At 58.1% G+C, this 54,541-nt stretch carries 60 protein-coding genes and 1 riboswitch (2 of these 61 only partly in view); of the genes, 31 read left to right on the plus strand and 29 right to left on the minus strand.

The window, feature by feature from the left end:
• The 3 genes from gudD to QZR30_RS22205 all read right to left on the minus strand — a co-directional run.
• Window positions 1-692, minus strand: the 5' portion of a protein-coding gene (gudD, locus tag QZR30_RS22195; protein ID WP_056847988.1) for a glucarate dehydratase. It extends 634 nt beyond the left edge of the window; 692 of the gene's 1,326 nt are visible here — the first part of the coding sequence; its start codon is at window positions 690-692; the stop codon falls past the left edge of the window.
• 20 nt (window positions 693-712) lie between these two features.
• Window positions 713-2,074, minus strand: a complete 1,362-nt coding sequence (locus tag QZR30_RS22200; RefSeq protein WP_311904181.1) for an MFS transporter — start codon at window positions 2,072-2,074, stop codon at window positions 713-715.
• Window positions 2,075-2,163: 89 nt separating this feature from the next.
• Complete coding sequence (locus QZR30_RS22205) at window positions 2,164-2,418, minus strand: hypothetical protein (RefSeq protein WP_311904182.1); 255 nt, start codon at window positions 2,416-2,418, stop codon at window positions 2,164-2,166.
• On the opposite strand from QZR30_RS22205, the gene QZR30_RS22210 reads away from it, so the two are divergent.
• From QZR30_RS22210 to QZR30_RS22240, 7 genes are all read left to right on the plus strand, one after another.
• On the plus strand, window positions 2,411-3,124 hold the full coding sequence (locus QZR30_RS22210; RefSeq protein ID WP_311904184.1) for a FadR/GntR family transcriptional regulator: 714 nt from the start codon (window positions 2,411-2,413) through the stop codon (window positions 3,122-3,124). The genes QZR30_RS22205 and QZR30_RS22210 overlap by 8 nt on opposite strands.
• 10 nt (window positions 3,125-3,134) lie before the next feature.
• Window positions 3,135-3,830 (plus strand): tRNA (adenine(22)-N(1))-methyltransferase, encoded by a 696-nt coding sequence (locus QZR30_RS22215; protein ID WP_056847990.1) that lies wholly within the window; start codon window positions 3,135-3,137, stop codon window positions 3,828-3,830.
• Window positions 3,831-3,897: 67 nt separating this feature from the next.
• Window positions 3,898-4,524: a glutathione S-transferase family protein gene (locus QZR30_RS22220; protein ID WP_056847991.1), complete on the plus strand. Its 627-nt coding sequence runs from the start codon at window positions 3,898-3,900 to the stop codon at window positions 4,522-4,524.
• 201 nt (window positions 4,525-4,725) lie between these two features.
• The gene (locus QZR30_RS22225) at window positions 4,726-6,456 is read left to right on the plus strand and encodes an OPT family oligopeptide transporter (protein ID WP_274355145.1); all 1,731 of its coding nucleotides are present in this window, start codon (window positions 4,726-4,728) and stop codon (window positions 6,454-6,456) included.
• Between the two features lie 109 nt (window positions 6,457-6,565).
• Window positions 6,566-7,306, plus strand: coding sequence for a BPL-N domain-containing protein (locus QZR30_RS22230; RefSeq protein WP_311904185.1), 741 nt, complete (start codon window positions 6,566-6,568; stop codon window positions 7,304-7,306).
• Window positions 7,307-7,444: 138 nt separating this feature from the next.
• Window positions 7,445-8,851 (plus strand): amino acid permease, encoded by a 1,407-nt coding sequence (locus QZR30_RS22235; protein ID WP_068967507.1) that lies wholly within the window; start codon window positions 7,445-7,447, stop codon window positions 8,849-8,851.
• A gap of 22 nt (window positions 8,852-8,873) precedes the next feature.
• Complete coding sequence (locus tag QZR30_RS22240; RefSeq protein ID WP_046071926.1) at window positions 8,874-9,959, plus strand: GlxA family transcriptional regulator; 1,086 nt, start codon at window positions 8,874-8,876, stop codon at window positions 9,957-9,959.
• A gap of 94 nt (window positions 9,960-10,053) precedes the next feature.
• On the opposite strand, the gene QZR30_RS22245 is transcribed toward QZR30_RS22240, so the two are convergent.
• On the minus strand, window positions 10,054-10,422 hold the full coding sequence (locus tag QZR30_RS22245; protein ID WP_046071927.1) for a cupin domain-containing protein: 369 nt from the start codon (window positions 10,420-10,422) through the stop codon (window positions 10,054-10,056).
• Window positions 10,423-10,496: 74 nt separating this feature from the next.
• Complete coding sequence (locus QZR30_RS22250) at window positions 10,497-12,257, minus strand: S8/S53 family peptidase (RefSeq protein WP_311904187.1); 1,761 nt, start codon at window positions 12,255-12,257, stop codon at window positions 10,497-10,499.
• 134 nt (window positions 12,258-12,391) lie between these two features.
• On the opposite strand from QZR30_RS22250, the gene QZR30_RS22255 reads away from it, so the two are divergent.
• Both QZR30_RS22255 and QZR30_RS22260 read left to right on the plus strand, forming a co-directional pair.
• Window positions 12,392-13,852 (plus strand): MFS transporter, encoded by a 1,461-nt coding sequence (locus QZR30_RS22255; protein ID WP_311904188.1) that lies wholly within the window; start codon window positions 12,392-12,394, stop codon window positions 13,850-13,852.
• Window positions 13,853-13,950: 98 nt separating this feature from the next.
• The gene (locus QZR30_RS22260; RefSeq protein ID WP_311904189.1) at window positions 13,951-14,670 is read left to right on the plus strand and encodes a class I SAM-dependent methyltransferase; all 720 of its coding nucleotides are present in this window, start codon (window positions 13,951-13,953) and stop codon (window positions 14,668-14,670) included.
• 10 nt (window positions 14,671-14,680) lie between these two features.
• Here the strand turns inward: QZR30_RS22260 and QZR30_RS22265 are convergent, their stop codons facing one another.
• Genes QZR30_RS22265 through QZR30_RS22280 form a run of 4 tightly spaced genes read right to left on the minus strand, consistent with a single transcriptional unit; the run spans window position 14,681 to window position 16,241 of the window.
• Window positions 14,681-15,046 (minus strand): hypothetical protein, encoded by a 366-nt coding sequence (locus QZR30_RS22265; RefSeq protein ID WP_311904190.1) that lies wholly within the window; start codon window positions 15,044-15,046, stop codon window positions 14,681-14,683.
• 18 nt (window positions 15,047-15,064) lie between these two features.
• The gene (locus QZR30_RS22270) at window positions 15,065-15,364 is read right to left on the minus strand and encodes a hypothetical protein (protein WP_056847999.1); all 300 of its coding nucleotides are present in this window, start codon (window positions 15,362-15,364) and stop codon (window positions 15,065-15,067) included.
• Between the two features lie 58 nt (window positions 15,365-15,422).
• Window positions 15,423-15,665, minus strand: coding sequence for a hypothetical protein (locus QZR30_RS22275; RefSeq protein ID WP_046071931.1), 243 nt, complete (start codon window positions 15,663-15,665; stop codon window positions 15,423-15,425).
• 33 nt (window positions 15,666-15,698) lie between these two features.
• Window positions 15,699-16,241: a GNAT family N-acetyltransferase gene (locus tag QZR30_RS22280; protein ID WP_068967504.1), complete on the minus strand. Its 543-nt coding sequence runs from the start codon at window positions 16,239-16,241 to the stop codon at window positions 15,699-15,701.
• A 161-nt stretch (window positions 16,242-16,402) separates the two neighbouring features.
• Here QZR30_RS22280 and QZR30_RS22285 point away from each other — a divergent pair, with 161 nt between their 5' ends.
• The 4 genes from QZR30_RS22285 to QZR30_RS22300 all read left to right on the plus strand — a co-directional run bounded on the left by QZR30_RS22285 (window position 16,403) and on the right by QZR30_RS22300 (window position 18,973).
• A complete protein-coding gene (locus QZR30_RS22285) occupies window positions 16,403-16,636 on the plus strand; it encodes a hypothetical protein (protein WP_020302473.1) in 234 nt (77 codons plus the stop codon).
• Window positions 16,637-16,771: 135 nt separating this feature from the next.
• Window positions 16,772-17,215 (plus strand): GNAT family N-acetyltransferase, encoded by a 444-nt coding sequence (locus tag QZR30_RS22290; RefSeq protein WP_046071933.1) that lies wholly within the window; start codon window positions 16,772-16,774, stop codon window positions 17,213-17,215.
• Window positions 17,216-17,551: 336 nt separating this feature from the next.
• Window positions 17,552-18,181, plus strand: coding sequence for a DUF3885 domain-containing protein (locus tag QZR30_RS22295; RefSeq protein WP_311904193.1), 630 nt, complete (start codon window positions 17,552-17,554; stop codon window positions 18,179-18,181).
• Window positions 18,182-18,364: 183 nt separating this feature from the next.
• The gene (locus tag QZR30_RS22300) at window positions 18,365-18,973 is read left to right on the plus strand and encodes a hypothetical protein (RefSeq protein ID WP_311904195.1); all 609 of its coding nucleotides are present in this window, start codon (window positions 18,365-18,367) and stop codon (window positions 18,971-18,973) included.
• A gap of 312 nt (window positions 18,974-19,285) precedes the next feature.
• Here the strand turns inward: QZR30_RS22300 and QZR30_RS22305 are convergent, their stop codons facing one another.
• Complete coding sequence (locus QZR30_RS22305; RefSeq protein ID WP_311904196.1) at window positions 19,286-20,167, minus strand: LysR family transcriptional regulator; 882 nt, start codon at window positions 20,165-20,167, stop codon at window positions 19,286-19,288.
• A gap of 109 nt (window positions 20,168-20,276) precedes the next feature.
• Here QZR30_RS22305 and QZR30_RS22310 point away from each other — a divergent pair, with 109 nt between their 5' ends.
• A complete protein-coding gene (locus QZR30_RS22310; RefSeq protein ID WP_046071936.1) occupies window positions 20,277-20,696 on the plus strand; it encodes a tautomerase family protein in 420 nt (139 codons plus the stop codon).
• 170 nt (window positions 20,697-20,866) lie between these two features.
• On the opposite strand, the gene QZR30_RS22315 is transcribed toward QZR30_RS22310, so the two are convergent.
• The gene (locus QZR30_RS22315) at window positions 20,867-21,814 is read right to left on the minus strand and encodes a helix-turn-helix transcriptional regulator (RefSeq protein WP_046071937.1); all 948 of its coding nucleotides are present in this window, start codon (window positions 21,812-21,814) and stop codon (window positions 20,867-20,869) included.
• 173 nt (window positions 21,815-21,987) lie between these two features.
• Here QZR30_RS22315 and QZR30_RS22320 point away from each other — a divergent pair, with 173 nt between their 5' ends.
• The 4 genes from QZR30_RS22320 to QZR30_RS22335 are packed head-to-tail and all read left to right on the plus strand — an operon-like array spanning window position 21,988 to window position 25,546.
• Window positions 21,988-22,416, plus strand: a complete 429-nt coding sequence (locus QZR30_RS22320; protein ID WP_046071938.1) for a hypothetical protein — start codon at window positions 21,988-21,990, stop codon at window positions 22,414-22,416.
• Between the two features lie 3 nt (window positions 22,417-22,419).
• Window positions 22,420-23,781: a M48 family metallopeptidase gene (locus QZR30_RS22325; RefSeq protein ID WP_311904197.1), complete on the plus strand. Its 1,362-nt coding sequence runs from the start codon at window positions 22,420-22,422 to the stop codon at window positions 23,779-23,781.
• Window positions 23,782-23,784: 3 nt separating this feature from the next.
• A complete protein-coding gene (locus tag QZR30_RS22330) occupies window positions 23,785-24,435 on the plus strand; it encodes a hypothetical protein (RefSeq protein WP_046071939.1) in 651 nt (216 codons plus the stop codon).
• A 58-nt stretch (window positions 24,436-24,493) separates the two neighbouring features.
• The gene (locus tag QZR30_RS22335) at window positions 24,494-25,546 is read left to right on the plus strand and encodes a DUF1176 domain-containing protein (RefSeq protein ID WP_311904198.1); all 1,053 of its coding nucleotides are present in this window, start codon (window positions 24,494-24,496) and stop codon (window positions 25,544-25,546) included.
• 73 nt (window positions 25,547-25,619) lie between these two features.
• On the opposite strand, the gene QZR30_RS22340 is transcribed toward QZR30_RS22335, so the two are convergent.
• The 4 genes from QZR30_RS22340 to QZR30_RS22355 all read right to left on the minus strand — a co-directional run bounded on the left by QZR30_RS22340 (window position 25,620) and on the right by QZR30_RS22355 (window position 27,879).
• Window positions 25,620-26,435 carry a hypothetical protein gene (locus tag QZR30_RS22340; RefSeq protein WP_311904199.1) on the minus strand — a complete coding sequence of 272 codons (816 nt, stop codon included), beginning with the start codon at window positions 26,433-26,435 and terminating at the stop codon, window positions 25,620-25,622.
• A gap of 69 nt (window positions 26,436-26,504) precedes the next feature.
• Window positions 26,505-26,999 (minus strand): hypothetical protein, encoded by a 495-nt coding sequence (locus tag QZR30_RS22345; RefSeq protein WP_233518674.1) that lies wholly within the window; start codon window positions 26,997-26,999, stop codon window positions 26,505-26,507.
• Between the two features lie 130 nt (window positions 27,000-27,129).
• The gene (locus tag QZR30_RS22350; RefSeq protein ID WP_311904200.1) at window positions 27,130-27,390 is read right to left on the minus strand and encodes a hypothetical protein; all 261 of its coding nucleotides are present in this window, start codon (window positions 27,388-27,390) and stop codon (window positions 27,130-27,132) included.
• A gap of 6 nt (window positions 27,391-27,396) precedes the next feature.
• Window positions 27,397-27,879 (minus strand): GNAT family N-acetyltransferase, encoded by a 483-nt coding sequence (locus tag QZR30_RS22355; protein WP_311904201.1) that lies wholly within the window; start codon window positions 27,877-27,879, stop codon window positions 27,397-27,399.
• A 118-nt stretch (window positions 27,880-27,997) separates the two neighbouring features.
• On the opposite strand from QZR30_RS22355, the gene QZR30_RS22360 reads away from it, so the two are divergent.
• The 4 genes from QZR30_RS22360 to QZR30_RS22375 all read left to right on the plus strand — a co-directional run bounded on the left by QZR30_RS22360 (window position 27,998) and on the right by QZR30_RS22375 (window position 32,203).
• Window positions 27,998-28,513, plus strand: coding sequence for a GNAT family N-acetyltransferase (locus QZR30_RS22360; protein ID WP_311904203.1), 516 nt, complete (start codon window positions 27,998-28,000; stop codon window positions 28,511-28,513).
• Window positions 28,514-29,218: 705 nt separating this feature from the next.
• The gene (locus tag QZR30_RS22365; RefSeq protein WP_311904205.1) at window positions 29,219-29,737 is read left to right on the plus strand and encodes a hypothetical protein; all 519 of its coding nucleotides are present in this window, start codon (window positions 29,219-29,221) and stop codon (window positions 29,735-29,737) included.
• A 646-nt stretch (window positions 29,738-30,383) separates the two neighbouring features.
• On the plus strand, window positions 30,384-31,490 hold the full coding sequence (locus tag QZR30_RS22370) for a DUF262 domain-containing protein (protein WP_311904206.1): 1,107 nt from the start codon (window positions 30,384-30,386) through the stop codon (window positions 31,488-31,490).
• Window positions 31,487-32,203 (plus strand): HEPN domain-containing protein, encoded by a 717-nt coding sequence (locus QZR30_RS22375; protein WP_311904207.1) that lies wholly within the window; start codon window positions 31,487-31,489, stop codon window positions 32,201-32,203. Before QZR30_RS22370 ends, QZR30_RS22375 begins: the two co-directional genes overlap by 4 nt.
• 180 nt (window positions 32,204-32,383) lie before the next feature.
• Here QZR30_RS22375 and QZR30_RS28090 read toward each other — a convergent pair whose 3' ends face one another.
• From QZR30_RS28090 to QZR30_RS22395, 5 genes are all read right to left on the minus strand, one after another.
• A complete protein-coding gene (locus QZR30_RS28090) occupies window positions 32,384-32,653 on the minus strand; it encodes a BsuBI/PstI family type II restriction endonuclease (RefSeq protein WP_442967586.1) in 270 nt (89 codons plus the stop codon).
• A 481-nt stretch (window positions 32,654-33,134) separates the two neighbouring features.
• Window positions 33,135-34,793, minus strand: coding sequence for a hypothetical protein (locus QZR30_RS22380; RefSeq protein WP_311904208.1), 1,659 nt, complete (start codon window positions 34,791-34,793; stop codon window positions 33,135-33,137).
• Between the two features lie 443 nt (window positions 34,794-35,236).
• Window positions 35,237-35,653: a hypothetical protein gene (locus tag QZR30_RS22385; RefSeq protein WP_311904209.1), complete on the minus strand. Its 417-nt coding sequence runs from the start codon at window positions 35,651-35,653 to the stop codon at window positions 35,237-35,239.
• Window positions 35,631-36,497: a hypothetical protein gene (locus tag QZR30_RS22390; RefSeq protein WP_311904211.1), complete on the minus strand. Its 867-nt coding sequence runs from the start codon at window positions 36,495-36,497 to the stop codon at window positions 35,631-35,633. The genes QZR30_RS22385 and QZR30_RS22390 overlap by 23 nt, the downstream gene beginning before the upstream one ends.
• 552 nt (window positions 36,498-37,049) lie before the next feature.
• The gene (locus QZR30_RS22395; RefSeq protein ID WP_056848019.1) at window positions 37,050-37,280 is read right to left on the minus strand and encodes a DUF6124 family protein; all 231 of its coding nucleotides are present in this window, start codon (window positions 37,278-37,280) and stop codon (window positions 37,050-37,052) included.
• A 525-nt stretch (window positions 37,281-37,805) separates the two neighbouring features.
• Between QZR30_RS22395 and QZR30_RS22400 the strand changes: the two genes are divergently transcribed.
• Entirely contained in the window at window positions 37,806-38,408 is a 603-nt protein-coding gene (locus QZR30_RS22400) for a hypothetical protein (RefSeq protein ID WP_057024612.1), read from the plus strand.
• A 65-nt stretch (window positions 38,409-38,473) separates the two neighbouring features.
• On the plus strand, window positions 38,474-38,995 hold the full coding sequence (locus tag QZR30_RS22405) for a DUF2846 domain-containing protein (RefSeq protein WP_059397183.1): 522 nt from the start codon (window positions 38,474-38,476) through the stop codon (window positions 38,993-38,995).
• A gap of 87 nt (window positions 38,996-39,082) precedes the next feature.
• Here the strand turns inward: QZR30_RS22405 and QZR30_RS22410 are convergent, their stop codons facing one another.
• Genes QZR30_RS22410 through QZR30_RS22420 form a run of 3 tightly spaced genes read right to left on the minus strand, consistent with a single transcriptional unit; the run spans window position 39,083 to window position 43,138 of the window.
• Window positions 39,083-41,305, minus strand: coding sequence for a GMC family oxidoreductase (locus tag QZR30_RS22410; protein ID WP_311904213.1), 2,223 nt, complete (start codon window positions 41,303-41,305; stop codon window positions 39,083-39,085).
• Window positions 41,302-41,793 (minus strand): sorbitol dehydrogenase, encoded by a 492-nt coding sequence (locus QZR30_RS22415; RefSeq protein WP_046068962.1) that lies wholly within the window; start codon window positions 41,791-41,793, stop codon window positions 41,302-41,304. The genes QZR30_RS22410 and QZR30_RS22415 overlap by 4 nt, the downstream gene beginning before the upstream one ends.
• 4 nt (window positions 41,794-41,797) lie before the next feature.
• A complete protein-coding gene (locus QZR30_RS22420) occupies window positions 41,798-43,138 on the minus strand; it encodes a hypothetical protein (RefSeq protein WP_046068961.1) in 1,341 nt (446 codons plus the stop codon).
• A 292-nt stretch (window positions 43,139-43,430) separates the two neighbouring features.
• On the opposite strand from QZR30_RS22420, the gene QZR30_RS22425 reads away from it, so the two are divergent.
• Window positions 43,431-44,003: a nucleotidyltransferase family protein gene (locus QZR30_RS22425; RefSeq protein WP_046068960.1), complete on the plus strand. Its 573-nt coding sequence runs from the start codon at window positions 43,431-43,433 to the stop codon at window positions 44,001-44,003.
• Here QZR30_RS22425 and chrA read toward each other — a convergent pair.
• Complete coding sequence (gene chrA / locus QZR30_RS22430; RefSeq protein ID WP_059397186.1) at window positions 43,992-45,191, minus strand: chromate efflux transporter; 1,200 nt, start codon at window positions 45,189-45,191, stop codon at window positions 43,992-43,994. The two genes, QZR30_RS22425 and chrA, sit on opposite strands and share 12 nt — an antisense overlap.
• Window positions 45,192-45,366: 175 nt before the next feature.
• Between chrA and tspO the strand changes: the two genes are divergently transcribed.
• Genes tspO through QZR30_RS22450 form a run of 4 tightly spaced genes read left to right on the plus strand, consistent with a single transcriptional unit; the run spans window position 45,367 to window position 47,508 of the window.
• Window positions 45,367-45,807, plus strand: coding sequence for a tryptophan-rich sensory protein TspO (gene tspO, locus QZR30_RS22435; protein ID WP_043047529.1), 441 nt, complete (start codon window positions 45,367-45,369; stop codon window positions 45,805-45,807).
• The gene (locus QZR30_RS22440; RefSeq protein WP_059397187.1) at window positions 45,807-46,760 is read left to right on the plus strand and encodes an alpha/beta hydrolase; all 954 of its coding nucleotides are present in this window, start codon (window positions 45,807-45,809) and stop codon (window positions 46,758-46,760) included. Before tspO ends, QZR30_RS22440 begins: the two co-directional genes overlap by 1 nt.
• 35 nt (window positions 46,761-46,795) lie before the next feature.
• On the plus strand, window positions 46,796-47,020 hold the full coding sequence (locus QZR30_RS22445; protein WP_068967490.1) for a hypothetical protein: 225 nt from the start codon (window positions 46,796-46,798) through the stop codon (window positions 47,018-47,020).
• A complete protein-coding gene (locus QZR30_RS22450) occupies window positions 47,017-47,508 on the plus strand; it encodes a GNAT family N-acetyltransferase (RefSeq protein ID WP_059397189.1) in 492 nt (163 codons plus the stop codon). The genes QZR30_RS22445 and QZR30_RS22450 overlap by 4 nt, the downstream gene beginning before the upstream one ends.
• Before the next feature lie 19 nt (window positions 47,509-47,527).
• Here the strand turns inward: QZR30_RS22450 and QZR30_RS22455 are convergent, their stop codons facing one another.
• The 4 genes from QZR30_RS22455 to QZR30_RS22475 all read right to left on the minus strand — a co-directional run bounded on the left by QZR30_RS22455 (window position 47,528) and on the right by QZR30_RS22475 (window position 51,649).
• Entirely contained in the window at window positions 47,528-48,292 is a 765-nt protein-coding gene (locus QZR30_RS22455) for an ABC transporter ATP-binding protein (RefSeq protein ID WP_311904215.1), read from the minus strand.
• Window positions 48,289-49,293, minus strand: a complete 1,005-nt coding sequence (locus QZR30_RS22460) for a FecCD family ABC transporter permease (protein ID WP_056848030.1) — start codon at window positions 49,291-49,293, stop codon at window positions 48,289-48,291. The genes QZR30_RS22455 and QZR30_RS22460 overlap by 4 nt, the downstream gene beginning before the upstream one ends.
• Entirely contained in the window at window positions 49,290-50,300 is a 1,011-nt protein-coding gene (locus tag QZR30_RS22465) for an ABC transporter substrate-binding protein (RefSeq protein WP_311904216.1), read from the minus strand. Before QZR30_RS22465 ends, QZR30_RS22460 begins: the two co-directional genes overlap by 4 nt.
• A 104-nt stretch (window positions 50,301-50,404) precedes the next feature.
• Window positions 50,405-50,598: riboswitch (cobalamin riboswitch) on the minus strand.
• A gap of 121 nt (window positions 50,599-50,719) precedes the next feature.
• Entirely contained in the window at window positions 50,720-51,649 is a 930-nt protein-coding gene (locus tag QZR30_RS22475; RefSeq protein ID WP_046068952.1) for a DNA/RNA non-specific endonuclease, read from the minus strand.
• 134 nt (window positions 51,650-51,783) lie between these two features.
• Between QZR30_RS22475 and QZR30_RS22480 the strand changes: the two genes are divergently transcribed.
• Complete coding sequence (locus tag QZR30_RS22480) at window positions 51,784-52,845, plus strand: M4 family metallopeptidase (protein ID WP_046068951.1); 1,062 nt, start codon at window positions 51,784-51,786, stop codon at window positions 52,843-52,845.
• A gap of 28 nt (window positions 52,846-52,873) precedes the next feature.
• Complete coding sequence (locus QZR30_RS22485; RefSeq protein WP_046068950.1) at window positions 52,874-53,179, plus strand: protealysin inhibitor emfourin; 306 nt, start codon at window positions 52,874-52,876, stop codon at window positions 53,177-53,179.
• 47 nt (window positions 53,180-53,226) lie between these two features.
• Here QZR30_RS22485 and QZR30_RS22490 read toward each other — a convergent pair whose 3' ends face one another.
• Window positions 53,227-54,541 carry the 3' portion of an aldehyde dehydrogenase family protein gene (locus QZR30_RS22490; RefSeq protein ID WP_046068949.1) on the minus strand. The gene runs 77 nt beyond the window's last position, so 1,315 of the gene's 1,392 nt are visible here — the last part of the coding sequence; the start codon falls outside the window, past its right edge — the gene reads right to left on this strand; the stop codon is at window positions 53,227-53,229.

Below are 54,541 nucleotides of genomic sequence, written 5' to 3' on the forward strand. Positions count from 1 at the left end.
TCAAGGGTGATGCGCGCATCCGGGAAGCGTTCGGCCAGCGCGGTGACGGCTTCGATTTCTTCATCGCCACTGAGCACACCGCCCTTGAGCTTAAAATCGTTGAAACCGTATTTGGCCTTGGCGGCTTCGGCCAGGCGCACCACTGCGTCAGCGGTCAGGGCTTTTTCATGACGCAGGCGAAACCACTCATCATCGGCGTCGGCCTCGTTGCGGTAGGCCAGGTCGGTAGCGTTGCGATCCCCCACATAGAACAGGTAGCCAAGCATTTTCACCGCGTCGCGTTGTTGGCCTTCGCCAAGCAAGGCCGCTACCGGCACTTCGAGAAACTGGCCCAGCAGGTCGAGCAGTGCGGCTTCCATGGCGGTGACGGCATGGATGGTGATACGCAGATCAAAGGTTTGCAGGCCGCGACCAGCGCTATCCCTGGATGCAAAAGTGCTGCGCATCTGGTTGAGGACGCGCTGATACTGGCCAATCGGCTGGCCGATCACCAGGCTGCGGGCGTCTTCCAGGGTTTCGCGAATGCGTTCGCCGCCGGGCACTTCACCGACGCCGGTGTGGCCGCTGCTGTCCTTGAGGATGACGATATTGCGCGTGAAGTAGGGGCCGTGGGCGCCGCTGAGGTTCAGCAACATGCTGTCGTGGCCGGCGACCGGGATGACCTGGAAATGGGTGACTACAGGGGTATTCATGGCAAGGTCCTTATAGACGCTCAAAGGGATTTGCTGATGGCGGCGCCTGACGGTACGGCGCTAGGTGAGGCCAACACGGCAGAGGGTGAAGTCTTGGCAAAGAACACCAGAATGGCCGCAAGCACCGAGGTACCGGCCAGGCCATACAGCCCGCCCTGGATCGAGCCGGTGGTTTGTTCCAGAAAGCCAAAGGTGGTTGGCGCCACAAAGCCGCCCAGGTTGCCGATGGAATTGATCAGCGCGATCACGGCGGCGGCGATGCGCACATCCAGATAGCCCTGGGGAATCGGCCAGAACAGCGACGATGCGGACTTGAAGCCGATGGCCGCAAAGCAAATCGCGACGAAGGCGAAGATCGGCCCGCCGGTGGTGGACATGAACATGCCGGCCGCTGCGATCAGTAACGCCGCGGCGACCCAGGCCTGCTGGAACTTGAACTTGCCGGACAGTGCCGCGAACGTATACATGGCAATGATCGAGATCAGCCAGGGGATCGAGTTGAAGAAACCCACCTGCACATCACTCAGGTCGCCCATTTTCTTGATGATGCTCGGCAGCCAGAAAGTCGCGGCATAGATCGTCAGTTGAATGCAGAAGTACAGGGCGCAGAACAGCAGGATCTGGCGGTCCTTGAGCAGCTTGCCGATGGTCGGTTTCACCGTGGTCAGGGCTTCACGTTCGCGCTGTTCCTGGTCAATGGCGTCAACCAGGGCGTCCTGTTCTTCGCGGGTCATCCACTTGGCATCATGGGGCTTGGAGTCCAGCCAGAACCACACAAAGAAGCCCAGCGCCACCGAGGCCAGGCCCTCGATGCCGAACATCCATTGCCAGCCGTGCAAGCCAAAACCATCGATCTGCAGCAACGCCCCCGACAACGGCCCGGAGATCAACGACGCCACCGCCGAACCACTGAGAAAGATGGCGATGGCTTTACCACGCTCCACACCGGGCAACCAACGGGTGAAGTAGTAGATCACCCCCGGGAAAAAGCCCGCTTCGGCCACGCCCAGCAAGAAACGCAGGATGTAGAAGTGGGTTTCGTTCTGGATAAACGCCATCAGCGTGGCGACGATGCCCCAGGTGAACATGATGCGGGTCAGCCAGATACGTGCACCGACTTTTTGCAGCAGCATGTTGGATGGCACTTCGAAAAGCGCGTAGCCGATGAAGAACAACCCGGCACCAAAGCCGTAGGCCGCCGCGCCAATGCCCAGGTCATGCTCCATGTGCGTGCGCACGAAGCCGATATTGACCCGGTCGATGTAGTTGAGGATGAACATGATGACGAACAGTGGCAGCACATGGCGCTTCACTTTGCTTACGGCGCGGGCGAGTACCGAATCACGTTCGAGTGCGGCGGATGCTGGGCTTGAATGGCTCACCATTTGAAAACGTCCCCTGATTGTTTTTATACGGGTTAGGTGTTTTGTTGCCAGACATCATACAAGTGCTTTTCTAGGTATCGCAATGCTCAGGTCAGTGATTTTGTGTTTATAAGGGCCAGGTTTAGCTGCGTGTTTTGGTTATTTGTGAGTATTTGCTGGGTTTTAACGCTGCGGTGAAGGTGCAGTGGTGAGGCGGCTCTTTCAGAGCGAAACAGTTGATAAAAAGGGTGAGTGGCGGTGTTGTCATACAAGTTGAGTGTTTTTTCAGCAATGAGGTGTCCTTTGCATTCAGAGTGATAAGCTCCCTCCAGCCCAAGCCCGTGGACCGTGACAATGCCCATTGAAAGCACAACACCTGTGCGTAGACGTTCAACCAACCTGGCCCAAGGCGTGGTCGAGTCGCTGACCCAGCGCATCCTGCTCGGGCAACTCAAGCCGGGTGAAAAGCTGCCGTCTGAATCCAACATCGTGCGTGAACACGGGGTGAGCCGTACCGTGGTGCGCGAAGCGCTGTCCAAGCTGCAGGCATCCGGGCTGGTGGAGACCCGTCACGGCATCGGCACCTTCGTGCTGGAGCAGCACACGCAGCCAGGCTTGCGCCTGCATGTGGACACGGTCGCCAGCGTGCGCAACATGCTCGAATTGCGCCTGGGCCTGGAGGTGCAGGCCGTGGCCCTGGCCGCGCTGCGCAGGAGCGACGCGCAACTGGCCCACATGCGCCAGGCCCTGGATGACTATCAAGCCTCGTTGGCCAACAACGACAGTTGCGTGGAGGAAGACAAGCGCTTTCACCAACTGATCGCCGAGGCCACCGGCAATCGATTTTTTACCGACATCATGCTGCACCTGGGCAGCGGGATGATCCCGCGCACCCAGGTCAAGGCCGCCGAGCGTGGCGGCGCGGATTTTGCCAAGCTGGGGCACCTGGCAAACCTGGAGCATGAGGCGATCTACAATGCGGTCAAGCGCCAGGACCCGGACGCCGCACGGGCGGCCATGGTGCTGCACTTGACCAACAGCCGGGATCGATTTTCCGGGCAATCATAAGGAACCACCGTTGAACCAACACACCTTGTCCATGCGCCTTGAGCGTGTGGCAGCGCATGTGCCGACCGGCGCACGCCTGGCCGATATCGGCTCGGACCACGCCTACCTGCCGGTGGCCTTGATGCGTCGTGGAGCCATTGCGGCGGCCGTGGCGGGGGAAGTGGCCGCTACGCCATTTCACGCAGCCAACCGTACCGTGAACGATAACGGCCTGGCGCAGCACATCACGGTGCGCCTGGCCGACGGCTTGGCGGCCATCGAGCCGGCTGACGCAATCACCGCCATCAGCCTGTGCGGCATGGGCGGCGAGACCATCCGCGACATCCTCGACAGCGGCAAGGCTCACCTCAATGGCCGCGAACGCCTGATCCTGCAACCCAACGGCGGCGAGCAGCCGCTGCGCCAATGGCTGATGGACAACGGCTACCAGATCCTCCATGAAGAGTTGCTGCGGGAAAACCGCTTCTACTACGAAATCATCGTCGCCGAACCCACCGAGACGGTGACCTATACCGCCGAGCAGTTGTACTTCGGCCCGTTGCAAATGCAGGCGCGCAGCCCGGATTTCCTGGCGAAGTGGCAACGTATAGTGCGCGAGAAACGCAAGACACTGGCCAGCCTCGAACAGGCGCGGCAGGCCGTGCCCGAGCAGAAAGTGCAGGAGATCGTGCAGCAGGTGAAGTGGATCGATCAGTTGCTCGCCTGAGCCACATTCACGGCACTTCACCGCTACCCTGTAGTCTTCTCCTAAATCCCCCAAGGTGTTGCCCGCTATGATCACTGTTCACCACCTCAACAATTCCCGCTCACAACGTATCCTGTGGGTGCTTGAAGAACTGGGCCTGCCCTACGACATCAAACGCTACCAGCGCGACGCCAAGACCAACCTGGCGCCACCTGACCTCAAGGCCATTCACCCCCTGGGCAAATCCCCGGTGATCGAAGACGGTTCCCGCGTGCTGATCGAATCCGCCGCAATCATCGACTACCTGATCCGCCGCCACGGCAACGGCCAACTGCAACCCGACCCGGCCACCGACGCCTACGACAGCTATGTGCAATGGCTGCATTTTGCCGAAGGCTCGGCCATGCTGCCGTTGATGCTCAACCTCTATGTGGGGCGGCTGGGTGAAGCGGGTGCACCGCTGCATCCGCGGATTGAATCGGAGTTGGCCAACTACCTGGGCTACTTGAATGATGTGCTGGGGCGCACGCCGTACCTGGTGGGCGACGAACTCAGCGGTGCGGATATCCAGATGAGCTTTATCGGTGAAGTGGCCCAGGCCCAGGGCAAATTGCAGGCGTACCCGAACCTGGCGGCGTGGGTCAAAAAGCTCCAGGCGCGCCCGGCTTACCGCAAGGCGGTGGAGCGGGGCGGGGAATATGCGTTCGCCAAATAGCCAGGCTTGAGGAAGGCCAATGTGGGAGGGGGCTTGCTCCCGATAGCGGTGGGTCAGCAACAAAAATGCTGACTGACAGACTGTTATCGGGAGCAAGCCCCCTCCCACATTTGGAACCAATCCCGTGTACGGTAGGTGAACCTTCGAGTTCTCCAGCGCTCACTTAAGAGGTGGCACTAGCTTTTCTCGAAAGGAATCTGCATGCACTCCACCTCGTCAATCGCGCCCGTAGAACGCGAACTGAGCCTGCGGGCGGTCATCACCGGCATCGTACTGGGGATATTGCTGACCCCTTCCAACGTCTACGCAGGCTTGAAGATCGGCTGGTCATTCAATATGTCGATCATCGCCTTGCTGATCGGCTACGGAATCTGGCAAGGCCTGGCCCGGCGTTCCGGCGAGCACCTGCCGTGGACCCTGCACGAGAGCAATATCAACCAGACCGTGGCCTCGGCCGCCGCTTCGATCATTTCCGGCGGGCTGGTCGCGCCCATCCCGGCCTATACCTTGCTCACAGGCAACCAACTGGCGGCGCTGCCGATGATCGCCTGGGTGTTTTCCGTAAGCTTCCTCGGGATCTGGATCGCATGGTACCTGCGGCCTTCATTGCTCAATGACAAGGCGCTGAAGTTTCCCGAAGGCATGGCCACCCTGGAGACCCTCCTGCACATCTACAACCACGGGCGCGAAGCCGCAACGCGCTTGAAAGTGCTGCTCGGCGCGGCATTGTTGTCCGGACTGGTCAAGTGGGTGGATACCTTTATGTGGGCCTTCCCGCGCTGGTCGCCAAGTGCCCAGTTGGAGCGCCTGACCTTCACCGCAGACCCTTCGCTGCTGTTGCTGGGGTTTGGCGGCATTATCGGCATTCGCGTGGGCTTGACCCTGCTGCTCGGCGCCCTGCTCGCATGGGGTGGGCTGGGTCCGTGGCTGTTGGCGAACGGGCTGGTGAGCCTGCCCGCCGGCAGCAGCGGCCCGCAGTTTGCAGTGCTGGTGGAATGGCTGTTGTGGCCGGGGGTGAGCCTGATGGTGTGTTCTACCCTGGCGTCTTTGGCGATCCGATTATGGGCATTGCATCGCTCGACCCGAGCAGCTGGCGGTACGCCGTGGACGGTGCCCAAACCTGGACCAGCCGCTGGTTTTGCCCTGGCGATCGTGCTGGTGGTAAGCCTGCAAGCGCTGCTGTTCGGCATCAACCTGGGCATGGCGCTGCTGACCATTCCCTTGGCGATCTGCCTGGCCGCTGTGGCGGCGCGGGTAGTGGGGGCCACCGGCATTCCACCGATTGGCGCCATCGGGCAACTGTCCCAGCTCAGTTTTGGCATCGTTGCGCCCGGCCAGGTGCCGATCAACCTGATGAGCGCCAATACCGCCGGCGGTTCGGCGGGCCAATGCACCGACTTGATGAATGACTTCAAAGTGGGCAAGGCGATTGGCGCTACACCACACAAGCAAGTGATCGCCCAGATCCTGGGGATTTTCGTCGGCAGCATCGTCGGCGTGTTCGCTTACCTGGCGTTGATTCCCGACCCTCAGACCATGCTGCTCACTGAAGAATGGCCGGCCCCGGCGGTGGCCACCTGGAAAGCCGTGGCCCAGACCCTGACCCATGGCCTGGATTCACTATCGCCGAGCATCCGCTGGGCCATCGGCATTGCCAGCCTGTTCGGCGTGCTGCTGGGCCTGCTCGACAGCACGCTGCCGGCCCACCGTGCGCGCTATTTGCCGAGCGCTGCAGCCTTGGGCCTGGCCTTTGTCCTGCCCGCCTCGGTGTCGCTGATGATGGCCCTGGGCGCGGTGATCACCTGGGCGGTGAGTTGTCGCTGGCCGAGCGTGACGCAACGCTTTGCGATCACGGCAGCGGCAGGGTTGATCGCCGGGGAGAGCATTACCGGCGTGGGCGCGTCGTTGTGGCAGATGCTGGGCAATGGCTGAGCGGCCCACGTGGATTTACAACTCTTCACGACTTCAAAAGGCTCATCGTTATAGGCTTGGCGCTGCGACGTTTGGATCAACCCCTTCAACTGACCGTTGAGCCTACCCCATGAAACTGCCCGCCATCGCTGCCACGTTGCTCGCCTTCGCTACGCTGCAACCGTTACCCGTACACGGCGCAACGCCCATCACCCATGTCGCCATCTACCGTGGCCCTGCGGGTTGCGCGGACTGCTCGGAAAACGTGAAAACTGCCTTGCAGCGTCTTAACCCGAATTACCAGATCGACTTCGTCGGCGCCGACGAACCCATCGACATCACCCCACACACCCTGGCCCGCTACGACCTTTACGTACAACCCGGCGGCGGCCAGGACATCCCCGGCGCCCTCGACAGTCTCGGCGATGAGCGTGCCGAGGCCATCCGCGACTACGTCGCCAAGGGTGGCCGCTACCTCGGCCTGTGCATGGGCGCCTACCTCGCGGACGACAACAACCTCGGGCTGATCCCTCACGCGCTGGACACCGAGGCCGGCCGCCCCGGTTTTGAAGTGACCGGTATCGACGACGCTGCTGTGCGGGTGACGTGGGCCGGCCAGGCTGATCATGTGTTCTATCAGGATGGCCCGTACTTTCCCAAGCCCAGCGCTGACGCGCCCTACAAAACCCTCGCCACCTACCACAACGGCGATGTAGCAGCGGCGCGCTACGCCTACCAGAAAGGCGTTGTGGTGCTGAGCGGGCCACATCCGGAAGCCGGCCAGGAGTGGTTTGAGAATGCCGATATCCCACTGGACAAGATGCCGCGTGGGGAGCTGTTTGGCGCGCTGATTCGCAGCGTTCAAGAGTAAGACGCGGCACTCGCTGAACCCGTGCACCGCCATCACCAATGTCGAGATCAGACACGATGATGGCGTAACCAGGCTACTTGTACCGGGCCCCACGCACTTAAGGTGAGGGTCATTGGCCGCCTGAGCACAACAAAAACAATGATTAGCCTGACTCCCAACGATTCCAACGGTCAGCTGGCGCAGGGCTTCAAGCCCCGCCACGTGACCATGTTGTCCATCGCCGGCATCATCGGCGCGGGGCTGTTTGTCGGCTCCGGACACGCCATCGCCGCCGCCGGGCCGGCGGTATTGCTGGCTTATCTGTTCTCCGGCCTGCTTGTGGTACTGGTGATGCGCATGCTCGGGGAAATGGCGGTGGCGCGCCCCGACACCGGTTCGTTTTCCACCTACGCCGACCAGGCCATCGGTCGCTGGGCGGGGTTCACCATCGGCTGGTTGTACTGGTGGTTCTGGGTGCTGGTGATCCCGATTGAAGCGCTGGCCGCCGGGCATGTGCTCAACCAGTGGTTCCCCCAGGTCGATGCCTGGCTGTTCGCCTTGCTCTCGATCATCCTGCTGGTGATCACCAACCTGTTCAGCGTCGCCAAATACGGCGAGTTCGAGTTTTGGTTCGCGATGGCCAAGGTGATTGCCATCGTTGGCTTTATTGGCCTGGGTTTCAGCGTGCTGATGGGCTGGATCCCGGATCGTGAAGCCAGCGGCTTGAGCCGTTTGATGGAGGAGCACGGAGGTTTTGCCCCCAACGGCCTGTCGGCGGTGGTGGGCGCGTTCATCACCATCATGTTCAGTTTCATCGGCACCGAAGCGGTGACCATCGCCGCAGCCGAATCGAGCAACCCGGCGCAGAACATCGCCAAGGCCACACGCTCGGTGATCTGGCGCATCGGTGTGTTCTACCTGTTGTCGATCTCCATCGTGATTTCCGTAGTGCCCTGGAACGACCCGCTGCTGGCATCCGTGGGCTCCTATCAGCGCGCACTTGAGCTGATGAATATCCCCAACGCCAAGTTCATGGTTGACGTGGTGGTCTTGATTGCGGTGGCCAGCTGCATGAACTCCTCGATCTACATTTCCTCGCGCATGCTGTTCTCCCTGGGCAAACGCGGCGATGCGCCACGCGCGCTGAAAATCACCTCGGCAGCGGGTGTGCCCAGGGCGGCGGTGATCGCCAGCACCATCATCGGCGCGGGCATCACGCTGCTGAGCTATTTCATGCCGGCGGGGTTGTTCCAATTCTTGCTCGCCAGCTCCGGGGCCATTGCGTTGTTGGTGTATCTGGTGATCGCGATCTCGCAACTGCGCATGCGTCGGCTCCTGCTTCGACAGAACATCGAGCTGACCTTCCGCATGTGGCTGTTTCCCTGGCTGACTTACCTGGTGATCGTGTTCATCTGCCTGGCGCTGGGGGTGATGATGGTGACGCCGGAACACCGCACCGAAGTGTCTTCGACCATTGGCCTGGCGTTGGTGATTTCCTTCATCGGCCTGGTCACGGCGCGCCAGCACAATCGGGCGACCAAGCCGGTTGCGCTGGAACAGTCCTGATCCCGCGTGGAGAGTCGCCGTGATGGACGCTGACGCGCCGGTTTGCCAGACCATCGGCTTTTTGCTGCTGGACCAGTTCACGCTGATATCGCTGTCGTGTGCGGTCGAGCCGTTGCGCATGGCCAACCAGTTGGCCGGCGAAGAACTCTACCGTTGGCAGACCCTGAGCCTCGATGGCAGGCCGGTGTGGGCCAGCGATGGTGTATCGGTTACGCCGGATGCCTGCGCGCTGGATCAGCGTGGCTTCGACGCGGTAATCGTGTGCGGTGGCATCGGCATTCAGCAGGCCATCAGCTCTGCCCACATAGCCTGGTTGCGCAGCCAGGCGCGCTTGTATTGCAAGCGCCTCGGTGCGGTGTGCACCGGCAGTTGGGCGCTGGCCCAGGCGGGTTTGCTCGACGGTTTCCAGTGCAGCGTGCATTGGGAGCTGATGGCATCGATGCAGGAAGCGTTCAGCCGCGTGCGGGTCAGCTCCAGCGTCTTCACCCTCGATGGCAACCGCTTCACCAGCTCCGGCGGCACCGCCCCGCTGGACATGATGCTGCACCTGATAGGCCGCGACCACGGGCATGAGCTATCGGCGGCGATTTCGCAGATGTTCGTGTACGAGCGCATTCGCAATGAACGCGACCACCAACGCGTACCGCTCAAACACCTGCTCGGCACCCAACAGCCGAAGCTGCAGGAAGTGGTGGCCTTGATGGAAGCCAACCTGGAAGAGCCCATCGACCTCGACGACCTGGCGGCTTATGTGCAAGTGTCCCGCCGCCAGTTGGAGCGCATGTTCCAGAAGTACCTGTACTGCACGCCATCGCGCTATTACCTCAAGCTGCGCCTGACCCGTGCCCGCCAATTGCTGATGCAGACGCCGATTTCGATCGTCGAGCTGGCGGTAATCTGTGGCTTCGTGTCCACGCCGCACTTCTCCAAGTGCTACCGGGATTTTTTCGGCGTGGCCCCTAGTGACGAACGCTTGGACATGCGCCTGCACCCGCCCGCCGCAGTGCGACCGGTGACGCCAGCCCCAGTATCGGAAAGGCCCAAGAACACATTGGAGCAGGCGCGCGACGAGCCGACGTTTGCGAGTGTGCAGGTTCAAAGACGATAAGGCCGCGGTGTTAGGTATCAACACAACTTTGCGTACGCCGCTGGCCCCCTCCCACAGGGTCCAGCGGAGTACCTAAAGTCATGCGCCTCAACGTTCAAATCCACTGGTCATTCAACGCGGTACGCTCACCACCCTCATGCCCGGTATTCAGGATACCCCGCGGCTCGATCATCATCAGCTTGGCTTCTCCCTCGGCCGCCGTCCTGTGCTCAATGCCACGCGGCACCACATACAACTCACCCGGCGCCACGTACACAGGGCCGTCCGGCAGGTCGATGCGCAGCGTGCCTTCGAGCACCAGGAAGGCCTCGTCGGTTTCCGGGTGGGAGTGCCAGATGAATTCGCCTTCGATGCGCACCACCTTGAACTGGTAGTCGTTCATTTCGGCGACCACCCTTGGGCTCCATTGCCGGTCGATGAGCGAGGCTTTTTGCGCAAGATTTACAGGCTGTGCTTGAGTCATGCTAGATCTTCCTGTCGATGAGAAGGCCAGACTACCCAGGCAAGCGCTCAGCAGGCTTGTACGATCCTGCAACCTCAGCGCACCCGCGTACGACTCTGCACCGCCAGGTCCAACGCTTTTTGCATATCCAGCCGTGCCGAACGGCCCACGTCCTTGTCATTGAGTTGGTAGTTGCGCTCTGACGGCAGGATGGGCGCCGTGAGGTCCTGGGCATCGCTGCGTTCGAAATCATGGTTGTCGCCAATCGCCATGGCGCTGCGGCGCAGCAGCATGCGCAGTTGTTCGGGTTCCAGTTGCGGGTTGATCGAGAGCATCGCCGCCAGCAGGCCTGCGACCATAGGCGTGGCGTAGGAGGTGCCGCAATGCACCGTGCCTTCCTCGCCGGCAGTGGCGGTGGAGGCATGGGCGCAGGCGGCGGCGGTGATGTCTACGCGCATGTCGACATTCGAAGAGCTACGTGTGACGGCGTAAGCCGGGTCTTCAACGGCAATGTCGGTGCGCTGGTTGCGCTGGTGCGCGCCGACCACCAGCAATTGTTCGGTGATGAAGGAGGAGGGCAGGCGGTAGTCGTCACTGCCCGAAAACGCCGAGCCATTGCCGGCGGAGTTCACCACGATCACGTCGGGATGTTCCTTGCGCAGCCACAGGAAAAACTCTTCCAGCAATTCTTCATAGCCGCTCATAGCGATGCCCGAGCGCACCAGGGAATCGACGTCGTTGCCATTGACGTCCTTGGTGCCGACGCGATGAATGCCCCAGCTCCAATTGAGCACGCGCACGCCGTCTTCCACCAAGTTGACTGACGCGGCGATGTTGGCGGTAATGCCGGCATCAGAGTTGCGGTCGACAATCACCTCGAAGCCATCGCTGGCCTTGTCCAGCCCGCGCAGAAAGCCGCTGTTGCCGCCATTATCCCAGCCTGCCGCGAGTATGCCGGTGACCGTGGTGCCGTGGCTGTCCGGCGCCTGCGTATCGCGGGCATACACGCAGGTGCGTTTGGGCGAGCAGGGGCCGAGGTAGTCGGCAAAATCCGCGGTGTCGAAATCCACCCCGCGCTCGATCACGCCGATGCGCACCGGTTGCGGCGCTATAGGCGTGTGCTGCCCGGGGATGCGCCGCTGGTAGTAAGCCACGGCGTCAAGAAAGCGGTTGGCGGCCCATTCATCAGAATCTGGCGCCGGCTTGTTTGGCTTTTCAGGGCGGGCCTGTTCGGCTTCTTCGGCTGCGGACTCTTCGATGACCACCGCATCCACGCTGGTCTCGCTGCCTAGGCGCAGCACCAGTGCATCGCGTTGCACCAGGTCCTTGGCCGGCAGACGCAGTTGGTAGACGTTCAGCGGCGCAATGCTGCCCACCACGGTTGCGCCGTACTTGCGCGCCAGGCGCTCGGCTTCCTGGCGACCCTCGTGGTCTTCTTCAATCAATACGCTGACCAGATCGACATAAGTAGTCAACCCATCCATGTTCTTGGCGACTTCACTTGGCCCAGCGGCTACTACCTGGCTGTGGCGCAGGGTCAGCCAGGCCGCGTTGCTGGTACGCGGGCCGTCTTCCAGCCATAGCGGGCCGCTCTGGTAGGTGGCGCTGTCCAGGTGCAGGCGCAACTGGTTGCCGTCACGCTGGAGGGCCTTCGCCGGCAATGCCTGGCCCGCCAGTTTCAACTGCGGAGTGGCAGCGCCGAGGCCGCGCACGGTCAGGCACCAGTGTTGCTGACGGTTGTCCAGCAGGTCGCCACAGCGCTTGAGGTTTTCCAGGCGCAATGGCTCCTGGGCTGCGGTATACGAGCTGGCAGTCAAGGTGAACAAGCTGAGGAGGGCGGCGCAGCGTAACGACATGAGCAGGGTTCCTTGCCTTTATGGCCTGCTGTTCCGACTGCACCAGGGCCTGCTTCGTTCAGCCTGCGCAACTGAACTCCCGCTGCGCGGGCTGACTCATAACCAAGGAGCATGTGCACAGGATGGATGTGGCAATGACCCGACAACAGGCACTCAGAAGCGAAATGGGCACGGTCTTCGAAACCGACCTGCCCGCACGTCTCGACCGCCTGCCCTGGGGCCGCTTCCATACCCTGTTGGTGTTTGCTCTGGGCATCACCTGGCTGCTCGACGGCCTGGAAGTGACCCTGGCCGGCTCGGTCTCCGGCGCCTTGAAGAACAGCCCAGAGCTGCGTATGAGCAACCTCGATATCGGCCTGGCCGGCGGCGTCTACATCGCCGGCGCCGTGCTTGGGGCCCTGCTGTTTGGCTGGCTCACCGACCGCCTGGGGCGGCGCAAGCTGTTCTTTATCACCCTGTGGCTGTACATCGGCGCCACCGCCGCCACGGCGTTTTCCTTCAGCCTGGAAACCTTCCTGCTGTTCCGCTTCCTGACCGGCATGGGCATCGGTGGCGAATACACCGCGATCAACTCGACCATCCAGGAGTTCACCCCGGCGCGCTTTCGTGGCTGGGTCGACCTCACCATCAACGGCACCTTCTGGCTCGGCGCGGCCCTCGGTGCCGGCGGCGCGATCGTGCTGCTCGACCCTCAAGTGGTCGGCGGCGACCTTGGCTGGCGCCTGTGCTTCGGCATCGGCGCCGCCCTGGGCTTGATCATCCTGGTGATGCGCCTGTGGCTGCCCGAGAGCCCGCGCTGGCTGATGATCCACGGCCGGCACGACGAAGCCCGGCGCATCGTCGAGGGCATCGAAGCGCGCCTGCGCGACACCGGCCACGCGCTCCCCGCCGTCACTGGCCCAGCGCTGCGCCTGCATGCCCGCGACCACACGCCCCTGGGCGAGATCTTCCACACCCTGTTCGTCAGTTATCGTCGCCGCGCCCTGGTCGGCATGACGTTGCTCACCGCCCAGGCGTTCTTTTACAACGCGATCTTCTTCACTTACGCCCTGGTGCTCACGGACTTCTACCAGGTTCCTGCCGAGAAAGTCGGCTGGTACGTGCTGCCACTGGCCCTCGGCAACTTCTTCGGCCCGCTGCTGCTGGGGCGCTTGTTCGACGTGATTGGTCGCCGGGTGATGATCAGCGCGACCTACGCCATCTCCGGCGTGCTGTTGGCGCTGAGTGGCTACGCGTTCCAACAAGGCTGGTTCGATGTGACCCAGCAGGCGCTGGCGTGGATGGTGATCTTCTTCTTCGCCTCGGCGGCGGCGAGCTCGGCGTATTTGACCGTGGCGGAAACCTTCCCGCTGGAGATACGCGCACTGGCGATTGCGGTGTTTTATGCCTTCGGCACCGGGCTGGGCGGAATTATCGGCCCGACGTTGTTCGGGCAACTGATACAGACCCAGCAGCGCGGGAGTTTGCTGATTGGGTATTTGATCGGCGCAGGGTTGATGTGCGCGGCGGCGCTGGTGCAGGCGGTATGGGGCGTGGCGGCGGAGCGCCAGGCGCTGGAGGCGGTGGCGCGGCCGTTGTCACAGGCTGAGGATTGAGGAGGCGCATTCCCAATGGGAATGCAGCAGATAAAATTAATGAATTTTTCTTATCTCTGTGGGTGACGTAATTTGCTTCAAGGCCACGGAGAACCGCCTTGAACTCGACCCCATCCAACCCTGCTGAAAAATTCGATACCTCAAGAGCCAGTGAATACGCACGCCAGAGCCGTATTGCCCTGGCGGGATATGATGCCTGCCAGGATCTGGCCGCCTGCATGCTGGCGGCAAGCCTTGGCGATGCGCCCTCGGCCAATATACTCGTGGTCGGCGCGGGCGGTACGGCGCAGGAGATCATAGCCATGGCCGGGCTCGAGCCGGGCTGGCGCTTCATGGCCGTTGATCCCTCCCAGCCGATGCTGGAAGCAGCTATGCAGCCGTTGCAAGCAAACCACTTGCTTGAAAGAACCACCCTGCATCTTGGGCACCTCGAAGACCTGCCAGCAGCTGCGTCATACGACGCCGCCACCTTGATCGGTGTACTCCACCATCTGGAGGGTGATGAGGCCAAGCGCCGGATTCTGCAATCGATCCGGGCGCATCTCAAACCGGGTGCACCACTGATTGTCGCGGGCAATCACTATGCTTACGCCAGCCAACCGTTACTGCTGGCGGCCTGGGGGCAACGGTGGCGCCAGCATGGTGCCAGCGCGGACGAAGTTAAAGCCAAGCTCGGGAAAATCCTCCAAGGCGCCGACCCTCCGCATTCCGAAGCAGCGGTTCAGAAACTGTTGCACGACGCCGGGTTTGGCGACGCGACGCGTTTCTTCAGCAGCCTTTTCTGGGGGGCCTGGTTGACGTGTAAAGCGGGGCAGTGAAAGGCTGATTTCAGATCGCCCGCACATTGGCCAATCGCCGATGCCAATCGCCGCCATGCTGGTGATGGCATTCCTCTTCGGAGTCGAAACTGACGCAACGGGCCATGTGCGTAACCTGCACGCCAGCGTCATCCAGCGCCGCGGCGGTCAGCTCGCGCATGCGTGCGTCGGCCCCGGTGGAGAGGGCGTGCTCCTTGCTCGCACGGCTGTCGAACACCCAAGTCACGCGCAAGCTCTGGGGGAAGGCGCGGTAGTCGACGGTGTGGGTCAACCAGTCGAAGCCCGGGATTTCAGCTTTCGCGATTTCGCAGGCTTCGGTCAGGGTTGCGATGAGACGGCGTTCAATACGTGCATGATCGCGTGAGGCAGGCGGCATAAAGGCGCTCCAACGGGCTTATGGCTTGTCGCCCTCGCAAATGGCTTTCAGACCCAGCACGGTAGTAGGCGTCGGGCCCAGATGAGAGGTTGTGCTCACCAGCATATTGGCGCCGGTGTCACCTTCCAAGCGATAAGGTTTGCCGTTACAGACCTTTGCGGCTTTCTGGTTGATATTTTCCAGCAAGCCCTCCCTGGAGTTGAAGATGCTGCCATGGCTGCTGATCATGTATTCACCCGGGGCAACTTCATTGGCGCCGGTGAATGTGCAGCCGCTCAAGGCCAGGGTGAAGCATCCAAGCGAGAGTAATTTTTTCAAGTCCGTGAATCCTGGTAGTGGGGTGGGGCGTCAGGCGATAGGCTGATCAGAGAGAGGGTTATTGCAGCGAGGGGCGCAAGCGTTGCCACTCATTCCAGCAATCCTCGGCAACGATGTCCGGGTAACCCCGCTCTTGTTCCATCGCCAGCGCGGTGGAGAAGGTTACCGCAATGCAAGTGGCTTGGTCGCGGATATCGCACACTTCGACCTCGCTGAGGGGAGCGCCTTTTTTCGATTCGGCGGCTGTCAGCACGGCGGCGAGGGCGGGGACGAAAACCAGGCAGAGGGGCTCGGTGGGCATCGGCTTTTTTCCTGAGTGGGGTGGGTGGCGCGCTTATTGTTCAGGGTTGATCAGTGATCTCAGCGTATGGTCCTCCCAGACGCCAGCAATTTTCAAATAGGCTCGCGCATAACCTTCCTTCTCAAACCCCAGCGACTCCAGAAGGCGTTCACTTCGCACATTGCGGGGTAAATGATTGGCCATGATCCGGTGAAGGCCCAGTTGCTCAAAACAGTGACGGTTGGTGACCTGAAGTGTCTTTTTCATCAGGCCGCGACCTTGGACCGATTCCGCCAGCGAGAAACCGAGATGACAGGCCTGAAAAACCCCCTTCACGATGTTCGCGTAGTTACACCGCGCTAGAACCTCTCCGTTCTCGGACTCGAGCAAGAGGAAAAACAGAGCATTGCCAGCTTGCATACTGTTTACCTGCTGCTCGACCCTGGCCTTGGCGCTGCCCGTGGTGAAATATTCCTCGTCCCTGAGCGGCTCCCAGGGTTGCAGGTGCCTGCGGTTGACGCGTTCGTAACGGCTGATCCTCTCGAAATCGTCGCATGCCAATGGCCGAAGGCAGTGGCTTTCAACGCAATACTCCATAAACCCCTCCAGATTTATCAATGCCCCGACGCTGACCGCGTAACCGCGAAGAATAGCGCCGCTGTACGTAAAGCGACCCCTTTGACGGCAAACAGGTCTACCATACCTGCCCCGGCAGTGGTTCCACTCGCTCCCGAACTCAATTTTTCAAGGTAGCGATAATGTCCATCGACCAGATCTCCCTCCCCAAAGGCGTCGGCCCTCACGCCGCCAAGCTTCTTGACGCCATTACTGGCGCCTCCACCCATGAAGAACTTAACCGTGCTGGCGGTAAAGCCGAGGGTTTTGTGTTGGGTTTGGAGGCTACCAAGGCGATCAAAAGCCAAATTGCAGAGTCGCTGTATGTGGCTTATGACGACGCCGCGAGCAATCGGGCGAGTGAGTTGAAGGGCTAATGTGAGTCAGTCCATGGCTGCGGGATGAGGCTAATAGCGGCTTCTTCATGTTTGGCTACTTAGCCGCCCATTATCAAGCTTTGCGAAATCTCAGCCAGGCCATACCATCCCTTCAACTCATCAAGGGCTAATGGAATGGCACTACGACTCAGACAAGCACGTGTGACCGATCTTCCGGCCATCTACCGCGGCGAGGAGAGCTATATCCGCTGTTGGGAGCCCGAGCATGAAGCATCCTGGCGAGCCCAACTGGAACGGCACCTGACGCGTTGGGTAGATAATTTTGATCGTCTGAATGTCGCGCTCATGGGTAATACCTTCGTGGGTTACTCACTCTGGACGCCTGAGCAGCATTACGCAGAACTTTGCACTATCCATGTCATGCCAGAACACCGGCGTAGCGGGGTGGGCATGGCGCTGTTGGAAGCCTATGCGCTGGACGCGGTACAGCACGGATTCACGCAGTTGCGGCTGAGTGTGCGACCTGATAACCCCGCGAAGAGGATGTACGAGAAGGCAGGGTTTGTGTGCAGCGGTACCGGGGCACATGATTACTTGACGTATAAGCGACACGCGTGAAGCGAACCGCTTGGTATTTTCACGGCATAAATGGATTAATGGCCCCCAGGAAGGAAAACGCCATGCCAGTAGACACCCACCCAATCCGCATTCTCTCGCAACGCCTTAGCATTGAGCCCTTCTGCGAGCAGAATGCTGTCGGAAAAATATGATTCGGTGTGTACCAGATAGCGGTGGTTTAACCCTGGATATTACGTTGGCCGATTGCTGTCCTTCACGAACGGCAGAAATCGGCCAACAGCGGACGCTCGCGGCTTAGCTCAGATCTTACGTATACAGTAATATCCGTCTGCACCGCCCAAGCTATGGAGTCGGGCTATTAGCCATGAGGATCAAGTGAATCTACAACTTGAAATTGAGAGGATCTTTGGGGGTAAAGCATTTGCCAGGCCACTTTTCTATTCCTTTCCAGGAGGTCTGCGTTTTGAGCTCTCTGAAACTGGCGGAGTGATTGAGCAATTTCTAACAGCACTACGAAAATCAACAAAGATCTGCAGCGATATCTTCCTTGATGACGCGACGCTTGTTGCTTGTCTGCGCATTCATTCTGGCAGCAACCGATTTGCTCATCGGCCCCTGATTCACGCTCTTCGATCTGCCGGCATTAACATACCCACGGAATTCTCAGTCTGGAGTGAGGAGATAGATCCGGAGGAATGGTTTTGCGAAAGGGAGCCGGAGTATTGGATCAACATCGCATTTGAAGCGCCTGCGACTCTGCTTCAAGTATTTCTTTGGTGTGCTTTGGCTAGGGACTTTGCCGCAATTCAGCCTAAACCCAACTGCGTTTTATACCTCTTCAATTTGAAGAAGCACGTCATGGTTTTTCCCTACGACGATAGAGGTATGGATGTGGTCGGCCCCAACAAAGATCTGCTTTCACAGCTGTATCGTCTGCATCATACATACCTGCTGGATTACGACCGACACACGATGGACACCACATTTGCAGGGCCTGCGCGCTAGCCTCATTGCTTACATTGGAGCTGAAATCGTGCCCACAGCCCACATGGCCACCGTCTCCTTTGGGTCGGAAGGGGTCGATCGCGAGCAGCGATGTCAGCCGTCCGCAGCTTCCTGCCAATCGTCGAGGCCGGATGCCGCAAGGCCGTCTCACAGGTATCACGATGAGTCAGAAAGCTCGCTTATGTGACCTTTTCAACAAAGTTGCTCGATGCGGCCTTTAACCCTATTGTTCTCTGCAATCCGGTCGATACAAAACCAGCTCGTCTCCCTTCCAGTCTTTTTGCCGTCGGTGTGAAGTTGATTAAATCCTCTGTAATCTCATGCCTAGCATTGCTGACCGGTTGCGTTGGTCACTACCAGCAGCCAGCGCCGGACGCAGCGCATGCAACACTGGAGGCCAAGTGGGGCAGTAACAATTTAGTATATGGGGGCTCTCAAGCGTTTTACGCGTTTTATGATAACAACTGCAATGACACGGAAGAGACCGGCGTACTGGGTGGAATTTCAGCGTCGAACCCCGAAATTAATCGTTTTTTGATCAAACCTGAGAGACGTATTTACCTGAACGCTCTCAGTACGGGCGTAAAAAATCGCAAGACCACTGATGAGTCACTTATTCACAAAAGTTGTTTGACCATCCGCAGCTTCATCCCCCACACGGGAGCGACCTATCGGATAACCTTGTCGACTCCTGACTCCGGCTGTTCATTAGAAGTGATAGATGTACAAACAGGAAAAGTGCCAGACACCCTCATGGTCGAACCAGTTTCAAAGGAATGTGGTTTGAACTAGTCCCGCGTTGTAAGGGTGCCAGACCGCGAACAACCGACTCAGGCAGGTATTAACCGGTAGCTGAGGGATTTGCTTCTCAACCCGTAGCAACCGCAGAGACGTTGAGCCGTTACTTTCCGAACTGTTTCGTTCTGTGCAGAGCCTTTTTTCGGCCAGAAGCCCATTGACCTAAACCAGTGGGAAAAGTGAGCGGCTGTGCACTCAGCAACGGTTGGACCGCCTGCAATTGGCCGACTGCGTCCCTTCACGACAGGCACCAACCGGCCAGAAGCGGACCTTCATCGTCCGAATTGAAAGCCCACGTTTTTTACCTCAGGGATTTGTAACTGCTCTGCCAAATTTGCTGGCAAGCATTTCCCGTACAGCACCGACCAAATGAGACTCGCCAGCACGCGCAGGTAACAGGCTGAACTCAACATCGGGTAAAGTCGGCAAGCGGAGGGCCGGCCGGCAAACCTCTGCCCCCAGCGGAACCGCGGAGGCATTCAGACAAGCGACGCCCAGCCCTGCCATCAGTGCTGATTGCAGCCCTGCCACTCCGGACGCGGAATGGGCAATCACATAAGGCACTTTGTGTGCGTCCAGCGTCTCTCGGGTTAGACGTTGGAGGCTGCATCCCTCCGGCAGCACCAAAAGTGGCAACACGCTATCTTCTTCACCCTTCGGCTCTAACCCCGAGGCTGATACCCAATGCAATGCTTCCCGACGCACCGGAATACCCTCGGGAAAGCTGCGGCCGTCGAGTATGCGCATTGAAAGGCCGATATCAAAGTCTCCAACATCTGCCCCGCCCTCTATTTGCAGGCTCTTTCGCACCGACACATGCACTCGAAGGCGTGGGTAGCTCAGGCGCAGTTGTTTCAATAACTCAGCAATCGAGCCAGGTAAGAAGTAGTCGGTGATTGCCAATCTTAATTCGCCGGCGAACGTCACTCCACGTACGTCTTCAAGAGCGCGATCACTCAAGGCCAATAGTTCTCGTGCATGCGCCATCAATCGCTGCCCCGCCGGCGTAGGCCGAACCCCCTTTTTGCCCCGTTCCAGCAGCGTTACACCGGTGAATGCTTCGAGCTTACGTAATTGTTCGCTCAACGCCGATTGCGACCGGCATAAGTGCGGCGCTGCTTTCGAAAGGCTGCCTGAATCGATGGCAACGGTGAAAGATCGCAAGAGATCCAAGTCAAGGGGTCGCATGTTCATCCTGCTGTTTTTCCGATAGATAGATGCATATCTTCCGGCTTTTCAGCGGCATCGCAACTTCTTACTCTGCGCTGGACATTCATTACCCGCAAAGGAGTTCAACATGCCCGGCATTACACTCAAGATTTCTGGCGAGCCAAACCTTGACCTGATCCATAGCATCGTCCCCAAACTCACCACTCTGACCTGTGAACTACTGGAAAAACGACCGGATCAGACATTGGTAATGGTGCAGTTCCTTCCTCATGCGCAGTGGTTCATCGACAGTCGTTCGCTGGCCCAACAAGGGCTTAACTCCTTCCGTCTGGAGGTCACCATCACAGATGAAACCAATACCAAGGCCCAGAAGGCACGCTTTCTGCGCGAGGCTTTCGAACTGTTGGCAACAGAAATAGGAAATGTACATGCGCACTCAAACATCCATGTGATCGACTGCCGTGCCAGTGCCTACGGCTATGGTGGGTTGAGCCAGGAGTACAAGCTCCATCACCCTTACTCCCCAGATTCACCTCGTCCGGCATAAAGGAGTTCACATAGGTACTGACTTCGGTGGGATGACCGCTTTGGGTCGGTAGTAGCCTGTGGCTACCGGACAGACGCAGCTCTGTCAGCTCGCTTAGCCTCTAAAGCCCGTCGAGCGGTGAGCTTTTAGGCGTGCTGATGCGTAAGGCGGCAGAGTAGTCGTAGCGAACGTCAGGATTCTGCCCCTGGCGTATGGCCGAAATACGCCTTATAGGCATGGTTGAAGTTGGCAGGGTTGGCGTAGCCCATACGGTGGGCAATCTGTGCCACGTGCCATTTGCCCTGGCGCAGCAGATTGCGCGCCAGTTCCAGGCGCTGTTGGCGTACGTAATCGAGCATCGACTGGCCGTATACCCGGCTGAACGCACGTCTTAAAGTGGTTTCACCCACGCCCAGTTCCCGTGCCAGCGCCAGAGTGCCGGGTGGGTTCATCAGGTCGGCGTCGAGCTTGAAGCGCGCTTCGTGTGCCAGGTCCGCATGGCTGCGCAACGCGGCCACAGGTTTGGCCGGCTGTGGCGCCAGATGCGTCGCCAGCTCGACCAGCACGGCCAGGCTCAGGCTTTCCTGATTCAGTCGTTCCAACGTCCCCTGGTAGGGCGAGTGATAAAGGCGCTCGAACAAACGCCCGACGATACGACAGCCGTGCAGTTCCGAAAAGTGCATGCCATCGTCGAGCAGCCTGGCCAGCGATTGGAGTGACGGGTCTTCTTCGGCCAATTCGCGTAGATACTCGCCGCCGATGCGCAGCCCGGCCATGCGCGCACGGCTGCCGGCAGGCATCTGGTCCATGGCTTCCATGCTTTCGCTCAAGCCCAGCACATGAGGTGCGCCGAGCGTGTATTCATTTAGCCGACCGTCTACCCGATGCTGCCATTGCCCACCCAGTACCTGCACGATGCACATGCTGTCGGGCAGCACCTTGTGGATGCGTAACGGTTCGGGGAACTGCAAATCGCAGTCGAAATACTGCAGGTGTGACCGCACCGTCTGCGCGCGGTAATGGCCGATCGCGCTGCCCATGACCTGCCGCGCGCTGGCATCGAATACACCGGCCTGGTCCAGGGCCTCCGGGTGATCGAAGCAGAAGTGGGTGTCCATATAGGGGTTGCGGCGATGCATTGGCAAAAGCGTCCGTCAGAGCTGGTGGGCAGCGTTGCATGATATCGACATCGGGCGGCCCGATCAGTTGTTGTGAGTCACGGCCTTATTGTTGTGCGCCACGGCCGGACCGCTTGGCAGGCGCCGCAGCTTTGATTTCAATGGTTGGCTTTGAACTGTCGAGGAAGCCATAAATGTTGATGTATCGCAAGTGGGCAGCGCTGCTGGGCTTGGTTCTGGCCGTGATCGCGGGAGTCGCCCATGCTGACAACCGCCCGGAAGTCGCGGAAAAAGTGCTGGCCTATACCGGCGAAAGCGGCGTGAAAGTCTGGACCCTGCGCATCGGCGCGCGCGGTGACAATCAGGCGCTGGTGCAAGTAGAGGGCGTGGACCATGACTGGAACATGAAGATCCAGAAGATGGCCGTGGAAAAGACCAGCAAAGACACCCGCTATTCCACCACCGTGGACGGCCAAAAATTCGTGGTGCTGGTGCTGCAACAAGGTTGGGGCGAGCTATACCTGCCTGGCGAATCGCAGGCGCTGAACGTCGGCTATGACGAGTTCCTGTCCAGCCAAGGCAATGCACAGGCTTTTTTGACCGATTATTTGCAGGCCAACTGAGCCATGGGCCGATTCGCGCGGTGGTCGTGGCCGCTGACGATGTGGCTGCTGCCGCTGGTACTGATGGGCTGGGCCAGTGTGCAAAGCGGGCGCGTCGATGACGTGCTGCGCCAAGCACAGAGTATCGGCAGCGACTACGCCTGGCTCCGCGTGCGTCAGGTGCTGGCTGGGTTGGCCTACTGGCTGGCCCTTGCCGCGTTGGTGGCCGGGCCTGCGACGTGGCTCAAGCTGAGGCTGGATGCTTGGCGCGCGCTGAAGTCCAGGGATTTTCTCTACGACCGCCTATTCCTCTGCTGGCACGCCTTGGGGCATTGGCTGGTGGCGTATACCGGATTGTTGATGGGCGCGTTGGCCCTGAGCCTGTTGTATGAACTGAACTGGGGCTGGAGCCACTTCAAGACCGGTGGCTGGTCCATGCTGCTGGTGGCGGTGCCGCTGGTTGCCGTGCTGTGGGCGGGATGCTTGTTGATCGGGCGTCTGCGCCAGCAATGGGATGCCATGGGCAGCCCGTCCTCGACGCTTCTGGGGCAAAGGATCGGGCGTGACAAGGCCCCGGCCTTGTGGGCATGGATTGAACAACTGGCCACAGCCACCTGCGCGCCGGTGCCCGACCATATAGTGGTGGGCATCGACCAATCGTTTTTCGTCACCAGCGTCGATGTGGTCCTGCAACCGGCCTGCGACTTGCTCTGCGGGCGTACCCTTTACCTGCCGCTGACCTACCTCTCGACCCTGAGCCAGGCCGAGACCGCGTCGATCATCGGTCATGAGCTGGGCCATTTCAGCCGCCGCGACACCGAGCAGGGCAGCGAGATAAGTGCGCAGTTCAGCCTGATGTGCCTGCACTTTGCGTTTATCCGTACTGAGGATGCCGACCCGGCCTGGATCGAGCGCCCGGCGATCTGGATGACGCAACGTTTCCTGCATTACTTTCAACTGGCGGTGCATCACTGGGGCCGCGCTCAGGAATTGGTCGCGGATCGGGTGGGTGGCAACATCGGCGGTGAGCGCCTGTTCTGCCAGGCGCTGTTACGGGTGATCGCGTTGGACGGTGAAATCAACACGCTGCTCGCCGAGCGTCACTCCAACCTGATCCAGGCCTTGGCCGACCACCTGAGCCACACGCCGCTGCGCCTGAACGAGGCGGCACTGGACTACGCCATCGCGCACCCTTTCGATACACACCCGCCGACGGCATTACGGCTCCAGCAACTGGGCGTAACCCTGGATCAGACGCTGCTGGCCGAGGCCACTCGTGTGCCCACCGAACACGACCGGCACTGGTTCAGCCAACTCACCCGTACGGCGTCGCCGGCTGCCACGCAGCCCGAATCACCGCCAATACCAACCGTCCAAGGAGAATGACCCATGACCCAACCCTTCGATCCGCTATCGGATCTCGCCAGCACACTCAGCCAAGAATATGCCGACTCCCGCGACGCCCAGCGCGAGCGTGCGATCGCCGAACTCGAGCAAGTTATCCAGCGCGTACCCGAGCAGACCGAATTCACCAACTCGCGCCGGTACAAGGTGCGCGGCCCGCTGTTTTTTCTGATTGCCCTGGGTTTGCTGGGGCTCGCCTTGAATCGCGGGGGCACCGGCCTGACCGTCTGTGCGGCGGTGATAGCGGTGGTGTGTGGATTGATCACTTGGCAGCACCGCAACGCCGGGCAACACGCGTTTATGCGCTTGACCCGCCGTCAGCTGTTTGCGGACACCCTGAGCGCACCCTTGGATCTGGTGGACATTGTCGACGTCTCCGTCAGTGAGGAAGGCTGGCTGACGGTGCAGAAACTGATGTTGCGTCCCGATGCGCCCCTGCCTGTTCATCGCTCCGCGCGACAGCTGTTCGGCAACCAGGCCCTGGCCCTGAAAAAGCCCCAGCCGCAGATCCGCATCCAATCTGCCGGCCTGATGCATGAGGGCGTTACCCTGGATTGCGACCAGATCGCAGACATCCTCAACGCCTATTGCAAAGCAGCCCACGCACAACAACATCTCGATGCGCTGCGCCAGTAAAAAACGGGGTCAGACCACGATGGGAAATCGGCTTTTACTTGTTCAAAGGCGTCGCCTGATGATACGAAGCACTTTCATATTCCTTTTGGCTGCAGGCGTTGGCTGCGTGCACGCTGCCGAGAAGGTCCCGTTGGCGCGCGAAATCAAGGACTGGATTATCGGCTGCGATAACACACGAACATGCACGGCCATCAGTGCCGTGCAGCAGCGCGATGACACTGGCTTTTCAACCTTCAGCGTACGAGTCACACGTGAAGCCGGCCCTCAGGGCGCCTTGCATGTCGGGGTGTTCAGCTATACAAAACCCCGCGGCCAGCCAACACTTGATGACAAACCGCTGAAGTCTCAATTTGAGCCTGGCGAACTGAAAGAAGGCGATACCCACGAGGTGTTTGCGCTGAACGGTAAGTCTGCCCAAGCCCTGATCACCGAGTTGCGCGACGGGAACTACCTGGTGCTGCCGCTCGAGGAGGGCAAGTCGTACGCATCGCTAAGCGGGATGAGTGCGGCGCTGTTGCTGATGGACTCGGTTCAGGGCCGGGTCGGCACCCAGGACGCACTGATCGCTAAGGGGCCGGCGCCCGCTAGCAGCGTGCCGCAAGCCTCTGCCGCTGCGATAGCGCCCAGTTGGCAGGCACCTGCCGCGCTCACTCTGGACAAAGCAAAAGAGATCACGGATGCCGTGGTGGTTGCCACGCGTAGGGCATGGCAAGAAGATCTAGATGAAGGAGCCGCGCCAAAAACCAAAGCGTACGCATTGAGTTCAGATCAAGCGTTAGTGATCATCGAAACCGGCTGTGGGGCCTACAACTGTTTCTACAATATTTACCAAGCGCCTCTGGACCACCCGGAGCAGGCGCGTGCAGCGCTGATCGCCGAAGTGCCAAACCTGCCGGAAAGAGAGCCCCAGGGCTTCGTAGAGTTTGATCCGGCCACGGGTGAACTTAGCAGTCAGGTAAGGGCGATGAGTATGGGTAATTGTGGCACTGCGCTGCGTTGGCGTTACGATGGTAAGGGTTTCACGCTGACGCATGCGGCTGAAATGATCCCGTGCATGGGGCTGGATCAGCTGTATTGGCCTGTGCTGTGGCGTACCCAAGCAAGCAGCTGATACTGTCGGATATCCCACCATGCTGACGTTCCTGATTGATCCGTGCAGTGACACATTGGTTGCTTTGGACTGATCAGGCCGTCGAAAGAGCAATCGCTTTTTCTAAAACGGCTTGTAACATCTTCTCCGGTGATTGTGCCTTGTTGAAGACGCTCGGTGACAATTTATCAGAGTCGTTTTCAGTCGATTGCGTGAGGAGGGCGAGCGGCCCCGATTGTTCTAACTGCTCTTGGTAAAGACTTTTTATACTGTCCCTGAAGCCATCAGGGTATGCCGCTTTCTCGACCGCTGGAAGATCATCGAAATAGTCCATGATGCCTTTGAAGATTTCACTGTTGTCACCGCCGTTCGTTATATTGGCGTACAACTTGGAAAAATAGGTTTCATCCTGCTTACTAAGCTCCCCATAAGCGGCATATCGTTCTGCATCCGTATAGGTTCCTGAGTCATCATAAACAATATTGCTTAGCCCGTTTCGGGCCATACCTTCAAATGGGTTTGGAAGTTTTTCCGGGGGGAGTTTAGAAAGCCCAATTGCGTAATCCAGTGACCGTTGACCTAACGCCAAACGGACAGGGTCGTCTGTTTTGGGAAGTAGATCTTCATTATTAAAATTCCCCCCAGCAATCCGCTGCCCGAAACTGTACATATCGCTCTGACCTTTTGCATATTGTCCTTTTAAATCCCTATTGGACATAGAGGCTTGTTTATCATCAGCGCTACTTAATGCGTACAGTGCCCGTGCAGAATCGGAGATTGTGACGGTCTCCGTCCTCTTGAGGGCGGCATCCCCTGAAGGTAAATTTGCAGGGTTGGACGAAGCAAGCTTCTCTTGTGTCGAAACCTTTGCCTGTGTGCTCGCTTGATACGATTTAATCGAAATATCCATGGTGATACTCCATACGCCGACGATAGATCGAGAGCTATCTCCAGCTAGGGTGCCTATACAAATGTCGGATTATTTGATTTCAAATTCGACAGTGTAGTTATAGGGAGGCGCCGATTGAATTGCTGTGATATTGGCATTGCAAGTAGCCTTATCGGAACCAGTGCTAGTGCCCATTTTAGTCCAGCTAGGAGTTTTAGTCGTTGGATTGACTTGGTGGCTTGCTGCAAAACGACATTTCTTACTACCTGACGTATAGACGAACCGCATTCCTGAAACCGTATCCGCGACACTGGTCAGGGCAAATGTTGTCGTTGCAGACGGCAGAATCGTACTGGGGGAGGGGGCTACACTCCCTGAAAAGTACTCAAAAGTGTAGGCGGCTGGACCGGTCGTAGAGTTCTTCACCTTCACGGTGACGATTATGCCTGCCTGGGCAGATGCAATCATAGAGACGAATAAAGTTGCTGCCCCGAACAGTTTAGCGAATCTCATAAATATCCCTTTAATTTGATAATCACTATGACTCTTGTCCTTGCGCGTCGTCTTGTATAGAAAAGACAGCAAGACTCAACCTCTATAGCGGCAGGTAACCAGAATTCTTTAAGCCAAGGGTTGCTGTTTTTGACACATCGGATGAATAACGATTTCACAACCTGCAGGAACTAACACATATCCAGCCTGCAACCCTTCAATTTCAATAACTTGCGCAGTGGTCCTGGTTGCCGCTACCGGCTATCACCACAGTGGCGAGGAACTGCGCAGCGAGAGTCTTTACCACTGCCGCTAACCCTGCCACCAAACCTTCCGCTTCACCCCAAAGGCGGTTCAGCACTATGAACAGCTTCTGTTGAGCGGTGGCCGGTGCCTGGTCGCGTTGCAGGGCTTGAACCCGGCTGGCCAAGCTGAAACGAGCCTGCTGAAAAGGCAGAGCTTTGCGTACGTCGAGGTGCAGCATATCCAGCTAGCAAGCTGGGCCAATCGCCGGAACATTCTGACGAACATAATAATTGTCGAATTCACTGCTTTCGATGAACTGGAAGCCATGGGGGGTATAAAAGCGATTGGAAGCACTTTCTTTGAGAGCACCCACTTTAATAGGAAGCGCAGCTGCATCCGCCTCTTTGAAAATCTGCGTGAGAACAGCAGACCCTACCCCTGACCCCTGCGCGCTCGGCCTTACATACAAGTGGTCGAGCAAGAGTTCATTGTGGTGATGTTTGACCACTACGAAACCCACCCTCTCTCCAGCTGCCTCGATGTAGCGTGTGTTGCGAGCTTCAAAGCCGCTAAGAAACCGCTCGCGTGCACGTACTGGGTCAAATCGGCCAACACGCTCCAGACTTTCGCGCATGGCCTCAATTCGAATGGCTACCAGATTATCCAAGTCGCTCTGTTGAGCGGGGATCAAAATGATGGGGGAATTTTGATTGGGTGCGACGGGCATATGGTGTGCTCCAACTACCATCCTGGGGGCCCAGTATAGAGAGCCTGATACTGATGAAGCGACCCGCATGGTATGTTCACGGCATAAATGGAGTAACGGCCCCAGCAAGGAAATTGCAATGCCAGTAGACACCCACCCAATCCGCATTCTCTCGCAACGCCTTAGCATTGAGCCCTTCTGCGAGCAGGACGCTGCTGAGTCCTTCCCTTGTATCACTGCGTCTCTGACTCGCTACATGTCCTGGGAACCGCCTGCCTCGTTAGAAGAGTACGCGCAAGTCTGGCGGCAATGGCTGCCTGCGATAGCGGATGGCAGCGACATCGTGTTCACGGTCAGGGAGCTGGTGAATGCCCGTTTTACCGGCTTGGTCGGGCTGCACCATACCGGCAGTGAAACACCGGAGTTGGGCATCTGGATCCGTGAAGATAAACATGGGCTGGGGTTTGGTGGGGAAGCGGTGCGGGCGGTTGTTCAGTGGGCGAGCCAGCGGGTGACGGCAAAGCACTTCATTTACCCTGTTGCGACGCAGAATAGTGCGAGTCGACGCATTGCCGAAGCTTTGGGGGGAGTCGTCATCGAGAGGCGGACGTCGGAGAAATATGATTCGGTTGTGTATCAGATAGCGGTGGTTTAGCCCTGGGTATGACGTTGGCCGATTGCTGCCCTTCACGAACGGCAGAAATCGGCCAGAAGCGAACGTAAAGGCGTTTGTGTAGTATCTGCCTCTGTTCCCAACTATATGAGAAACCTGATGTCTGGCCGCCGCTCTCCGTCCCCAGCAAGAGCTGTCCGAGACCTGCAAAACGCACGCTCGCTTTTGGGAAAACACCTGAGCGAGCTGCTGCATGACCAATATTATTTCAACGACGAGAAAAACTTGGAAGACATAGGTTCTTTAGAGTGACGGTTTGGCGAGCGAGAAGTTTTATCCATGTATCTCTTGAGTGATGGCGAGAGAGTAGGCGCGGACTTACTGCCGTCTGTTACGCCGGCTTCCTTCGAGATAGAACCGAACGCGACCTGCTCATGGAAGCGTGAGAACCTGCTTACAGATTTATCAGCAACCCACCTCGAGAACAAAAAAGTTTGCGCAGTTGAGGGGATTCTTTACTCTCTTTACGGGCAAGAGCCTTGGCTTGCCGGATTCAGAGTTAAGTTCGAGACTGGTCACTCCTTGATCTACCTTAACCAGGGCGACGATGCCGTCGTATTGATTAATGCGCTACCGCCAGTAAGTGTTGGCCTCGAGACCCGCTTCGTTACCTCAATTCAGTGACCGATTCGGGTTGAAAGCAGTCAACCAAGACCGGCAACCATCGATCCGGAGCTGACCCGGTCAATGGAGCGCATCATCTACTGGCATCGGTTAGAATCCTCAGCTTATTTCGACAACGCTTGCTACAAACGAGGAAATTCCATGGCAAGGATGGCCGCTGTTTTCACTTTACTGAGCTGCATGGCGTCAACCTCGGCATTGGCGGCGTCTGATTGTCAGTTTCCGCAGGGAATGCAGGCATCCATCGGTGCATCGAAGCAAGCTATTGAGGCCAGGCAAGCGGGCGTCGCCAAGGATGATCTGCTTACCAAGATTTCTCCCGCGGCCAACGGGCAGATGTCCCAGATGCTAAAGAGTATCGTCGACGAGGTTTACGATTATCCGGCACTGCTACCCGAGGTGTATGCCGCCTTCCGGTTCGAGCGCTGCTTTGTTTCGCAGCAGCACGCCGAACAGGTCACGGCTATGAAATTTGCCGATGCCTATCCGCTGCTGAAGAAATGCGAACAGCTCAACCCGGAAGGGGCTCGACCGCCTTGTGCAATGCGCGTAGTGCATACAGTGACCGGAATTCCCGAGTAAACGCTCCGTTAATTTGCTCGCGGGAATGCATGCTGTGTTGCTGTGTCCCGAAATCGAGAGCGAGAGGTCGTCTAGATCCTTGTCCGCATCGAATGTCCGCTTCTGACCCGAAGCGGTCATCATCATATTTCTAGGAAAATAAATCTGTCCCCTTTTCGAAAGCGGAGTCGCTGTATGTGGCGTATGACGATGCGGCGAGCAATCGGGCGGGTGAGTTGAAGGGCTAATGTGACCCCAGGAAGGAAATTGCAATGCCAGTGGGCACCCACCCAGTCCGCATTCTCTCGCAACGCCTTAGCATTGCGCTCCTCTGCGAGCAGGATGCTGTCGGAAAAATATGATTCGGTTGTGTACCAGATAGCGGTGGTTTAACCCTGGGTATTACGCTGGCCGATTGCTGCCCTTCACGAACGGCAGAAATCGGCCAAAAGCAGTCGTTGGCGATGGACTGCTTCCGGCCAGAAGAGGAACTTTAAGCCTGACTGCTTTCGATAGAATATTGCCGGCGGTGCGAAACCGTATCGTGTTGATCCTGTGGAACTGGACTGCGCACTGCCAAGGTAGAATACCTCGGGCTCTAGATGTATGCTCTCTTCTACATTTACTCATTTTAGATTCTCCCCCTGTTAGAGAGTTGACACCACAAATGGCAAAAAAAATCCTTGCTCAAGATCAAGAGTCTTTAGCTGATGCTTTGTTCCCAGCGGAGGTCGAGGATGTTGAAGATGCAATTCTCTCTATTCCTCCTGAGAAAAGAGTCTTAAGAACTGATCAATATGACTTTTCAGTATCAACCCTAGTCTCAATGATGGATAAGGAGGAGGTGAAAATTCCAGAGTTTCAGCGACGCTATGTTTGGAGTGATCGCCAGGCATCCAGGCTAGTCGAATCATTGATAATTCAGTGCCCCCTACCTGTTATTTACATGAATCAAGAGAAAGACGAAACATTTTCAGTTATCGATGGCAATCAGAGGCTGAACAGCCTGAAACGATTCTTAGACGACGATTTTGCTCTCTCCGGGTTAACTAGTTACCCTGAATTGGCAGGGCTGAAATTTTCACAATTAGATAAACGATTTCAGCGACATATCGTAAACAGAGTGATGCGCTGTACAATTATCCTAAAAGATACTCATCCTCAAGTTAAATTTGACGTATTCGAGCGACTCAATTCTGGGGCCGTGGCGCTTACCAGGCAAGAGTTGAGGCATGGATTATTTTACGGAAAGCTTTTGAAACTTGCCGCCGAGGTTGTAAAAGATCTGAAGTTGGAATCTCACCTAGGAAGTGGTGCAGATAAGCGGATGAAAGCTGAAGAATTTGTAATTCGTTACTGGGCTCTAAGTAAAGGGGTTGGTCATTACGAAAAGCCTTTGGCTACTTTTATTTCTAATTATGCAGAGGAGAATAGAAATCCTACAGATGCTGAGCTTTCTAGTTTGAAGGAAAGTATACAAGTGGCTTATAACAGGGCTACCACGCTATTTGGAAAGTATTGCTTCTCATTTTCGAAGAATGGCAAGCCGCGCTTCAACGCAGCTGTTTTTGATGCTCAGATGGTTGCGTCGTCCAAGCTGACTCAAGCTAAATACAAAACCTTGTTGAGTAAAGTTAGTGAGGTTCAAGACGAGTACATGGATCTCCAGGAAGATGACGAATTCATCAAAAGTGTGACATTGGCTACAAGTGACAAAGCGTCATTGCAAGGAAGGATACACAAAATATCTGTTTTATTTAAGAATGTGGTATGAGCTATTACCGGAGCAAGGCTCGCAAAGAGTTCGAAGAACAATTGAAGCTCGCTGTCGCAGAATTATCTCTGCTGTACAAATTCGCCCATAAAAAAGGGGCTAGCTCTAGGCTTTTAGGCGCATATTATGTGTTTGCATACTCTCAGCTTGAGGTATACATCAAGACGTTCGTTGAAGATGTTATTAATACATTCAATCAGTCAGAAGTTCATATTGATAAATGGCCGGATATGATGCTTGGGTATTTATTGCATAAAACAGAAAATCTTGGAGCTGACTACCGGAGGTATAGCTTGGACGAGGATGAGGGCGCAATTTCAAAAAAAGTTGCTCTGGCAGCGCGGAAAATTAAATTATGGGCTTCTGGTGAGGGAGGATTTATTACTGCTGACTCCTCAGATTTTTTAGATAAAAAGAAATATCCCTCGCCAAAAAATATTCCTCAGCTATTCAAGAGATTGGGTGTGGAGAAGATATGGCAGGTTATTGGACGCGCAGGAAATATAAATAGTGAATTATTGCTGAAGTCTCTGAATGATTTGCGTACCGGCATCGCACATGAGGGAGAAATTCCGCAAGGCTTCAGCTTTGCGGATTTGAAAGATCGTCTCGAACAGATGCGAAAATTTGTTGCAGCTTTAGATCGGGGTGTGGCTGGCCATTACTGCTCAGGACCTTTATTGAGATCTGACTGGAATCAGTGGATGACATAACGACAACAGTCGCGCAATTGAAAGCATAACCCTCTTTCCTATAAAAGCGGAAGGCCTTGATTATCTAAATTTTGAAGGAGCCGGACTCGAAATATCATAATCCTATTAAGTCATCGTGGCATATTGTCTATTGACAATATTTCGCATCGTATTCGCTTGATCGCCTATTGCGTTATGCTTTCAAATTTTATTTTTCGCAAACTCGACGTCAAACAGCTTGCGTGGCTCACCTTCACGTAATTCTATAATGTGGTTTGGTTCTGACATACACCAAGCATATGAGCCCCAAGGGAGCTCAGTGATACTCTTCCTGATTGGAGCGTTTGCACGATCCATGCAAGCTGTCATGAATGATAAGTGGTGCTCACTAAAGTTGGCTTCTAAAGCGAGACTAGTCAAGGCAAGTTTCCGCTCACGGTTAATCGGACCATCTGTGGCGACGACTTTGATAACATGACATACATGTCGCCGCCACCTGCGTCAGAGCCTAAGTCAATCAATATAATGTCAGGCAGCGCTTTCGATGTGTTTATTTCCAAGTCGAGCGTATTGGCATGTTGGCGCTGATTGCAAATGTCCGCTTCTGGCCGATTGCAGCCCTTCGCGACTGGCCGCTGTCGGCCAATAGCGGAAATCTACCTTCAGGCTGAATTTGACCCAGTTGAGCATCTATATATCTGACAGGCCTAGTCCCGCTCATTTCAACCTGCGCATCACATCTTGGAATAAATACCGCTAAAATGAATATAATTATTAATGCCGAGCCTTCCATGCACAAACAACCCAACGTCGCAATTTTCGAAATAGTCTGCCAACTATATTCACTTCCAATGCACACCAGCCATATCGCACATAAGCCCCTCACCAAAAAAGCTAAATATCTGCCGATATAATCAGAGCACGCCATCATGGGCAAGCCAACTGCAATTATTCAGTAGCTAATATCATCAGGATGAACTTTAAAAATATTTTCAAACAAGCGACTTGTTCTATTTTTTATTATCCCAGAATCTTCTCGCTCTGTAAGCCAGGAAAACTCATATTTGAATGACCCCTGCCCAGTCACCCACTGGCTACTCAAGTTATATACAAGGTTCGCAGCGTAAAATGCATTGAACGTTTTTTTTATATTATATTCAGTTTTTCCAGGAATCATACGCGGCAAAATTGTCTGCTCTTCAGAATGATCACTGTACAATGATAAATTTCTCAACCAGATATCTTGATATTTTCTGAACTCCTCTCCAAACGTAAAATGTTTTCCCGCCCAACAGAAAAATTCTGGAGCCTCAAGCTTATCTAAGTTAAAAGTTATAAAGTGTGAGAAGAGGACACGAATGGCAATACTTTCTGGATCAAAATCAAAAGTGTCTTGCTGCCTCAATAACTCTTGAATTGAGCTTCTATCTTTTTTCCATTTGGATATTAATGTAGGTATTTCATATGGATGTTCGAGGCCACTGCTCTGGGTCAGTATTTGCGCCACCTCGAGGTATTCTTTCTTGCTGCAATCTTTAATATGAAATTTTAAGTGAGAATTTTCTTTAACAGCCCTGCAAAGTGCTAGAAACCGATAGTTACAATCGACGGTATTTATGAAGTCCTTCATGCTACTTACTGTTTTTGGGAATCCTTCACAAGGATTAAGTGATATGTCACAAACAAGAAGATACAGCGCAACAAGAGGACTGTCGATTAGCTTGGGCGCCTCACTATTTGTCAGCTGCAGAAACAACTTGAACGCCTCACCATATACTCCTTGTAGGTAACCCTCTTTTTCAATTTGCTCGAAAGTTATCTTATTTTCGGTTACAGCTGACAGAAACTGTAGCTGAATGAATCTAGCCTGCCCTTCAATGATATCAAACCCTCGAATAGGATATAGTTTTAAAGGGGAGCCATAGAAAAAACCACTAAGCTTCGCAGCCTTGTTACTCTCAAAATCGTCGTGCCAATCGTCAGCGTTAGGAAGAAACTCCGATTCAGGATCGAACATACTTTTCAAAATGTTTAATGTCGCGTTGTATGCAACGTTGAAAGCATGAGCTTTTGATTCAAAATAATTTAAAGTCGCTATCTGCTTAATGCCCGAAGCATTCATGATTAGCGATCTGTAGAACGCTATGTCCAACGTGTTGTTTGTTACGGTATTAGCATATGCAATGTCTGGATCCGTATGATCTTTCCCTCTGCGCATCTCCGCTTCAGCCCACGCCATAAGTGGCTTTTTGGCTTTCTTCGATTTTGCGAGGTGTTGCAGCGCTTCCAAATTATTATGCGTTTGTGCAGGATAACCCATACTCAACATAAAGCCTGTAGTTGAGCCAATGAACTGCCACCAGTGAACAGTTTCGTGGAGGTATGTCGAAAAAGCTTGAAACTCCTCCCAAGTTATACCTCCATTCTTTTTTTTAGTTGCACTATCGACCAGCTTGTGCACTGAATAACTCAATCTGAGAACATATTGTGTGGGATGATATAACCCCAAAGCGTCAAGACAAGAAGAAAGGCCAGGCTGTGATGCCTCAATGTGACTAAATGTGTCTAGTAGCGGGTGAGAGAGTTTTGCATAGCTGTCATCATTGAGCATAATCAGTCCTCAGCGCGGTGATGAAACGTTGAATGGAAGAGTCTTGCTGCCGCAAGCGAATGCGACGAAATGCTTGATTAAAATAATTGTCTGGCCGACATAAGCTAAGCTCGAACTTACTACAAAGTCAAATACACTTCGACCACAAGCCTTAACGAACAAGTTTATCGAAGCGATTGAATAAGTGCTCATACTTGAACCGCATAGTCAGATGAAGCACTCACTTTAGAGCCGAGTACATACGCTCACGGCTGGTTACTATTTGTCGGGTATTACCAATCATAAGTAACAATAGCAAGCTTGGCGCGCTCCACCAGAGAAGTTTGAGATGAGAATTACATCTTTAGCCTCATACTCCTTGCCACTCTGCTCGTTGCAAATAACTCGTACATCCATGTTAAGTAAAGTCCGTCAGCAATACTTTTCTATAAGATTTTTCATACTTATATTCGCGCTTCAAGGACTCTCGCCGCCACGCCATCTTTGAAGTGAAAGTAACTGGCAAGTCCAAACAAAATAAATTGCGCAAATCCCAGCTTCAAGGTTGGCTGCGCAATCATCCCAAAATAGAACAACAAGGACACCGCTACCATGAAGAAGCGTTTGGAAGCATACCAGCCCAGAAACCTATCATCGGTAGAACGGTGCTTGATGGCCGATCTCGTCATTCTTACTGCTACCTGTCCAAAAATTATGCAAGACCCCAGCGACCAATCTGCTGAAAGCACAATTTCCTGCCATGTGTATGCATACAGCTTGATGAGTACCAGCATCGTGAAGGGAATCACGATAAAAAGATACTCGGACATAAGTTCGGCTAAAATAGCCTTCCGGTCTCTAGAGGAGAGGTCTGGGTTCATGCTGAAGCCCCACATCTCGATGGATGTCAATCACCCTTTTAATTTTCGCACTGGATATGAAAGGCTTACCTTTCCCCGCGGGCGGCGTGTAAATCTCGTAGGCAACTTCAGCCTCCATGACATCTTTTGGCCCGATAGGTTTTATCAGCCCATCCTGATATCCTTCTAGCCACCCGAGATCAGAAACATTGGCATTGTATCGACTACCAGTGCTGACACTTAACATGGCCCATGCGCCCTTGCCTATATTGACAGGAGCCCTCACATAAAGTTTATCGACACCAATATGGCTTTCCTTTGTTCCCAAAAACATATCTTTGGGATTAGCATTGAAGCGCCAATGCGTGTTGATCGGAGTTACGCAGTGAGCTTCGGTCAGGGTAGCCGTCGCACTCTCTTCTGGAAGCAATCGTTTATTGGCTTCCGAAAGCTTACTCAAAGCCACTGCCAAAGCTTTTCGATCAATCATTGGATCCACAGTTTGCCCAAAATCAAACTTGCTCAAATGAGTTTCCAGCTTCGACGCCAAGAGGTCTACGTCTTCTTCTGTGCTGGTTGAGTCGATTTCAGAAAGCTCACCCGCTAATTTCACACCAGCATCAAAAACAGCATCTTCTACCCACGTTCTTACCTTCCCTGGAACGGACTTCAGCAAACTCGCTATCGATCCCGCCTCGACATTTTCCAATCGAAGTTCAAAATCGTCTGTTGCGCCAACGCTCGTTGCAATAACTTGCCCGAGTGCCTGGTAAGCTTCTATGTAGCTGCTCATGGCCTGGAATATTTCGGCGGGTCTGCGCCGTTCCTTGGCAAAATCGATCTTGATCTTCAGCGTCTCGTGCATTGCGACCTACTTCCATGAATGATTAATAGCACTAGGGCCACCTGAAAACTCTCGTCTGCACGATCATTAGAAGTACTAAACGGCCTGTACAATCTGATTAGAGCCCCACCTCCTGAACCAGAAGGTCGATGATTCTAATTCCAATGATGGCAAAATGTCTTCGTCTTCTGAGGTTGCGTAGCGTTCTGATGTCCTGGCGTCGCCCTATAAAACACTGTTCATCCAAACAGTACCTCAGATATGGGGATCTGGCAAATCCGGCGATTGCTGCGCTGGGTAGCCAACCTACAATCACTGATCGTCGATCTCCGATGCATTCAGTAAAATGCAGTGTTGACTAAAACAGCCAGTTGAGAACCGTCCGCCATGGGTTGTTACAAGCCGTGCGAGTGACTGCTAATGGCCGAAAGCACTCGCCGCTCTCGTCATCGCAAAGGGCTTTGTGCCGAGGCTGAATGCACCAAAACCATCAAAACCCAACTCGCCGAGTCGTTGTACGTGGCTTACGACGACGCGGCGAGTCATCGGTCTAATAAGTTGAAGAACTGATCATCAGCCAGAGCAGGGCACTTCGCGGTCTAGGAGTCTGGCGGTGAGGAGTACGCCCAGTTCGCTCAGTTGGTGGATCGCCAGGGCGATGTCGCGGTGTTTGCCGTTGAGGTCTTCGGACAGGTCGAGCAGCAGGGTGCTGACGCTGGTGAAGGTTTCGTAGCTGTTGGTGATGAGGCTTTCGTTGGTGGCGTTGGGGGCTACGGTATAGAGCGTGGTTGAATCGTTAACCATGGTTAAGTTCCTTGCTTGGGCCACTTCCCATCGCTACTAAACAATAGGGCGGTAGCTGTACGCAGGTTAGTAGACCGGTGGAACCTAACAAAACCGGCGCGTCCGAGGACGCCCTGCGCACAGCCACCATCAAGCACAGACGGGAACGTCTGATGGATGAAGCTTGTGCACTTGTTAGGTCTAAAAGTGGGCTACTAAACCCGATCACTGAACAATTCAGCGACCGAGCCACCTTAGAGACGGCCACCCCAGCGCACAAGCCGGCGGATTCTGACGCACGCGTAGGCAATGGAGCAAGCCGTGGCGAGGGAATCGGATTTTGCCTTCAGGCGCTGCGTTATCGTTTGGGTTTTTCGCGAGCAAGCTCGCTCCTACAGGAGTGGGTCAAGAGTGGGTTGTTATCAAGGTGCGGGTAGCTGGACAATAGATGCCGACGAGCCAGCAACGAAGCACCAGATGTGCGAACGTTTGGTTCGCTCGGCTGGGCTCTACGAACTGCAAGATTACTGATCGGAAAAAAGACCAATGCTAGGGAAAGTCAGCAGTAAATATCTCGTCTGGGCTGCAGTCGCACTTTGCGCGACGCTTCTGTCCGGGTGCGCGGCGTCACGCTACGACGGCAAGCACGCGCCGGACCCGAGTAAGGCGATCATTGTGGGTTCGATTGGTGAGAGCTTTCCGATGATGCAGGCCCATGGGCTGGTGGTTGAAATCGACCAACAGGGCGCACCCGGCACCGCAATACGGCTGACGACCTTGGGCAATGAAGATGATCAGCCATCACCCTCTGTGCTGGGCCATTACTTCATGTATGAAGTGCCGCCGGGTGAGTATGAGTACACGCAGTGGCATTACGTGTATTACGCGGGAAAATCGATGGCGCGCCCTGTGCCTGCGGTTTTCTCGGTGAAGGCCGGGGAAACCCTCTATATCGGCGATCTGCGCGCCGATGCCCTGCGTTTTTGCTTGTCCAACGTGAACAATGCCGAGGACACGGTGCAGGCGCTCAAGCGCAAGTACCCGATGCTCAAGGACCGCAACATCGTGAATCTGACGCCGAAGAGCGGTTTTGCGCCTTGGCCGAGTTCTGATGCTACTGACTTCGGTAAAGGGCTGTGCACGATCTGAATCCGGTAACGGTGACAGTCATCGAACCCGACGCCCATTGATCCACGTTCAAGGAATTTCATGCCATGAAGCGCTCTACGCTACTCTGGGTCGGCCTGTTCGCAGCCCTGGCCTCACTGACCGGCTGCATCAGCGGTCCGGACCTCAAAGGCCAACCATTCTTCACATCACCGGCAGAGCCCCGTGCGGATGAGGCCACGGTGTACTTCTATCGCACGGCGGCCAGCATCGGTGACGGGGTGGCCCCGACCATTCAGGTCGATGGCCGCGCTGTCGGCAGCTTGCCTTCCGGTAGTTTTTTCAAGACCGGCATGCCCGCCGGCAAGCACAGCATCGCCTCCACCTCGCCACCGATCATCAGCGGTATGGTGAACAAGCGTTTCGATATCAACGTCGAGAATGGAAAGGTGTATTACATCGCCGACCAACTCAGCATCTCTGCCTACAAGGACGGGCAGACCTTGGGTGAAGTCGACGAGGGTAGTTTCGGTGGAACAATGTTTTACTCGCGCTACGCGCTTGTGCCTGCCGAGGAAGCGCTGCGTTCTATCAAGTGGTGCCAGGAGTTGCCGGCAACCGCACGGTAACCGGGCGTCCCACTTCGTCAAAAGCCAACTTGCCGACAGAGAGCAGCCCCACAATACCGCAGCACTGTGGGGTTGCTATGCCAGCGCTTACACCGTCCCGAAACGCACCTCCACCGACAGGCTGCCCCTGTTATCGCTCAGGCCAGCCCCGTAACGTTCGGTCAGGTCGTCATTGATGCACAACTGCAACTCCCCCTGCTGGCCACGCGGCAATTGCGCCTGGTTGCCGACCAAAAACGGCGCGCCGCTGTTGCCGATACGCCCGATCAACGCGCCTTCCGCTTGACCGGGCAAGGTATAGCCGGGCTTGGCGGTCAACCTTGAGTTGCCCGCCGCGCCGACCATGCCGGTGCCCGGGTTGGCCGTCCACTGCCCACCGGTGCACACCGCCAGTTGCCAGCTATGCCCGTTGACCTGCACGCCGGTGCCCTGCCAGGCCTGGTTGGCTTGCACCTGCACGGTACGCTTGAGCAGGTCGCTGGCGACCACGTCGGCGGCCTGGAAGGTCAGCGCGGTGATGGTCAAGGTCGGGTTGGCAGTGCCTGTGGTGGGGAACACGCCGTCGCCGACCAGGAACAGGTTGGGGTGGTCCCAACTGCGCTGGTCCTTGTTCACCACTGACTTGGTGCGGTCCGAGCCCATGCGGTAGGTGCCCATCAGGTGGCCAGCGCCGAAGAACGCGTAGTTCTGGCCGTCGTACTTGAACACCGTTTGCGAGCCGGGCTTGAGCTCAGGGTTCAGGTCGGTCAGCTCGGTGGCGCCCATCAGCTTGGTGATGATATGCGTGGCGGCCAGGCGCGCCTGCTTGAAGCCCTCCTTGGTGTAGTCGGACAGTTCGTAGGTGATCTGTGGCCTGGTCAGGCCCAAACCGTCGGTGAACCCCTCGGCCCTCTCTACCCGGCACAGCGCTTTGTCGGGGTCTTTCTCGACCTGCTCGATCAAGAAGCCCAGGCGGAACTGGCGGGTCAGCACACTGTTGAGCTGCTGCACCAGCGCCACGCCGGACAACGCCTGGTTATTGGGGTTGGCGCCGCCATGGTTGGTGCCGTCGATGAAATCGCAGACCGAGGTGTAGGGGTCGTTTACCGACCAGTTCCAACCCTCGTTGCCGATCTCGATACGCCAGGCGGCACGCTGGCTGCGGAACGGGCCATCGCGCATGTCCTCGATCCCCGAGCTGGACAACGGCCCGCGGAACGGGAACAGCGGCTTGCCTTCGGGCATCAGGCCCCAGGCCAGGTACACCGGGTGATCGGCCAACGCCTGGCCGACCTGGCCGCTGCTGTTGGCGACCCCTTTAGGGCTGTGCGGGCCGATGGAGTTGAGCAGCAGCTTCGGCGTTTCGATCGCGTGGGCGGCGATCACGTAGCGCTTGCCCTGGGCCGTGCCGTTCTGGTGCGTGCCGTTGTTCTGGTACTGGATGAAATCGATACCCGTGACCCCGTTGGCATCGACCTGCACCTGGCTCGCCACGGCCTGGTAGAGGATACGTACGTTGCCGGTATCCAGTGCCTTGGCCATGGTCACGGTGGCATCGTACTTGGCCTGGATCGGGCAGATCGGCGTGCAGCTGGTGTTGCCGGCGCACACCCGGCGGCCGTTGTCGTTCTGCGAGTTGCGCCCGGCCGGAGTCTGCCGCACGTTGAGGGTGATGCCCAGGTACTGCGTGCCATTGATGGCTTTGCCCAGGCCCTGGTCGACCAACGACGGCGGGATGCCGTGCATGCTGTATTGATAGCCCTGAGGGAAGGTCACGCCCAGGTAGGTCTGCGACGCGACATCGGCGGAGACGCCAATCTCTTGCTCGGCGCGGCAGTAGGCGGTTTGCAGGTCGTCGTAGCTGATCGGCCAGTCGACCCCGACGTTGTACGCAGTGCGCATGCGAAAGTCGTTGGGCAACAGGCGCAGGGCCGTGCCCATCCAGTGCCACATGGTGCCGCCGCCTACCCGCTCGTAGGTGCTGGCGAACAGGTGCGGCCCCTTTTGTACCAGGTAGCTCTTCTGCACCTTGTCCGGGTCGTCGCTGCCGGCAGTGATCAAGTCCTGGATAGTCGCTCGCGGGGCGAACTGTTTGGCCGGGGTCTGCTCGGTCTGCTCCGGTGGGTAGGGCGACTCGGGCGACTTGAACACGGCAGTGTAGAAACGCTCCAGGTACTCGCTGCGGTTAGGCGGTATCGCCGGGCCCGACTCGAGCACCAGCACTTTCAAGCCGGCCAGGCCCAACTGATAGGCCATGACGCTGCCGGCCATGCCGGCGCCCACGACGATCACATCGGCGGTTTCGATGTTCTGGGTGTGTAGAGTGCTCATGGCTGCTGCCCTTCCTTGGCGTCGACACCGGTGAATTGCTTGAGGGTCGGTGGCTGCTCGGCCCAGTAGCCGAAGTGGTACTGGCTGTAGCCCATGGGGTGGGATTGGGCGATCTTCCACGCCCAGCTTTCCTTGTAGGCCTGGTCGGAGACCACGCGGGTGTCACCCTTGTGGGCGGTGCCTTGGTTATAAGGCTGGTACCAGCTGCCAAGCAGCCACAGCTTCATGATCGAGCGGGCGCCTTGGGCGATCTGCGGGTCCGAGTTGCCGAGCACGGCGCTGGCGATTTGCGCAGGCGGTTGGCCCTTGATGCTGGCGTACAGCCCCAGCAGGTTGCTGAACGCAGCAGCGCCCATGCCCTGCTGGGCCGTGGCGAAGAACAGCGGCGGCAGTTTGATCGGGTCGGGGGAAGGCGCCAGCAGTTTGGCTGACAGGCCAGTGAGCACAGCGGACAGGTCGATGAAGTCTTGCAGGTTCGGGTCGCTCATGGCATCACTCCTTGGCGCCAGTGGATTGGGCACGTTCAAGCAGGAAGGTGAAATCGGCGAAGCTGGTGCGCGGGGACTGGGTCACCCGGGTGGTCGCGTTGTTGTGGCATTCCATACAGCTGGACGAGGCCTGTGGCGTGGTGCCCTGGTTGTAGGTTTCCAGGGTGGCGTTGGCCAGGAATGACGGGGCAGGCGTGCCCAGCGGGTTGGTTGGCGACGGCAGTTGGCAGTCATCGGCGGGGGCGGTCGGCCACTGGGTGCTGATCAGCTGGTAGTTGGCCCAGACCGTGCCCTTCAGCGCGCCTTGCCACTGCGCGTTGAGCTGGTGGGTCGCGACGGTGAGCGGTATTTCCCGCACGATCTGCGACGGCGTGGCTTTCTTCGACGGGTCCCACGGCCGCGGTGGCGGCTCGTTTATCGGGCGGTCGCTGGCTTGGGCGTCGTAGAACAGGTAGGGGCCCTTGCGCTCGTTCATCGGCGTGGTCTTTTCCGGCACGTTGCGCACGTGCTCAAAGGTCGACCATACCCACTGCGGCGCATCTTTGGTCTTGTGCACGATATGCAGGCCGACCAGCCCGACCTTCTGCGCGCTGCACGACTCGGGGATTACCGCGCCGGTATTCGGGTCGGTGTTGCCGGGGGTGTAGACCAAGGCGTCGACGGCATGGAAGTCCTGCGGGTTGTCGTTGCCGCCGAGTACCTTCCAGGCCGACTTGACCATGATCGCGCCGACCTGCTGGGTCTCCTTCGTGCCGCAGGAGAAGGCAATGCGGTTGTCGGCTTTGGTGAAGAAAGCCTGCTGGCCTTCCTGGCTGTAGAGACCATTGTTGACGATGTCGTTGAACATCGGCTGGTTGACCATGATCGCGTTGCGCGTGTAGGTGCCGTCCTGGTCCACCAGCGGGCCGGTCTTGAACGGCTGGATGAATTCGTCGAGCACACCGGCGACCTTGCCCATCTGTTGCAGTACGGGCAGGTTACCTTTGCCTTGGCAGGCGGCGGGCGGCGGCGTGGCCTGGTCCCAGGCGAGCGGCTTCTGGCCTTGGGGCAGGAAAATCGCGTAGCTCTCCTTCCACGACTCCCAAACCGTCTGCCCCGGCGCGCCGATTTTCACCGAGGTGTCGGCGCTGCCGTCGGCCTTTGCGGGCCAGTTCAGGGCGACGAAGGTCTGCCACGAAAGCACGTCGAAATCGTGTTGCAGGTTGTCCAGGGTGAAGGGAGGGTTGGCAGTGACGTCGAAGGGGATCGCAGGGGACAGCACTGGCGGGCCGGCCGCATCGGCCATGGCGAGCGCGCTGGTGAAGCTTGCACCCAGGCACGCCAACCGTTTCAAGGTTATTTTCATTATCGTCTCCTCAGCAGGTAAAGCGTCGGGACGATGAGGCGTACTGGCCCTTCATGGACCGAATGTTCAGCGTTATCCCTGACGCTAGGCTGAAGGCTAGCCGTTGCGTCAGTACCCTCAGATATATCCGACTAAAGGTAGGGATAAGCAGTATCGCCGCGCGGCGTGGCTTGGAAATCGGATTTTGCCTTCAGGCGCTGCGCGATTGTTTGGGGTTTTCGCGAGCAAGCTCGCTCCTACAGGAGTGACATGTTGGGGTGGTATGGTTGCGCCAGACGATGGAGGACTGAACATGACATTGACTGTCGACACCTTGATTGAATTGGCCATGGCTAACCCGCTCAATGCCCAAATCACGGCGCGCCTGCCGGACCTTGGGGTGCAGCAGTGCATGCTCACCGCGGGTTGCCTGTTCCAGGCGGTGTGGAATCATCAGGCGAATCTGCCGGCTGATCAGGGCGTGAAGGACTACGATGTTTTTTACTTCGACACAGACCTGTCCTACGAGGCGGAAGACGCGGTGATTCGTGCGGCGCAGGGGCTGTTTCAGGACCTGGGGGTGAATGTGGAGGTCAGGAATCAGGCGCGGGTGCACCTTTGGTACCCTGATCGATTCGGCCGGCCCTATCTGCAATTGCACTCGGCCAGGCAGGGGGTTGATCGTTACCTGGTGGCGGGCACTTGCATCGCGTTGGATATCACCACCGGCGAGGTGTATGCACCCTATGGGCTAGAAGATGTGGAGCAGGGTGTGCTGCGCATCAACCCACTGCATCCCGAACCGCAGCTGTTTTTGCACAAGGCCAGAAGTTATCAGGCGCGCTGGCCTTGGCTCAGGATCGTCGAGCCAGGCTTAGCCAAGTAAGCCGCCCACTACACCGCAACTTATCACCACCAGCCAGGGCGGCAGCTTCCAGACCATCAGCGCGACCAATGCGAGTACGGCCAGGGCAAAGTCATACCCGCTGAAAATCGCGCTGGTCCACACCGGCCGGTACAGCGCCGCCAGCAACAGCCCAACCACCGCCGCATTCACCCCGGCCAGTGCCGCCTGGGTGCGCGGGCTTGTGCGCAGGCTGGCCCAGAAGGGCAAGGCGCCGCAGATCAGCAGGAACGACGGGGCGAAGATTGCCAGCAGGGCGATCATGCCGCCGAGCCAACCGCTGGGGGCGTGGGTCATCGAGGCGCCGAGGAAGGCGGCGAAGGTGAACAGCGGGCCGGGCACGGCTTGGGTGGCGCCGTAGCCGGTGAGGAATACGTCATTGCTCACCCACTGCGGCGGCACCACTTCAGCTTGCAGCAGCGGCAGCACCACGTGGCCGCCGCCGAACACCAGGGCGCCGGTGCGGTAGAAGGCGTCCACCAGGGCGAGGACTGGATTGGGCAGCCCGTCGGCCAGGATTGGCAAGCCCACCAATAGCACCACGAACAGCGCCAGCCATATGGCCCCGGCGCGGCGGCTGATGGCGATGGGCAGGCTGTCGGGCTCGGTATGGGTTTGGGGCTTGAACAGCAGCAGGCCGGCCACGCCCGCCGCGGCGATTACCCCGACCTGGCTCCAGGCGGACGGCGCCAGCAGCACGATGCATGCGGCGATCAGCATCAGCGTGACCTTCACTGCACCTCGGCATAGGTTGCGCGCCATGCCCCACACGGCCTGGGCGACGACGGCCACGGCGACGACTTTGAGGCCATGCAAGGCGCCACCGGGGATGGCGGTGCCGTAGTGCGAGAGGCCGACGGCAAAGAGAATCAAGGCGATGGCCGACGGCAAGGTAAACCCGGCCCAGGCCGCTGCGGCGCCGCCGTAGCCTGCGCGGGACAAGCCCAGGGCAATGCCGACCTGGCTGCTGGCCGGGCCGGGGAGGAATTGGCACAAGGCGACCAGTTCGGCATAGCTGCGCTCGCTCAACCATTGCCGCCGAGTGACGAACGCTTCGCGGAAATAGCCCAGGTGCGCAATCGGCCCGCCGAAGGAGGTCAGGCCCAGGCGCAGGAAGATCAGGAACACCGACCAGGGGCTGTCAGGGCGATCGGTAGGTGAGTTGGCCAAGGTCGGGTGCTCTGCTGGTGGGGTAGGCGTAGCCGTTATTTTGCAGACCCTACCCAATTTTCATGACGCGCAGAAGAGAGGGTATTTTTTGGCGAATGCATTGAATTTATGCGCAGGTGTTTGAGTCATTCAAGCATAGCGTTGCTTTCTACCCACTCGACCTCAAGGACTGACCATGACCTTTTTTATCTTCCTCCTGGCCTGCGCCGCCGCCGCCAGTACCGGCGTGATCTTCAAGCCCGGCGCCTGGTACGAATCCCTGGTCAAGCCCAGCTTCACGCCGCCCAACTGGCTGTTCCCGGTGGCATGGACAATCATCTATCTGCTGCTGGCCTGGGCTGGTTACCGCTTGAGCCTGATCCCCGGCAGCCAAATGGTGCTGGCGCTGTGGGCGGCGCAGATTGCCCTGAATACCTTGTGGACACCGGTGTTCTTCGGCGCCCACCGACTGCTGGCCGGGATGGTGATTATCGTGCTGCTGTGGCTCACCGTGGCGGCGATGGTGGTGCTGGCCGTGCGCCTGGACCTGATCACCGGTTTGATCCTGTTCCCTTACCTCGCCTGGTTGTGCGTAGCCGCGGCGTTGAACTTCTCGATCCTGCGGAACAATCGCTGATGGCTTACCAACATTGGCCCGCCAGCGAGCCTGAACGGGCCCAGATGCGACGCTTCAATCAGAAGCTTGGGTGGATGCCGCGCTTTAAAATCCGCAACCGCGTCACGCCGCGTCTGATCCAGGCGTTGTTGCGCGTCAGTCAAACGCTGAAGAAGGCGCCCGTGGCAGAACGCAAAAAGGTGGGCTCGGTGCCGGTGCGCATCCTGCGGCCCAGCGGCAAGCCCAAAGGCGTAGTGCTGGATATCCACGGTGGCGGCTGGGTGATCGGCAATGCGCAAATGGATGACGACCTCAACCTCGGCATGGTCAACGCCTGCGGCGTAGCGGTGGTGTCGGTGGATTATCGGCTGGCGGTGGACACGCCGATAGAAGGGCTGCTGGAAGACTGTCTCACCGCTGCACGCTGGCTCCTGGGGGATTGCCCGGAGTTTGCCAACCTGCCGGTGTTCGTCGTCGGCGAGTCGGCCGGCGGGCACTTGGCGGCGGCCACGTTGCTGGCGCTCAAGCAGTGGCCGGAGTTGCTCGAACGGGTAAGCGGCGCGGTGTTGTATTACGGCGTCTACGACTTGACCGGCACGCCGAGCGTGCGCACGGCAGGGCCGGACACCTTGTTGCTGGACGGACCGGGCATGGTCGAGGCGCTGCGCCTGCTGACGCCGGGCATCACCGATGAGGCGCGTCGGCAGCCGCCGTTGTCGCCGTTGTACGGGGACTTCGCGGGGTTGCCACCAGCGCTGATGTTCGTGGGTGAGTTGGACCCGCTCAAAGACGACACGCTACTGATCGCCGAGCGCTGGGGCGGGGCAGAAGCGCATCTGCTGCCGGAGGCGGCCCATGGTTTCATTCATTTTCCAGTGGCGATGGCAGACAACGTGTTGGCCTACAGTCGCAAATGGATAACGCAGCATCTGCATCAAGTGGGAACTAAAAAACTGATCGCTGAGTCAGGTTAATCAGTTGCGCCTTCTTCCCTTACAAGGATTCCCGCATGCGTGCCTACACCCTGAACTACCTTTTCAATGATGAGCCTCGCACTCACAGCTTCGACCTCAAGCAGCTTGAATTGCCCAAGCATGAGGCGGCGATGCATTTGCTGGCATTGCATTTCGGCGATGCGGAAAACGGCCTGATCATGCCGGCGGCAGATGCAACGCCGGAAGAGGTCCTGGAGCAGGCGCAGGTGGTGGGGATCACCCGGATCGAGGTGGTATGAAGCCACAAATCCAGGTCGTCACCCCGGCGGCTCTGCCCGAAGTACTCAGCTTCGCGTTGCAGGCGCGTGATGAACTGTTCCCAAAGCTCAGCGCAACCGGGGTACCGGATGACCTGGTGCAGTTCGAAGCCATTTACCTGCAGGGCGACGGGCAGTTTCTGATTGCTCGTTCCGAAGGCCGGATTGTTGCGGCGGTGGGTTACCTGCCGTATGACGGCCGCTTTGCACAGTTGAACTACCAGGGCTGCAAGACAGTGGAGGTGGTGCGCCTGTACGTACATCCGGCATTTCGTCGCTGCGGTCTGGCGGGTGAGCTATACCGTTCCCTGGAGGCGCTGGCGCGGGCGGACGAGGTGGAGGTGGTTTACCTGCATACCCACCCGTTTCTGCCCGGGGCGATTGATTTCTGGATCCGGCAGGGCTTCGAGGTGGTGGATGTGGAAGCTGACCCTGTATGGCAGACCACCCATATGCACCGGTCTCTGTAGATCAAATGTGGGAGGTGTGTCAGCTAGGGCGCAGGCGCAGTATTTGCGCGCCGTCGAACGGGTCCGTGAGGTAATGCGCCTGTACCCCGAATGTCTCTTGCAAGCGCTCTGGCGTCAGCACTTCCAACGGCGTGCCCAGCGCTACCAATCGTCCGCGATCCAGCACGGCCAGGCGATCACAGGTCAGCGCCTGGTTCAGGTCATGCAGGGCAATCAAAGTAGTCACCGGCAAGCCTTGCACGCCTTTCAAGATCGCCAGTTGATGCTGGATGTCCAGGTGATTGGTCGGCTCGTCGAGCAATAAAATCTGCGGCCGTTGCGCCAGGGCTCGGGCGATGTGTACGCGCTGGCGTTCGCCGCCGGAGAGGCTGCGCCAGGCGCGGTGGCCCAGGTGGGTGGCGTCTACGTCGTGCAGGGCTTGGCGGACGATGGCGTCGTCTTCGCGAGACCACGGGCTCAGCGCCGACAGCCATGGCGTGCGGCCCAGGGCCACGGCATCGAATACGCGGATAGCGTCGTCGGTATCGGCCTGCTGTTCCACTACCGCCAGCTGTTGCGCGATGGCGCGGCGCGACAACTCACGCAGGCGCTTGGCGCCCAGGCGTACTTCACCACTGGCCGGGATGCGCAAGCCGGCGAGCAATTTGAGCAGGGTGGATTTGCCCGAGCCGTTCGGCCCGACGATGCCGAGGGTTTCCCCTTGCTGCACGTCCAGGTGAATATCGCGCAGCAACTCAGCGTCACGCACCTTGAAACCCAGGCCGGTGCAACTGAGCACACTCATCGCGCGTTCCTGCGGCCAATCAGGATCAGCGCAAACACCGGTGCGCCCACCAACGCCGTGACCACACCGACGGGAATCACCTGGCCCTTGATCAAGGTGCGCGACAGCACATCGGCCGCAATCAAGAACAACGCGCCGCCAAGAGCGCTCGCCGGCAGCAACCGCGAATGCCCAGTGCCCAACAGCAGGCGCACCGCATGGGGTATCACCAGGCCGACAAAACCGATGGAGCCAACGATGGACACCATCACCGCCGTCACCAGCGCAGCGCAGGCCACCAGCACAAATTGCACGCGGCGCACCGGGATGCCAAGGGACGCCGCCGAGTCGCTGCCGAAGGTAAAGGCATCCAATGCGCGACGATGCCACAGGCACACCGCCAGCCCAACGATCGCCACCGGCACCGCCAGCCACACCGACGGCCAGCGCACGCCGCTGAGGTTGCCCAGCAGCCAGAACATAATGCCGCGGGCTTGCTCGGAGCTGGCCGACTTGGTGATCAGGAACGCGGTCAAGGCATTGAAAAGTTGCGAGCCGGCGATGCCCGCGAGGATGATCTGCCCGGTGCCGCTGGACGAGCCACTGGCCCGCGCCAGCAGGATCACCAGCGCAAACGCCGCCATGGCCCCCACAAACGCCCCCGCCGACAGCGACACCAGCCCGCCGCCCACGCCAATCAAGGCGACGAGGACCGCGCCGGTCGACGCGCCGGCACTGATGCCGAGCAAGTAAGGATCAGCCAGCGGGTTACGCAGCAACGATTGCAGGATCACGCCACAGGTCGCCAACCCTGCACCGCAGGCAGCGGCCACCAGGGCGCGGGTCAGGCGATAGTTCCACACCACGCCTTCATCGATGGGGTCGAGCACGAAGCCTGCGGCCCACAGCTTGTTGGCGAGCACCTGGAGCACCACCTGTGGCGAGATGGCGGTTTCGCCGATGGCCACGCCGGCGAGCAGGGCGAGTAATAGCAGTGTGAGAGCAAGCAGGGTCCGTATCATTTCGGCAGGTCATAGCCGTCGATGGCGGCGGCCAGTTGTTCCAGGCCATCGAAGGTACGCAGGCTGGCCTGCAGCGCCAGGGCATCGAGGATGATGATGCGGTTGTTTTTCACCGCGTCCATGTTGCGGGTCACCGGGTCGCTGCGCAGGAAAGCGAGTTTCTTCTTGTGGTCGTCGGCGGGGTAGCGGCGGCGGTCCATGCGTGCGATCACCAGAAACGTCGGGTTGGCCTTGGCGATGGTTTCCCAGCCGACGGCGGGCCATTCTTCATCGGACTGCACCACATTGCGCAGGCCGAGGGTTTGCAGCATGAACTGCGGAATACCCTTGTGCCCGGCCACGTAGGGATCGCTGGCCATTTCGGCGCTGGAGAACCACACCAGCGCGCTGGCTTGCTTCAAGCCTTTGCCTTGCGCGGTAGCGATGGACTTGGCCAGGCGCACCTGTAGTTCGTCGTTGAGCTGCTGGCCGCGATCCTGGACGTCGAAAATCTGCGCCAGTTGGCGGATGCTTTTATAAATCGTGTCGATGCGGAACGGCTCCAGACGCGTGCCGTCGGCACCCACCAGGTTGTCCTTGCCTTCGCAGTCCGAGGGCAGCAAGTAGGTGGGGATCTGCAGCTCATGGAATTGCTCGCGGGTGCCGACCACGCCTTGGGGCCCCACCACCCATTCCAGCTCGGCGGCCACCAGTTGCGGGCGCTTGGCGATCACCGCTTCGAAGCTCGGCTCGTTGTTGGCCAGGCGCTCAACGGTGGCGTCCTGTGCCTTGTACTGCGCCAACACGTTGTTGAACCACAGCGAAGTGCCAACCACTTTATCGCCCACGCCCAAGGCGTAGAGCATCTCGGTGGCGGCCTGGCCGATGGTTACGCTGCGTGCAGGCGCGTGCTGGAAGGTCAGGGTACTGCCGCAGTTTTCCAGGGTCAGCGGGTAATGGGTGGGCGTGGCCTGGGCCATTGCACAGGCACCCAAGCCTGCGATCAGGGCGGTAACGCGTAGCAGCATGGGGTGATCTCCGAGTGCAGCAGGGGCGGTACGGCTCGGAAATACAGCCTCGAACGCTGCCGATCAGGCAGGCAAGGATGTCCTTCCCGGACACCCCGCCGGTTAGTGGTTTTGCTGGGCCGGCAGGTCTCCTGACTGATGCGTCGTTGCCTCGCTCCCGCCTTCCCGGACAGGGTCCAGTGGCAGTGGGGAGCAGGCTCGGCACCTACAGTTGCGGGGGCAGTTTCGATTGACGTCGCGGGCGGCGTTTCGAATTCCCTATTAGTCCCATACGGGAACCGGCGGCGGTATGGTAAGCGATCACCCCCTGTAGGAGCGAGCTTGCTCGCGAAGGTCGTCAACGATAACGCGGGAAACCTGATACGCCGCAGCGCTCTCAGGTGCTTCGCGAGCAAGCTCGCTCCTACAATGGGCCGCTCTCAGAGTCGTATGTCTTGGGGGCCGCGGATCAGCGCTTCGATCCGCGTACCTGTTGCACGTTCTTCATTGCTGAACCCGTCATAGTCGGCCAGATTGGCGAAGCGGATGCCGGTCAATTGTTCGATCGCAATCACACTGCGCTGGTAGGTACGAAGCGGGCCGAACACCAGGTCGAGCTGCCCCAGCTCACGGCTTTGGTCGATCATGTAGGCGCTGGCGGAGGGTTTGCCGTCGTCGCTGAGGTAAGCCACGACTTTCCAGAACGCCTTGGGGATTTTCACCCCACGATAAAGTCGGTCGTCATCGGCGAATACCGGGCCGGTAAACACCGTGGCCCGGGCTTTCCAGCGCTGGGTGTTGTCAAGAATGTAGTCTTCGAGTTCCAGCCAGGTCTTCTGGTTGAAGCCGCTCATTTGCGGCGAGCAGTTGGTGAAATGGAAGGTGTCGAAGTTGGCGGTGTTGGCCTCGTCGCCCCAGTTGGGGTCCTGGCGCCGCACCAGGTGGCCGCGATCCAGGCCGTTGCTGGCGTAGAGGTCTTCACCTACCTGCGCATCCAGGGGCAGGCGACCATCGTAGGCCCAAGTGTCGTTGCTGCGCGTGATGTCCACATGCTTTGAGCCGTCGATATTCACCCCCACGTAGAGCGCCAGTCGTCGGGAACGCGACATAGTGATGGAGAAATGCGTGTAGTCCAGGCGCTTGGGTTGCACGTCGCTCGACAGTGGCTCGCCGACCGTAGGCCATGGCACCACGAAGTCGCTGAGGAAGTCATGGGCATAGCCTGCGCGGTTTTTGAGGTCCTTGGCGGCGGTGACGCGCGGTGTCGCGGTTCTGGCTTCCAGCAGGGTGGGGCTGAGCGCGACCAATGGGCGCAGGTCGGAAAGCCTGGGGCGGTGGGAAAGGTCGATTTTGGCTGTGCGGGCGGGCATGGGCATGTTCCTTATGGGCCTCGGATAAACACCACTGCAACACAAACTCATGACAATTTGGCCCAGGTGGCGAACACAGGTCTATCCTGAAACCGCTACCGGACGTTCATCACACGCCAAAAAGGAGCCAGCTTATGTGTGTTCGCCAGCCGCGCAACCCGATTTTCTGTCTGATCCCACCCTATATGCTCGACCAGATCGCCCGCCACGGGGATAAAGCCCAACGGGAAGTCGCATTACGCACTCGCGCCAAGGACAGCACGTTCCGCTCCTTGCGCATGGTCGCCGTACCTGCCAAGGGCCCAGCCCGCATGGCGTTGGCCATGGGCGCCGAGAAACAGCGCTCGATCTACAGCGCTGAAAACACCGACAGCCTGCCTGGCAAGCTGATCCGCGGCGAAGGGCAACCTGCCAGCGGCGATGCCGCAGTGGACGAAGCCTATGACGGCTTGGGCGCCACCTTCGATTTTTTTGACCAGGTGTTCGACCGCAATTCCATCGACGATGCCGGCATGGCCCTGGACGCCACGGTGCACTTCGGCCAGGACTATAACAACGCGTTCTGGAATTCGACCCAGATGGTCTTCGGCGACGGTGACCAGCAGTTATTCAATCGCTTTACCGTGGCGCTCGACGTGATTGGCCATGAGTTGGCCCATGGCGTTACCGAGGATGAGGCCAAGCTGATGTACTTCAACCAGTCCGGCGCGTTGAACGAGTCGCTGTCCGACGTGTTCGGCTCACTGATCAAGCAGTATGCGTTGAAGCAAACCGCCGAGGAGGCTGATTGGCTGATTGGCAAAGGGCTGTTTACCAAAAAGATCAAGGGCACGGCCCTGCGCTCGATGAAGGCGCCAGGCACTGCGTTTGATGACAAGCTGCTGGGCAAGGACCCGCAGCCGGGTCACATGGATGATTTTGTACAGACATACGAGGACAATGGCGGGGTGCATATCAATTCCGGCATTCCCAACCACGCGTTCTATCAGGTGGCGACCAAGATTGGCGGGTTCGCCTGGGAGCGTGCAGGGCGCATCTGGTATGACGCACTGCGGGATGCGCGGCTGAGACCGAACTCGGGGTTCCTGCGTTTTGCGCGTATTACCTATGATGTAGCCGGGCGTCTTTACGGCGCGAACAAGGATGAACAGAAAGCGGTCAAGGAGGGGTGGAAAGCCGTGGGCATCAACGTTTGACCAGCCGCTTGGGCGGCGAGGAACAGCTATGCGAATCTCAATCAAGGAAAGCGGCGGGGCGGCGTATTTTCCGGGGCTGGCCAAGCCGCGTACGGTAGAGCTGGAGAAGCTACCCGAGCCGGACCAGCAGGAATTGCGGCAACTGATCGAAGCTTCGGATTTTTTTCAGTTGCCACAAAGCACCGTTCCCGAAGCCGGAAACCCCGGCCGAGTGCACTACACCCTGACAGTGGCGGAGGGCGAGCGTGAGCACACGGTCTGTGTGCTCGCGCCGGTGAAGTCGCAGGCGTTGGAAGGGTTGGTGCAGTGCGTGCGCCGTCATATCCGCAGTTGATGCACGACTGGGGTTGCTGCGCAGCCAGCGCAGTCGCCCCTGTCTGGCTATTTGCGGTCCAGCCATACTGTCTGCGCATTGCAGAACTCGCGTACGCCGAAGTGCGACAGCTCGCGGCCGAACCCGCTTTTCTTCACACCGCCAAACGCCACCCGAGGGTCTGACACGCTGAACGCGTTGACGAATATCCCGCCGGTGTCCAGTTGCTCGGCAATATCGCGGGCCTTGGCTGAGTCGGTGGTGAAGATGCTGGCGGTGAGGCCAAACTCGCTGTCATTGGCCAGGGCCACAGCATGCTCGGCATCGCGGGCGGTAATGATCGACGCCACGGGTCCGAACAATTCCTGCTTGAACGAGGTCATCTGATCGGTGACGCCGGCCAGCACGGTCGGTTCATAGTAATTGCCCGCGCCTGGGACTTTGTTGCCGCCCAGCAGCAGGGTCGCGCCTTCTTCCAGGGTCGCCTGGACCTGGCCGTGCAGTTCGTCGCGCAGGTCGAAGCGGGCCATGGGGCCGATATAGGTAGTGTTCAATGTCGGGTCGCCCATCATCAGGGCGCGGCTGGCCTCAAGGAATTTGGCGGTGAAGGCTTCTACCACCCCAGCTTCAATGATCAGGCGCTTGGCGGCGGCGCAGACTTGGCCGCTATTCTGGAAACGGCCGATCACGGCGGCTTGCACAGCAGCGTCGAGGTCAGCGTCGTTGAGCACGATAAACGGGTCGGAGCCGCCCAGTTCCAGCACGCATTTCTTCAGCGCGGCGCCGGCCTGGGAGCCAATGGCGATACCGGCGCGCACGCTGCCGGTGAGGGTCACGGCGGCGATACGTGGGTCAGCGATGGCGCTGGACACGCCGTCCTGGGTCACGTTGATCACTTCGAATACGCCTTCAGCGAAACCGGCTGTGCGCAACGCTTGCTGGATCAGGTAGGCGCTGCCCATCACGTTCGGCGCGTGTTTGAGCACGTAGGTGTTGCCGGCGAGCAAGGTCGGCACGGCGCCGCGCAGCACCTGCCAGACCGGGAAGTTCCACGGCATCACCGCGAGGATCGGGCCCAGCGGGCGGTATTCGATCCGGGCGCTGCCGTTGTCCACCAGGGTCGGCTCAGGGGCGAGCATGGCCGGGCCATGAGCGGCGTACCACTCGCTGAGTTGGGCGCATTTTTCGATCTCGGCGCGGGCCTGGGCGATGGGCTTGCCCATTTCCAGGGTGATCATTTGCGCCATGGCTTCGGCTTGCCCGCGCAAGGCGGCGGCCAGGGCCAGCAGCAATTCTGCGCGTTGGCTGACCGGCTGGCGGCGCCAAGTGCGGAACGCGCTGGCCGAACGGGTGAGGGCGGCGTCCAACTGTGCCGCGGTTTCA

It is taken from the genome of Pseudomonas sp. rhizo25 (assembly GCF_031931935.1).
GTDB classification, from domain to species: Bacteria; Pseudomonadota; Gammaproteobacteria; order Pseudomonadales; family Pseudomonadaceae; genus Aquipseudomonas; species Aquipseudomonas synxantha.

Excerpts from the sequence above, each read along its gene's own strand:
- QZR30_RS22210 (WP_311904184.1), top strand. The coding sequence starts at position 2,411 with ATGCCCATTGAAAGCACAACACCTGTGCGTAGACGTTCAACCAACCTG.
- QZR30_RS22205 (WP_311904182.1), bottom strand. The coding sequence starts at position 2,418 with ATGGGCATTGTCACGGTCCACGGGCTTGGGCTGGAGGGAGCTTATCAC.
- QZR30_RS22220 (WP_056847991.1), top strand. The coding sequence starts at position 3,898 with ATGATCACTGTTCACCACCTCAACAATTCCCGCTCACAACGTATCCTG.
- QZR30_RS22225 (WP_274355145.1), top strand. The coding sequence starts at position 4,726 with ATGCACTCCACCTCGTCAATCGCGCCCGTAGAACGCGAACTGAGCCTG.
- QZR30_RS22230 (WP_311904185.1), top strand. The coding sequence starts at position 6,566 with ATGAAACTGCCCGCCATCGCTGCCACGTTGCTCGCCTTCGCTACGCTG.
- QZR30_RS22235 (WP_068967507.1), top strand. The coding sequence starts at position 7,445 with ATGATTAGCCTGACTCCCAACGATTCCAACGGTCAGCTGGCGCAGGGC.
- QZR30_RS22240 (WP_046071926.1), top strand. The coding sequence starts at position 8,874 with ATGGACGCTGACGCGCCGGTTTGCCAGACCATCGGCTTTTTGCTGCTG.
- QZR30_RS22245 (WP_046071927.1), bottom strand. The coding sequence starts at position 10,422 with ATGACTCAAGCACAGCCTGTAAATCTTGCGCAAAAAGCCTCGCTCATC.
- QZR30_RS22250 (WP_311904187.1), bottom strand. The coding sequence starts at position 12,257 with ATGTCGTTACGCTGCGCCGCCCTCCTCAGCTTGTTCACCTTGACTGCC.
- QZR30_RS22255 (WP_311904188.1), top strand. The coding sequence starts at position 12,392 with ATGACCCGACAACAGGCACTCAGAAGCGAAATGGGCACGGTCTTCGAA.
- QZR30_RS22265 (WP_311904190.1), bottom strand. The coding sequence starts at position 15,046 with ATGCCGCCTGCCTCACGCGATCATGCACGTATTGAACGCCGTCTCATC.
- QZR30_RS22275 (WP_046071931.1), bottom strand. The coding sequence starts at position 15,665 with ATGCCCACCGAGCCCCTCTGCCTGGTTTTCGTCCCCGCCCTCGCCGCC.
- QZR30_RS22280 (WP_068967504.1), bottom strand. The coding sequence starts at position 16,241 with ATGGAGTATTGCGTTGAAAGCCACTGCCTTCGGCCATTGGCATGCGAC.
- QZR30_RS22285 (WP_020302473.1), top strand. The coding sequence starts at position 16,403 with ATGTCCATCGACCAGATCTCCCTCCCCAAAGGCGTCGGCCCTCACGCC.
- QZR30_RS22290 (WP_046071933.1), top strand. The coding sequence starts at position 16,772 with ATGGCACTACGACTCAGACAAGCACGTGTGACCGATCTTCCGGCCATC.
- QZR30_RS22305 (WP_311904196.1), bottom strand. The coding sequence starts at position 20,167 with ATGCGACCCCTTGACTTGGATCTCTTGCGATCTTTCACCGTTGCCATC.
- QZR30_RS22310 (WP_046071936.1), top strand. The coding sequence starts at position 20,277 with ATGCCCGGCATTACACTCAAGATTTCTGGCGAGCCAAACCTTGACCTG.
- QZR30_RS22315 (WP_046071937.1), bottom strand. The coding sequence starts at position 21,814 with ATGCATCGCCGCAACCCCTATATGGACACCCACTTCTGCTTCGATCAC.
- QZR30_RS22320 (WP_046071938.1), top strand. The coding sequence starts at position 21,988 with ATGTTGATGTATCGCAAGTGGGCAGCGCTGCTGGGCTTGGTTCTGGCC.
- QZR30_RS22325 (WP_311904197.1), top strand. The coding sequence starts at position 22,420 with ATGGGCCGATTCGCGCGGTGGTCGTGGCCGCTGACGATGTGGCTGCTG.
- QZR30_RS22330 (WP_046071939.1), top strand. The coding sequence starts at position 23,785 with ATGACCCAACCCTTCGATCCGCTATCGGATCTCGCCAGCACACTCAGC.
- QZR30_RS22335 (WP_311904198.1), top strand. The coding sequence starts at position 24,494 with ATGATACGAAGCACTTTCATATTCCTTTTGGCTGCAGGCGTTGGCTGC.
- QZR30_RS22340 (WP_311904199.1), bottom strand. The coding sequence starts at position 26,435 with ATGGATATTTCGATTAAATCGTATCAAGCGAGCACACAGGCAAAGGTT.
- QZR30_RS22350 (WP_311904200.1), bottom strand. The coding sequence starts at position 27,390 with ATGCTGCACCTCGACGTACGCAAAGCTCTGCCTTTTCAGCAGGCTCGT.
- QZR30_RS22355 (WP_311904201.1), bottom strand. The coding sequence starts at position 27,879 with ATGCCCGTCGCACCCAATCAAAATTCCCCCATCATTTTGATCCCCGCT.
- QZR30_RS22360 (WP_311904203.1), top strand. The coding sequence starts at position 27,998 with ATGCCAGTAGACACCCACCCAATCCGCATTCTCTCGCAACGCCTTAGC.
- QZR30_RS22365 (WP_311904205.1), top strand. The coding sequence starts at position 29,219 with ATGGAGCGCATCATCTACTGGCATCGGTTAGAATCCTCAGCTTATTTC.
- QZR30_RS22370 (WP_311904206.1), top strand. The coding sequence starts at position 30,384 with ATGGCAAAAAAAATCCTTGCTCAAGATCAAGAGTCTTTAGCTGATGCT.
- QZR30_RS22375 (WP_311904207.1), top strand. The coding sequence starts at position 31,487 with ATGAGCTATTACCGGAGCAAGGCTCGCAAAGAGTTCGAAGAACAATTG.
- QZR30_RS22380 (WP_311904208.1), bottom strand. The coding sequence starts at position 34,793 with ATGCTCAATGATGACAGCTATGCAAAACTCTCTCACCCGCTACTAGAC.
- QZR30_RS22385 (WP_311904209.1), bottom strand. The coding sequence starts at position 35,653 with ATGAACCCAGACCTCTCCTCTAGAGACCGGAAGGCTATTTTAGCCGAA.
- QZR30_RS22390 (WP_311904211.1), bottom strand. The coding sequence starts at position 36,497 with ATGCACGAGACGCTGAAGATCAAGATCGATTTTGCCAAGGAACGGCGC.
- QZR30_RS22395 (WP_056848019.1), bottom strand. The coding sequence starts at position 37,280 with ATGGTTAACGATTCAACCACGCTCTATACCGTAGCCCCCAACGCCACC.
- QZR30_RS22400 (WP_057024612.1), top strand. The coding sequence starts at position 37,806 with ATGCTAGGGAAAGTCAGCAGTAAATATCTCGTCTGGGCTGCAGTCGCA.
- QZR30_RS22405 (WP_059397183.1), top strand. The coding sequence starts at position 38,474 with ATGAAGCGCTCTACGCTACTCTGGGTCGGCCTGTTCGCAGCCCTGGCC.
- QZR30_RS22410 (WP_311904213.1), bottom strand. The coding sequence starts at position 41,305 with ATGAGCACTCTACACACCCAGAACATCGAAACCGCCGATGTGATCGTC.
- QZR30_RS22415 (WP_046068962.1), bottom strand. The coding sequence starts at position 41,793 with ATGAGCGACCCGAACCTGCAAGACTTCATCGACCTGTCCGCTGTGCTC.
- QZR30_RS22420 (WP_046068961.1), bottom strand. The coding sequence starts at position 43,138 with ATGAAAATAACCTTGAAACGGTTGGCGTGCCTGGGTGCAAGCTTCACC.
- QZR30_RS22425 (WP_046068960.1), top strand. The coding sequence starts at position 43,431 with ATGACATTGACTGTCGACACCTTGATTGAATTGGCCATGGCTAACCCG.
- tspO (WP_043047529.1), top strand. The coding sequence starts at position 45,367 with ATGACCTTTTTTATCTTCCTCCTGGCCTGCGCCGCCGCCGCCAGTACC.
- QZR30_RS22440 (WP_059397187.1), top strand. The coding sequence starts at position 45,807 with ATGGCTTACCAACATTGGCCCGCCAGCGAGCCTGAACGGGCCCAGATG.
- QZR30_RS22445 (WP_068967490.1), top strand. The coding sequence starts at position 46,796 with ATGCGTGCCTACACCCTGAACTACCTTTTCAATGATGAGCCTCGCACT.
- QZR30_RS22450 (WP_059397189.1), top strand. The coding sequence starts at position 47,017 with ATGAAGCCACAAATCCAGGTCGTCACCCCGGCGGCTCTGCCCGAAGTA.
- QZR30_RS22455 (WP_311904215.1), bottom strand. The coding sequence starts at position 48,292 with ATGAGTGTGCTCAGTTGCACCGGCCTGGGTTTCAAGGTGCGTGACGCT.
- QZR30_RS22460 (WP_056848030.1), bottom strand. The coding sequence starts at position 49,293 with ATGATACGGACCCTGCTTGCTCTCACACTGCTATTACTCGCCCTGCTC.
- QZR30_RS22465 (WP_311904216.1), bottom strand. The coding sequence starts at position 50,300 with ATGCTGCTACGCGTTACCGCCCTGATCGCAGGCTTGGGTGCCTGTGCA.
- QZR30_RS22475 (WP_046068952.1), bottom strand. The coding sequence starts at position 51,649 with ATGCCCGCCCGCACAGCCAAAATCGACCTTTCCCACCGCCCCAGGCTT.
- QZR30_RS22480 (WP_046068951.1), top strand. The coding sequence starts at position 51,784 with ATGTGTGTTCGCCAGCCGCGCAACCCGATTTTCTGTCTGATCCCACCC.
- QZR30_RS22485 (WP_046068950.1), top strand. The coding sequence starts at position 52,874 with ATGCGAATCTCAATCAAGGAAAGCGGCGGGGCGGCGTATTTTCCGGGG.